This window comes from Aeromonas sp. Y318-1, from assembly GCF_027706125.1.
GTDB classification, from domain to species: Bacteria; Pseudomonadota; Gammaproteobacteria; order Enterobacterales; family Aeromonadaceae; genus Aeromonas; species Aeromonas hydrophila.
In genome coordinates, this window is the sequence record NZ_JAPDCM010000003.1 from 168,417 (window position 1) to 224,360 (window position 55,944).

54 protein-coding genes (2 of these 54 running past the window's edge) are annotated in these 55,944 nt (G+C 63.5%); 24 read left to right on the top strand and 30 right to left on the bottom strand.

The genetic code is table 11. The features are described 5' to 3' along the window. Positions 1 to 488 carry the 5' portion of an RBBP9/YdeN family alpha/beta hydrolase gene (locus tag OKB87_RS05615; protein WP_011704572.1) on the bottom strand. Its footprint begins 88 nt before the window's first position, so 488 of the gene's 576 nt are visible here — the first part of the coding sequence; its start codon is at positions 486 to 488; the stop codon falls past the left edge of the window. A gap of 56 nt (positions 489 to 544) precedes the next feature. Next, entirely contained in the window at positions 545 to 1,546 is a 1,002-nt protein-coding gene (locus tag OKB87_RS05620) for a sulfate ABC transporter substrate-binding protein (RefSeq protein WP_029304545.1), read from the bottom strand. 209 nt (positions 1,547 to 1,755) lie between these two features. Here OKB87_RS05620 and OKB87_RS05625 point away from each other — a divergent pair, with 209 nt between their 5' ends. The 5 genes from OKB87_RS05625 to OKB87_RS05645 all read left to right on the top strand — a co-directional run bounded on the left by OKB87_RS05625 (position 1,756) and on the right by OKB87_RS05645 (position 5,010). Next, on the top strand, positions 1,756 to 3,018 hold the full coding sequence (locus OKB87_RS05625; protein ID WP_016349368.1) for an MgtC/SapB family protein: 1,263 nt from the start codon (positions 1,756 to 1,758) through the stop codon (positions 3,016 to 3,018). An 80-nt stretch (positions 3,019 to 3,098) separates the two neighbouring features. Beyond that, the gene (locus OKB87_RS05630; protein ID WP_016349367.1) at positions 3,099 to 3,689 is read left to right on the top strand and encodes a sugar O-acetyltransferase; all 591 of its coding nucleotides are present in this window, start codon (positions 3,099 to 3,101) and stop codon (positions 3,687 to 3,689) included. Beyond that, a complete protein-coding gene (locus tag OKB87_RS05635; RefSeq protein ID WP_257689201.1) occupies positions 3,686 to 4,027 on the top strand; it encodes a DUF1294 domain-containing protein in 342 nt (113 codons plus the stop codon). The genes OKB87_RS05630 and OKB87_RS05635 overlap by 4 nt, the downstream gene beginning before the upstream one ends. A gap of 108 nt (positions 4,028 to 4,135) precedes the next feature. Continuing rightward, on the top strand, positions 4,136 to 4,348 hold the full coding sequence (locus OKB87_RS05640; RefSeq protein WP_016349365.1) for a hypothetical protein: 213 nt from the start codon (positions 4,136 to 4,138) through the stop codon (positions 4,346 to 4,348). A 200-nt stretch (positions 4,349 to 4,548) separates the two neighbouring features. Further along, a complete protein-coding gene (locus OKB87_RS05645; protein ID WP_270826749.1) occupies positions 4,549 to 5,010 on the top strand; it encodes a hypothetical protein in 462 nt (153 codons plus the stop codon). A gap of 73 nt (positions 5,011 to 5,083) precedes the next feature. Here OKB87_RS05645 and OKB87_RS05650 read toward each other — a convergent pair whose 3' ends face one another. The 6 genes from OKB87_RS05650 to argC form a co-directional block, all read right to left on the bottom strand. Next, positions 5,084 to 5,719 (bottom strand): FMN-binding negative transcriptional regulator, encoded by a 636-nt coding sequence (locus OKB87_RS05650; protein ID WP_270826750.1) that lies wholly within the window; start codon positions 5,717 to 5,719, stop codon positions 5,084 to 5,086. Positions 5,720 to 5,847: 128 nt separating this feature from the next. Then, positions 5,848 to 7,230, bottom strand: coding sequence for an argininosuccinate lyase (argH, locus tag OKB87_RS05655; RefSeq protein ID WP_139707141.1), 1,383 nt, complete (start codon positions 7,228 to 7,230; stop codon positions 5,848 to 5,850). A 208-nt stretch (positions 7,231 to 7,438) separates the two neighbouring features. Beyond that, on the bottom strand, positions 7,439 to 8,674 hold the full coding sequence (locus OKB87_RS05660; protein WP_029301910.1) for an argininosuccinate synthase: 1,236 nt from the start codon (positions 8,672 to 8,674) through the stop codon (positions 7,439 to 7,441). A gap of 54 nt (positions 8,675 to 8,728) precedes the next feature. Then, positions 8,729 to 9,640 carry an ornithine carbamoyltransferase gene (locus OKB87_RS05665; protein ID WP_270826752.1) on the bottom strand — a complete coding sequence of 304 codons (912 nt, stop codon included), beginning with the start codon at positions 9,638 to 9,640 and terminating at the stop codon, positions 8,729 to 8,731. A gap of 25 nt (positions 9,641 to 9,665) precedes the next feature. Further along, the gene (gene argB, locus OKB87_RS05670; RefSeq protein ID WP_270826753.1) at positions 9,666 to 10,445 is read right to left on the bottom strand and encodes an acetylglutamate kinase; all 780 of its coding nucleotides are present in this window, start codon (positions 10,443 to 10,445) and stop codon (positions 9,666 to 9,668) included. Positions 10,446 to 10,468: 23 nt separating this feature from the next. Further along, positions 10,469 to 11,476 (bottom strand): N-acetyl-gamma-glutamyl-phosphate reductase, encoded by a 1,008-nt coding sequence (argC, locus tag OKB87_RS05675; protein WP_024942337.1) that lies wholly within the window; start codon positions 11,474 to 11,476, stop codon positions 10,469 to 10,471. Positions 11,477 to 11,744: 268 nt separating this feature from the next. On the opposite strand from argC, the gene argE reads away from it, so the two are divergent. Both argE and ppc read left to right on the top strand, forming a co-directional pair. Then, a complete protein-coding gene (gene argE / locus OKB87_RS05680) occupies positions 11,745 to 12,890 on the top strand; it encodes an acetylornithine deacetylase (protein ID WP_270826755.1) in 1,146 nt (381 codons plus the stop codon). A 215-nt stretch (positions 12,891 to 13,105) separates the two neighbouring features. After that, entirely contained in the window at positions 13,106 to 15,739 is a 2,634-nt protein-coding gene (gene ppc, locus OKB87_RS05685; RefSeq protein WP_270826756.1) for a phosphoenolpyruvate carboxylase, read from the top strand. 567 nt (positions 15,740 to 16,306) lie between these two features. Here the strand turns inward: ppc and OKB87_RS05690 are convergent. After that, the gene (locus OKB87_RS05690; protein WP_270826757.1) at positions 16,307 to 18,778 is read right to left on the bottom strand and encodes a bifunctional aspartate kinase/homoserine dehydrogenase II; all 2,472 of its coding nucleotides are present in this window, start codon (positions 18,776 to 18,778) and stop codon (positions 16,307 to 16,309) included. Then, positions 18,778 to 19,941: a cystathionine gamma-synthase gene (gene metB / locus OKB87_RS05695; protein WP_270826759.1), complete on the bottom strand. Its 1,164-nt coding sequence runs from the start codon at positions 19,939 to 19,941 to the stop codon at positions 18,778 to 18,780. Before metB ends, OKB87_RS05690 begins: the two co-directional genes overlap by 1 nt. A 208-nt stretch (positions 19,942 to 20,149) precedes the next feature. On the opposite strand from metB, the gene metJ reads away from it, so the two are divergent. The 3 genes from metJ to OKB87_RS05710 all read left to right on the top strand — a co-directional run bounded on the left by metJ (position 20,150) and on the right by OKB87_RS05710 (position 21,684). Further along, the gene (gene metJ, locus OKB87_RS05700) at positions 20,150 to 20,473 is read left to right on the top strand and encodes a met regulon transcriptional regulator MetJ (protein ID WP_005308521.1); all 324 of its coding nucleotides are present in this window, start codon (positions 20,150 to 20,152) and stop codon (positions 20,471 to 20,473) included. Between the two features lie 35 nt (positions 20,474 to 20,508). Then, a complete protein-coding gene (locus OKB87_RS05705; RefSeq protein ID WP_270826760.1) occupies positions 20,509 to 21,261 on the top strand; it encodes an AraC family transcriptional regulator in 753 nt (250 codons plus the stop codon). 84 nt (positions 21,262 to 21,345) lie between these two features. Then, on the top strand, positions 21,346 to 21,684 hold the full coding sequence (locus OKB87_RS05710) for a tRNA-binding protein (RefSeq protein ID WP_076361561.1): 339 nt from the start codon (positions 21,346 to 21,348) through the stop codon (positions 21,682 to 21,684). Positions 21,685 to 21,757: 73 nt separating this feature from the next. On the opposite strand, the gene OKB87_RS05715 is transcribed toward OKB87_RS05710, so the two are convergent. From OKB87_RS05715 to nudE, 4 genes are all read right to left on the bottom strand, one after another. Beyond that, a complete protein-coding gene (locus OKB87_RS05715; protein ID WP_017408955.1) occupies positions 21,758 to 23,029 on the bottom strand; it encodes an aromatic amino acid transport family protein in 1,272 nt (423 codons plus the stop codon). Between the two features lie 202 nt (positions 23,030 to 23,231). Next, positions 23,232 to 23,360 (bottom strand): hypothetical protein, encoded by a 129-nt coding sequence (locus tag OKB87_RS05720; RefSeq protein WP_259230791.1) that lies wholly within the window; start codon positions 23,358 to 23,360, stop codon positions 23,232 to 23,234. 81 nt (positions 23,361 to 23,441) lie between these two features. Continuing rightward, positions 23,442 to 24,254, bottom strand: a complete 813-nt coding sequence (cysQ, locus tag OKB87_RS05725; RefSeq protein ID WP_011704554.1) for a 3'(2'),5'-bisphosphate nucleotidase CysQ — start codon at positions 24,252 to 24,254, stop codon at positions 23,442 to 23,444. Between the two features lie 35 nt (positions 24,255 to 24,289). Further along, on the bottom strand, positions 24,290 to 24,898 hold the full coding sequence (gene nudE, locus OKB87_RS05730; RefSeq protein ID WP_270826761.1) for an ADP compounds hydrolase NudE: 609 nt from the start codon (positions 24,896 to 24,898) through the stop codon (positions 24,290 to 24,292). A gap of 138 nt (positions 24,899 to 25,036) precedes the next feature. On the opposite strand from nudE, the gene yrfG reads away from it, so the two are divergent. Next, on the top strand, positions 25,037 to 25,705 hold the full coding sequence (gene yrfG, locus OKB87_RS05735; RefSeq protein WP_269384172.1) for a GMP/IMP nucleotidase: 669 nt from the start codon (positions 25,037 to 25,039) through the stop codon (positions 25,703 to 25,705). Positions 25,706 to 25,798: 93 nt separating this feature from the next. Here the strand turns inward: yrfG and tyrS are convergent, their stop codons facing one another. Beyond that, a complete protein-coding gene (gene tyrS / locus OKB87_RS05740; protein WP_270826762.1) occupies positions 25,799 to 27,067 on the bottom strand; it encodes a tyrosine--tRNA ligase in 1,269 nt (422 codons plus the stop codon). A gap of 169 nt (positions 27,068 to 27,236) precedes the next feature. Here tyrS and OKB87_RS05745 point away from each other — a divergent pair, with 169 nt between their 5' ends. After that, positions 27,237 to 28,052 (top strand): helix-turn-helix transcriptional regulator, encoded by an 816-nt coding sequence (locus OKB87_RS05745; RefSeq protein WP_270826763.1) that lies wholly within the window; start codon positions 27,237 to 27,239, stop codon positions 28,050 to 28,052. 60 nt (positions 28,053 to 28,112) lie between these two features. Here OKB87_RS05745 and exeN read toward each other — a convergent pair whose 3' ends face one another. From exeN to exeC, 12 genes are all read right to left on the bottom strand, one after another. Further along, the gene (gene exeN / locus OKB87_RS05750; protein ID WP_270826764.1) at positions 28,113 to 28,868 is read right to left on the bottom strand and encodes a GspN family type II secretion system protein ExeN; all 756 of its coding nucleotides are present in this window, start codon (positions 28,866 to 28,868) and stop codon (positions 28,113 to 28,115) included. 61 nt (positions 28,869 to 28,929) lie between these two features. Continuing rightward, the gene (exeM, locus tag OKB87_RS05755) at positions 28,930 to 29,421 is read right to left on the bottom strand and encodes a GspM family type II secretion system protein ExeM (RefSeq protein ID WP_270826766.1); all 492 of its coding nucleotides are present in this window, start codon (positions 29,419 to 29,421) and stop codon (positions 28,930 to 28,932) included. Next, positions 29,418 to 30,602, bottom strand: coding sequence for a GspL family type II secretion system protein ExeL (exeL, locus tag OKB87_RS05760; RefSeq protein ID WP_270826767.1), 1,185 nt, complete (start codon positions 30,600 to 30,602; stop codon positions 29,418 to 29,420). Before exeL ends, exeM begins: the two co-directional genes overlap by 4 nt. 119 nt (positions 30,603 to 30,721) lie before the next feature. Then, complete coding sequence (exeK, locus tag OKB87_RS05765; RefSeq protein ID WP_270826768.1) at positions 30,722 to 31,735, bottom strand: GspK family T2SS minor pseudopilin variant ExeK; 1,014 nt, start codon at positions 31,733 to 31,735, stop codon at positions 30,722 to 30,724. After that, on the bottom strand, positions 31,725 to 32,354 hold the full coding sequence (gene exeJ / locus OKB87_RS05770) for a GspJ family T2SS minor pseudopilin variant ExeJ (RefSeq protein WP_270826769.1): 630 nt from the start codon (positions 32,352 to 32,354) through the stop codon (positions 31,725 to 31,727). The genes exeK and exeJ overlap by 11 nt, the downstream gene beginning before the upstream one ends. A gap of 20 nt (positions 32,355 to 32,374) precedes the next feature. Then, positions 32,375 to 32,734, bottom strand: a complete 360-nt coding sequence (gene exeI, locus OKB87_RS05775; RefSeq protein ID WP_005308487.1) for a GspI family T2SS minor pseudopilin variant ExeI — start codon at positions 32,732 to 32,734, stop codon at positions 32,375 to 32,377. Beyond that, a complete protein-coding gene (gene exeH / locus OKB87_RS05780; protein ID WP_270826770.1) occupies positions 32,731 to 33,282 on the bottom strand; it encodes a GspH family T2SS minor pseudopilin variant ExeH in 552 nt (183 codons plus the stop codon). The genes exeI and exeH overlap by 4 nt, the downstream gene beginning before the upstream one ends. A gap of 162 nt (positions 33,283 to 33,444) precedes the next feature. Next, positions 33,445 to 33,876, bottom strand: coding sequence for a GspG family T2SS major pseudopilin variant ExeG (exeG, locus tag OKB87_RS05785; RefSeq protein WP_005308483.1), 432 nt, complete (start codon positions 33,874 to 33,876; stop codon positions 33,445 to 33,447). 151 nt (positions 33,877 to 34,027) lie between these two features. Then, positions 34,028 to 35,248 (bottom strand): GspF family T2SS innner membrane protein variant ExeF, encoded by a 1,221-nt coding sequence (gene exeF, locus OKB87_RS05790; protein WP_010635230.1) that lies wholly within the window; start codon positions 35,246 to 35,248, stop codon positions 34,028 to 34,030. Position 35,249: 1 nt separating this feature from the next. Further along, a complete protein-coding gene (exeE, locus tag OKB87_RS05795; protein WP_016349336.1) occupies positions 35,250 to 36,755 on the bottom strand; it encodes a GspE family T2SS ATPase variant ExeE in 1,506 nt (501 codons plus the stop codon). Beyond that, a complete protein-coding gene (gene exeD, locus OKB87_RS05800; protein ID WP_270826771.1) occupies positions 36,755 to 38,791 on the bottom strand; it encodes a GspD family T2SS secretin variant ExeD in 2,037 nt (678 codons plus the stop codon). Before exeD ends, exeE begins: the two co-directional genes overlap by 1 nt. A gap of 21 nt (positions 38,792 to 38,812) precedes the next feature. Continuing rightward, positions 38,813 to 39,661, bottom strand: a complete 849-nt coding sequence (gene exeC, locus OKB87_RS05805) for a GspC family type II secretion system variant ExeC (protein WP_272481873.1) — start codon at positions 39,659 to 39,661, stop codon at positions 38,813 to 38,815. A 214-nt stretch (positions 39,662 to 39,875) separates the two neighbouring features. Here exeC and hslR point away from each other — a divergent pair, with 214 nt between their 5' ends. The 8 genes from hslR to OKB87_RS05845 all read left to right on the top strand — a co-directional run bounded on the left by hslR (position 39,876) and on the right by OKB87_RS05845 (position 47,415). Then, positions 39,876 to 40,274 carry a ribosome-associated heat shock protein Hsp15 gene (gene hslR, locus OKB87_RS05810; protein WP_041216200.1) on the top strand — a complete coding sequence of 133 codons (399 nt, stop codon included), beginning with the start codon at positions 39,876 to 39,878 and terminating at the stop codon, positions 40,272 to 40,274. A 108-nt stretch (positions 40,275 to 40,382) separates the two neighbouring features. After that, positions 40,383 to 41,267 carry an Hsp33 family molecular chaperone HslO gene (gene hslO / locus OKB87_RS05815; protein WP_270826773.1) on the top strand — a complete coding sequence of 295 codons (885 nt, stop codon included), beginning with the start codon at positions 40,383 to 40,385 and terminating at the stop codon, positions 41,265 to 41,267. A gap of 149 nt (positions 41,268 to 41,416) precedes the next feature. After that, positions 41,417 to 43,042, top strand: a complete 1,626-nt coding sequence (gene pckA, locus OKB87_RS05820) for a phosphoenolpyruvate carboxykinase (ATP) (RefSeq protein ID WP_043125525.1) — start codon at positions 41,417 to 41,419, stop codon at positions 43,040 to 43,042. A 176-nt stretch (positions 43,043 to 43,218) separates the two neighbouring features. Then, entirely contained in the window at positions 43,219 to 43,884 is a 666-nt protein-coding gene (locus tag OKB87_RS05825; RefSeq protein ID WP_270826774.1) for a GntR family transcriptional regulator, read from the top strand. A 33-nt stretch (positions 43,885 to 43,917) separates the two neighbouring features. Then, positions 43,918 to 45,720 (top strand): aminopeptidase P family protein, encoded by a 1,803-nt coding sequence (locus OKB87_RS05830; RefSeq protein WP_270826776.1) that lies wholly within the window; start codon positions 43,918 to 43,920, stop codon positions 45,718 to 45,720. Between the two features lie 112 nt (positions 45,721 to 45,832). After that, complete coding sequence (locus tag OKB87_RS05835; RefSeq protein ID WP_270826777.1) at positions 45,833 to 46,228, top strand: nitrous oxide-stimulated promoter family protein; 396 nt, start codon at positions 45,833 to 45,835, stop codon at positions 46,226 to 46,228. A 120-nt stretch (positions 46,229 to 46,348) separates the two neighbouring features. After that, the gene (locus OKB87_RS05840) at positions 46,349 to 46,801 is read left to right on the top strand and encodes a GNAT family N-acetyltransferase (RefSeq protein ID WP_011704532.1); all 453 of its coding nucleotides are present in this window, start codon (positions 46,349 to 46,351) and stop codon (positions 46,799 to 46,801) included. A 137-nt stretch (positions 46,802 to 46,938) separates the two neighbouring features. Then, a complete protein-coding gene (locus OKB87_RS05845) occupies positions 46,939 to 47,415 on the top strand; it encodes a glycine zipper 2TM domain-containing protein (protein WP_270826778.1) in 477 nt (158 codons plus the stop codon). Between the two features lie 74 nt (positions 47,416 to 47,489). Here OKB87_RS05845 and OKB87_RS05850 read toward each other — a convergent pair whose 3' ends face one another. The 3 genes from OKB87_RS05850 to OKB87_RS05860 all read right to left on the bottom strand — a co-directional run bounded on the left by OKB87_RS05850 (position 47,490) and on the right by OKB87_RS05860 (position 51,213). After that, positions 47,490 to 49,469 (bottom strand): bifunctional 2',3'-cyclic-nucleotide 2'-phosphodiesterase/3'-nucleotidase, encoded by a 1,980-nt coding sequence (locus tag OKB87_RS05850; protein ID WP_270826779.1) that lies wholly within the window; start codon positions 49,467 to 49,469, stop codon positions 47,490 to 47,492. Positions 49,470 to 49,596: 127 nt separating this feature from the next. Next, positions 49,597 to 50,217 (bottom strand): L-lysine exporter, encoded by a 621-nt coding sequence (gene lysE / locus OKB87_RS05855; RefSeq protein WP_011704530.1) that lies wholly within the window; start codon positions 50,215 to 50,217, stop codon positions 49,597 to 49,599. 213 nt (positions 50,218 to 50,430) lie between these two features. Beyond that, positions 50,431 to 51,213, bottom strand: coding sequence for a LuxR family transcriptional regulator (locus tag OKB87_RS05860; RefSeq protein ID WP_005315931.1), 783 nt, complete (start codon positions 51,211 to 51,213; stop codon positions 50,431 to 50,433). Between the two features lie 62 nt (positions 51,214 to 51,275). Here OKB87_RS05860 and OKB87_RS05865 point away from each other — a divergent pair, with 62 nt between their 5' ends. The 4 genes from OKB87_RS05865 to OKB87_RS05880 all read left to right on the top strand — a co-directional run. Then, positions 51,276 to 51,899: an acyl-homoserine-lactone synthase gene (locus OKB87_RS05865; RefSeq protein ID WP_043125540.1), complete on the top strand. Its 624-nt coding sequence runs from the start codon at positions 51,276 to 51,278 to the stop codon at positions 51,897 to 51,899. A 267-nt stretch (positions 51,900 to 52,166) separates the two neighbouring features. After that, positions 52,167 to 53,066, top strand: a complete 900-nt coding sequence (locus OKB87_RS05870) for a LysR family transcriptional regulator ArgP (RefSeq protein ID WP_270826780.1) — start codon at positions 52,167 to 52,169, stop codon at positions 53,064 to 53,066. Between the two features lie 100 nt (positions 53,067 to 53,166). Continuing rightward, positions 53,167 to 55,188 carry an exoribonuclease II gene (locus OKB87_RS05875; RefSeq protein WP_270826782.1) on the top strand — a complete coding sequence of 674 codons (2,022 nt, stop codon included), beginning with the start codon at positions 53,167 to 53,169 and terminating at the stop codon, positions 55,186 to 55,188. A 187-nt stretch (positions 55,189 to 55,375) separates the two neighbouring features. Next, positions 55,376 to 55,944, top strand: partial view of a TetR/AcrR family transcriptional regulator gene (locus OKB87_RS05880; protein ID WP_270826783.1) — the 5' portion only. It continues 25 nt past the right edge of the window; the window shows 569 of its 594 coding nt (coding positions 1-569); its start codon is at positions 55,376 to 55,378; its stop codon lies beyond the right edge, outside the window.

Consider the following 55,944-nt stretch of genomic DNA (forward strand, 5'->3'; position numbering starts at 1 on the left):
AGGTTGAGCCCCTGGTTCCACTCACCGTGGCCGGACTGGGCATTGATGTGGCCCACCTCGCCGGCGTCGAACAGCGGCACCTGCCACTGGCGGCTCCAGTACTCGGCCCGCTCAAAACTCATCCAGGGATCGTTGCGGCTGGCCACCAGCTGGGCCGACACCTTGAGCGACCCTGCCAGCAGCTCGTCTGGCAAGCCGAAGCGGGCCGGATCCGCCGGGGCCACGATGAACAGCGAGGCCACCTTGTCGGGCTGCTGGCGCGCCGCCGTGATGGCCGCCAGCGCGCCGAAGGAGTGGGCCACCAGGTGGGCCCGGCCGCGCCGGCTGCGCAGCTTGCTCGCCAGCTTGGCGCTCCAGACCGTGAGGTCAGGCCGATCCCACGGCAACCCCACCATCCGCTGCCAGTGGGGGAAGTATTGGTGCCAGCGGCTCTGCCAGTGATCCGGCCCACTGTTGTGCAGACCGGGAACCAGGAGGATCTTGTTCATCTTGGTGCTCCTATCAGCTGGCACAGGGGCCAGATAAGTTGGCGATAACCGGCCGCTTAGCGACCCGGCTGGTAGATCTGGTCAAACAGGGCGCCCTGGGCGAAGTGCTTCTTCTGCGCCTTGTCCCAATCCCCTTCCAGATCCTTGACGGTGAACAGCGCCAGTTGCGGGAACTGGGCCGCGGTCTCCTTCAGGATCGCAGGGTTGCTGGGGCGATAGTGATATTTGGCGATGATGCGCTGCCCCTCGTCGGAGTAGAGGTAGTCGAGGTAAGCCTTGGCCACCGCCTCGGTGCCGTGCTTCTTGGCCACCTTGTCCACCACCGCCACCGGCGGCTCGGCCAGGATGGAGACCGACGGCACCACCAGCTCGAACTTGTCGCTATTGCCGGGCTGACCCAGCACCAGCAGGGCTTCGTTCTCCCAGGCCAGCAGCACGTCGCCGAGGCCGCGCTCAATGAAGCTGGTGGTGGCACCGCGGGCGCCGGAGTCCAGCACCTTCACGTTCTTGTAGAGATCGCCGACGAACTGCTTGGCCCCCTCCTCGCTGCCGCTCTTCTTCAGGGCATAGCCCCAGGCAGCCAGGTAGTTCCAGCGCGCCCCGCCGGAGGTCTTGGGGTTGGGGGTGACGATGGCCACGTCCTTGCGCACCAGATCATCCCAGTCCTTGATCTGCTTGGGATTGTCCTTGCGCACCAGGAACACGATGGTGGAGGTGTAGGGCGCCGCATTGTTGGCCAGCCGGCTCTGCCAGTCGGCGGCAATCAGCCCCTGCTTGGCCACGGCATCGACGTCGTAGGCCAGCGCCAGCGACACCACGTCCGCCTCCAGTCCGTCCACCACGGCGCGCGCCTGCTTGCCGGAGCCGCCATGGGACTGGCTGACCACCACGTCGTCACCGGTCTTCGCCTTCCACTCCTTGGCGAAGGCGCCGTTGTACTCCTGGAACAGTTCGCGGGTCGGATCGTAGGAGACGTTGAGCAAACGGATCTCGGCGGCATTGGCCTGACCGAGGGCCAGCAGGGAGAGCAGGGTCAGGGCGGTCATTCGCAGTTTCATGGGGATACTCCATATCTCGTTGGGTTGAATGCAGCATGCCGTGGGCTTGTTATGCCGAGAACCAAGAAATAACGCTTTGCTTATCTCATTTGCTCATATCAGGAGGCCACAGGCGTCATTCGCGCACTCTGTGAGCCAGGCCGCGCTGGCCCGGTGCCGGCTGTGCCATCATGGAAACAAGGCAGGCAGATGACGAAAAGGAAGTCGTTATGTGGATCAATGCAGAACCCGTCAATGGCGCCCTGGTGTCGCTGGCCATCGGCCTCATCATCGGTCTGGAGCGGGGCTGGCAGGTGCGCCAGCTGGGGGACAACCAGCGCATCGCCGGGATGCGCACCTATGGCCTCATCGGCCTGCTCGGCGGGGTCTGCGCCCTGCTGCTGCCCACCCTGGGCCCCTGGCTGCCGCTGCTCGGTCTGCTGGCGGTGGTGACGGGCTGCGGCCTCTCGGTCTGGCTAGCCCAGCGCTGGCAGGGGGAGTTCGGCCTCACCAGCTCGGTGGCCATGCTGCTCACCTATCTGCTGGGGCTGATGTCGGTGCTGCTGAGCCCGAGCGAGGCGGTGGCCTGCGCCGTGCTGGCGGCCCTGCTGATGGGGCTCAAGGGCAAGATCCAGCAGGGGATGCTGTTTCTGAGCGAGACCGAATTTCACGCTACCCTGCGCTTTCTGCTCATCTCGCTGGTGCTGTTGCCGGTGCTGCCCAACGAGGAGATGGGACCGCTCGACGCCTTCAACCCCTTCAAGATCTGGCTGATGGTGGTGGTGATCGCCGGTATCTCGTTCTGCGGCCACTTCGCGGTGCGCCTGCTCGGCACCCGCGCCGGGCTGGTGCTCACCAGCATACTGGCGGGGCTCGCCTCCTCCACCGCCCTCACCCTGCAGTTTGCCCGCCTCAACAAGGAGCAGGGCGGGCTGGAGCGGCTGCTGGCCACCGGCATCCTGCTGGCGGGGGCCACCATGTGGCTGCGGCTGCTGGTGCTGGTGCTGCTCATTCACAGCGAACTGGCGATGCGTCTCGCAGCGCCCCTGCTGCTGCTGGCAGCCACCGTCTACGGCTTCGCCTTCTGGTTCTGGCGCCAGCGCGAGGAGCTGACCGACGGCCCGGTGCAGCCCCAGACCAGCAACCCGCTCGATCTGGCCACTGCCATCAAGTTCGGCCTGCTGCTGGCGCTGATCGGCTTCATGGCCACCCTGCTGCAGAGCAAGGTGGGCAACTCCGGGGTCTACCTGCTGTCGCTGGTCTCCGGCATCACCGATGTGGACGCCATCACCCTGTCGCTCTCCCAGCTCTCCCACAAGGAGCTGGCGCTGGAGGTGGCGGCCCGCGGCATCCTGCTGGCGGGGCTGGTCAACTCGCTGGTGAAGGGGCTGCTGGCCCTGGGGATCGGCGGTCGCCGGCTGGGGCTGCGGGTGCTGCTGCCCTACTTCGTCTCGGCCCTGCTGATCCTGCCGCTGATCTGGCCCGGCGCCTGAGCTTGCAGCAAGTGACAGCCTGACGCCGCCAGAGTGCTCGCGTATACTGGCTCCTCTTGGCACATGAGAGGAGCTGTAGCATGGCAAGCGATTGGGACAAGGTACTGGCGGGCGGCGCCCTGGACAGCCAGAGCGAGGAGATAGCGAACGACCGGATCCGCGGTCAGGCGCTGCTGGCACAACTCAACGCCTCCCCGGCCGGTGACGAAGCCCTGCGCCAGCGCCTGTGCGGCGAGCTGTTCGGCCACTGCCCCGACTCCTGCTGGATCAGCACTCCCTTCACCTGCGAATTCGGCCGCAACATCCACATCGGCGAGAAGACCTTCTTCAACTTCAACATCACCATTCTCGACGTGGGCGAGGTGCACATCGGCAGCCATGTGCTGCTGGCCCCCAACGTGCAGATCTACACCGCCACCCATACCATGGACTATCTGGAGCGACGCAACTGGACCGCCTACAACAAGCCGGTGCGGATCGGCGATGACTGCTGGATTGGCGGCGGCGCCATCATCTGTCCCGGCGTCACCATAGGGCCGCGCTCCATCATAGGTGCCGGCGCCGTGGTCACCCGCGACATCCCGGCCGACTCGGTGGCGGTGGGCAACCCGGCGCGCGTGATCCGCAGCCTGAGCCCGGACGCCCCCCGTGGCTGGGAGCTGGCCCTGTGATCTGGCTCGCCCTGCTTCCCCTGCTGTGGACCACCTGGCTCGGCCTGGCCGACGCCAACTGGTGGCCGCTCGCCATCGTCACCACCATGAGCCTGCTGACGATGCTGGCCTACGCCCACGACAAGCGCCAGGCCATTCGCGGCGGCTGGCGCATCCCCGAATCCCGGCTCCACCTGCTGGAGCTGTTCGGTGGCTGGCCAGGCGCCCTGGTGGCCCGCCACTGGTTGCGCCACAAGACCCAGAAGGGGAGCTACCGCCGGGTGTTCTGGTTCATCGTGCTGCTGCACCTCACCCTGTGGGGACTCTGGCTCGGCCGTCCGCTCTGGCAGACGATCTGACGCGGGTCGCAGTGCCCGATTGCCGGCCATTGCAGCCGGCAATCGGGTATGAGACAACAGAAGGCAATCAGGCTGTTTTCTCGTTTGTTCATCGGCAAGGAGTCACTCATGACCATGTGGACCGGTATCGTGCTGATCGTCTTCATCAGCGCACTGTTCGGCTTTCTCAGCAAGCGGGCCCGTTACCAGCTGGGGGATATTCGCATCACCGACCGCCTCGGCAAACAGGACGTGCTCATCAACCAGCTGCAGGAGCGCATCGCCAATCTGGAGGCCATCGTCATCGAGGAGGAGAAGCGCCGCCCGTTCAAGGAGCTCTGATCCGGCAAGCCGGGCGGCAAACCGGCCAGCCCCCGGGCTGCAAGGGTTTGCCGCCGCCCCCTCCCACGCTCACCCGCCTCCTGCCAGGCAAAAACTAAATTCACAGCAGGATCAGTCCCCTGTCATTTTCAGGCTGAATTTTCGCCAAGCTGGCCCATTCCCTGCTCCGTCATGACATCAGTCGTACGGAGAGTGACATCATGATCGCCATCAGCACCCTGCTTCCCCTCGCCTCCCTTGCCCTCAAGCTCGGCAGCAAGCTGCTCGGCGATGGTACGCCACAGGCCAAGGCCGAGACTCCCGTGCAGGAAGATCGGCTCGCCCCCACGGTGCAGAGCCTGTTCCAGCGGCTGGGAGTCAAGGATGCCAACAGCGAGCAGAACCGCCCCGCCATCAACCACTTCATGGGGGCGCTGATGCAGACCCTGGGCCAGGAGTACTCGGGCCAGTCCCTGCCCCAGGCCATCGACGCCGCCCGCACCCAGCTGGCCGACGGCACCCAGAGCACCCGCCTCGACGCACTGCAGAGCGAGCTCGACACCCTCAAGGGCTCCCTTGGCAACAGCGACCTCAATCTCGATCAGCTGCTCTACGCCTTCAAGCAGACCCTGCCCAACGGCAAGGGGGAAGGAGTCGGCAAGCTGCTCAATGCCAGTGCGTGAGCAGGAGTGGAACCATGAAAAACGGCAACCTGAAGGTTGCCGTTTTTGTCGGGCCGGATCCCATGCTGCCACGCTAGGGTAGTGAGGAAGGTGGACTCAGCATCGCCTCAGCCAACGCGGTCTGCCCGCGATCCTGCAAGGTATTGGCCGCTCCCAGGCGATCCGCCGCCTCCTTGTTCTGACCCAGTTTGAACTTGCCGACCAGCCCGGTTATCTCGATTTCGATGCCGACAACCGCCTGCACCATGGTCTCGAGATAGTCTCGCGGCGCATCCGCCATCTTCCATGGGGTCGGCTCTCCGGCCTCATGGTGACGAGTCAGATTTGCCAGCAGCCGGCGCACGAAGCGGGCATCGTCGCGGATCAGGATGCGACCGTGAGCATGCACCACGCTGTAGTTCCAGGTCGGCACCTGCTGGTGATGTTCATGCTTGCTCGGATACCAGCTGGGGGAGATATAGCCGTCGGCAGCCCTGAAGATCACCAGCACGTCATCGCCGTCTTTCACCTCCTGCCAGAGCGGGTTGTTGCGAGCAACGTGGGCACGCAGGACGCCATGTTCCCCTTCTCCAGCATCCAACTCGAACGGCAGATGGTTGGCATCCAGTCCCCCTTCACCATGGGTGATCAGGGCCCCCAGCGGATAGGCCCGGATCAGCTGGTGCAGGGTCTCGAAGTCGGTAACGGCGAAATGGGGTGGTTGATACATAAGGGCTCCTTGAGCGAGGCATTGGCGTCCATGCAGAAGCCCATTCTTGCGCAATCGGGAGTCGCAGGCGATGGCATAGACATAAAAAAGAGGGCCCTGGGCCCTCTTCGTTTCACCCAATGCGGCAATCAGCCGCGCTTGGCCAGCCAGGCTTCGGCGGCGACCAGTGCGCCGTCGATCTGCTCGCGGGCGACGCCGCCTTTGGCGACCCGCTTGGCCAGGGTCGCTTCCAGCTCCAGATTGGGGTAGACGTCGAACTCGATCACCGGGCTGAAGCGCTGGAATTCGCCGATGGTCAGCTCCTCCAGCGGCTTCTTCACCTGGATCGCGTAGACCACGGTTTCACCGACGATATGGTGCGCCTCACGGAACGGAATCCCCTTGGCCACCAGATAGTCCGCCAGCTCGGTGGCGTTGGCGTAGCCGCCCTGGGCCGCCGCCATGGTGCGCTCGCCATTCACCTTCAGATCGATCAGCACCAGGGCCGCCATGTCGAGGCAATCGTGCCAGGTGTCGAGGGCATCGAACAGCCCTTCCTTGTCTTCCTGCATGTCCTTGTTGTAGGCCAGCGGCAGCGCCTTCAGGCTCATCAGCATGCCCATCTGGGCGCCGACCACCCGGCCGGTCTTGCCACGGATCAGCTCCAGCGCATCCGGGTTCTTCTTCTGCGGCATCAGCGACGAGCCGGAAGTGACCGCATCGGAGAGCTCGACAAACCCAGCCTCGCCGGTGTTGTAGAAGATGAGATCCTCGGCAAAGCGCGACAGGTGGGTCATGGAGAGGGACGCCACGTGCATCAGCTCCACCACGTGGTCCCGATCGGAGACTGAATCTAGGCTGTTGCGGGTGGCGCCGGCAAAGCCCATATCGAGCGCCAAGGCTTCGCGGTCGATGGCGTAGGCGGTGCCCGCCAGCGCGCCGCAGCCGAGCGGGCTGGTGTCGAGGCGCTTGAGGGCATCCTGCAGCCGGGAGTAATCCCGCTCCAGCATCTCCACATAAGCCAGTGCCCAGTGGGCGTAGGTAACCGGTTGGGCCCGCTGCAGGTGGGTGTAACCCGGCAGTACCGCGGCCTGATTGGCGCGAGCAGAGGCCACCAGCCCCTGTTGCAGGGCGGTGATGGAACCGAGCAGCAGCTCGCCCTGCGCCTTGCACCAGAGTTTCAGGTCGGTGGCGACCTGATCGTTGCGCGAGCGGCCGGTGTGCAGCTTCTTGCCGAGATCGCCGACGGCGGCGATGAGCTGGCTCTCGACCCAGGAGTGAATGTCTTCGGCGTCCGAACTCAGGATCTGCTGGGGATCCTGCTGCACCGAGGTGAGCAGCACTTCCATCGCCTGCTGCAACTTGGCCTGCTCACCCTCGGTCAACACGCCCACCTTGACCAGCGCTTTGGCCCAGGCCATGGAGCCCTGAATATCCTGCTCCGCCAGCCGGTAATCGAACCGCAGCGAATCGTTGAACTGCTTGAACCGGCTATCGGCTCCCTGACTGAAGCGTCCACCCCAAAGTGCCATACTGCTCTCCTTGAATGCGTTGTCGGCGGCGCGCGCCACCGAGCTTGAAATCGTGCCCTGTTTTTCTGCGAGCCTGTTATCTCACAGAAGCGGCCGGGGCGCTGCCGCTCTTGTCACACCCGCTGATGATGGCTCAGGGGCCATGCCCTCTACCTATAGAAGAGGGGGCCATGCCCCCTCAACGGAATCAACGGGTTATCGCGCTTGCTTAGCCGTGGGTGTGATCGCCACCGATGGCCTGATGCTGCTCCTTCATGGCGCGGATCCGGCTGGCCAGGGTGTAGAGACGGATGAAGCCTTCGGCATGGCTCTGGTCGTACACTTCGTCGGCGCCGAAGGTGGCGAAGTCTTCGGAGTAGAGGCTGTTCGGCGACTTCTTCTGCACCGCAGTGACCTGACCCTTGTACATCTTCAGCACCACTTCACCATCGAGCTCCTCGGCGATGGCGTTGGCAGAGGCGACAATGGCCTTGCACAGCGGGGTGAACCAGCGACCGTCATAGACCAGGTGGGAGAACTCGGCACCCAGCTTTTCCCGCCAGGCGCGGGTCGGGCGATCCAAGACCAGCTCTTCCACGGCGCGCAGCGCGGCGACCATCACGGTACCACCCGGGGTCTCGTAGCAGCCACGGGACTTCATGCCCACCATCCGGTTTTCGGTGATGTCGATGCGGCCCACGCCGTGCTTGCCGGCACGCTCGTTCAGGGTCATCAGGATCTGGTGCGGGCTGAGCGGCTGGTCGTCAACGGCCACCACTTCACCCTGGGCCACGGTCAGCTTGACGTACTCCGGCTGATCCGGTGCCTGCTCGGCGGGCACGGTCCACTGCCAGACCGCTTCGGACGGCTCGTTCCAGGTGCTCTCCAGCTCGCCACCCTCGGTGGAGATGTGCCAGGCGTTGGCATCGCGGCTGTAGATCTTCTTCAGGGTCGCCTTGCAGGGGATGTTGCGGGTCTCCAGGTAGGCCAGCAGATCTTCCCGGGAGCGCATGTCCCACAGACGCCAGGGGGCAATCACTTTCAGCTGGGGCGCCAGCGCGGCCACCGCACCTTCGAAACGCACCTGATCGTTGCCCTTGCCGGTGCAACCGTGGGAGATGGCATCGGCCCCTTCCGCCAGCGCCGCCTCGACCATCGCCTTGGCGATCACCGGACGGGCCATGGAGGTACCCAGCAGGTAGGTGCCCTCATAGACGGCGCCGGTCTTCAGGGTCGGGTAGACGTACTCTTTGACGAACTCTTCCCGCAGATCCTTGACGATGCACTTGGTGGCGCCGGAGGCGATGGCTTTTTGCTCGATCCCTTCCAGATCGTCACGCTCCTGACCGACGTCGGCGACGAAGGCGATGATCTCCGCATCATAGTTTTCCTTCAGCCAGGGAATGATGGCCGAGGTATCCAGTCCGCCCGAGTAAGCCAGTACGATCTTGTTGATTCCGCTCATTTACTTCTCTCCATGATGATTCGATAAAAGGGTGTTATTTGGGGTCGGTTGCCGTTATTTGTGCCCAAGCAGGCTCAGCAGTACGGCGTTCTGGATATGCATCCGGTTTTCTGCCTCGTCCATGATGAGGGAGCCAGGCCCGTCCATGACCTGAGAAGTGATCTCCAGCTCCCGGTGCGCCGGCTGGCAGTGCAGCACGTGCTGGATGCCGGTGCGGTCGAGCAGGGCCTGGTTGATCTGATAAGGCATAAAGATATCTTTTACCTGCTCCATTGGCGTGTTGTCACCCATGGAGACCCAGGTATCCGTGTAGGCCACGTCAAACCCTTCGATGGCCGCCACGTCGTCGCTGATGTGGATGGTCGCACCGGACTGGGCCGCCAGCGCCTGCGCCTGCAGGAAGATCTGGGTATCCGGGCCGTGGCCTTTCGGGCAGACCAGGGTCACGTCGGTACCCAGGGTCGCCCCCAGCAGCAGCAGGGAGTGGCTGACGTTGTTGCCATCACCGAGGTAGGCCAGCTTCACCTTCGACAGGTCGTCGTAGTGTTCGGCAATGGTCATAAAGTCGGCCAGCCCCTGACAGGGGTGGTAGAGGTTGCACAGGCTGTTCACCACCGGCACTGTGCCATGCTCCGCCAGCTCGACCAGGGTCTGGTGATCGAACACCCGGGCGACGATGGCATCACACCAGCGCGACAGGTTGGCGGCGAAATCCTTCACCGACTCCCGCTTGCCCAACGCGCCGTTCTGCTGATCCAGATAGACGCTGTGGCCGCCCAGCTTGGCGATGCCGATGTCGAAGGTGACCCGGGTGCGCAGGGAGGGTTTCTCAAACAGGGTCACCACGCTCTTGCCCGCCAGTGCCTGGCCGTACTTTTTCGGATCGGCCTTGACCGCTTTGCCCAGCGCAATCAGCGCTTCAATCTGGGCTTTGTTCAGATCACTGTCTTTCAGAAGATGTTGCATCGGATATTCCTTGTTCCGGTGGAGATCAAATAGCCACTTGGGTGCCGACCGCGCCGCCAGCCAGCAGCTTGAGCAGCTGATCCGGGTAGCGCCAGCTGGCGACACAGACCGGCTTGCCCAGGGTCTCGGCAGCATGCAGGGCGGCTTTCACCTTGACCGCCATGCCATCGCTGATCACCCCCTTCTCCATCAGATCCAGCGCCGTCACCTTGTCGAGCTGGGGCACCAGCTTGCCCTTGCCATCCAGGATGCCGCTCACATCCGACAGCATCACCAAATCGGCGCCCAGCGCCTCGGCAATTGCGGTGGCCGCCTGATCCGCGTTGACGTTCATCAGTTGCCCCTGGGCGGTGATGCCGATGGAGCTCACCACCGGCAGGAAGCCCTGAGCGAGGATCCCCGCCACCAGCGCCGGGTTGCCCGGCTGGCAGTCACCCACGGCGCCGAGCGCCGGGTCGAGCTGGGTCACCAGGCACAGACCGCCGTCCGCCAGACAGAGCCCCACCGCCGGGATGTCGGTGGCGATGGCCTTGGCCATCATCATCTTGTTGGCGGTACCTGCCAGCGCGCCGGCGATGAAGGGGATCTGCTCGAACGGGGTCACCCGCAGACCGTTCTTCTTGGTGGAGGTGAGACCCAGCCCCTTGAGCAGGTCATCCACCAGGCAGCCGCCGCCGTGCACCAGCACCAGGGGTCTGTGCTGCTCGTCCAGAAAGGTCTTGAGGGTGGCGAACAGGGCGGTCAGCGCCTCGTCGTTCTCGATCAGTGCGCCGCCCAACTTGATTACCAGAGTCTGCTTGTCCATCGTTGCGATCCTTCCTTGAGTCCTTAAATCAGGCCGGTGGCCGGTTCAAATCCAAATTTGATATTTATGCACTGCATGGCCTGGGAGGCGGCACCTTTGAGCAGGTTGTCGATGGCGGAAACCACCACCAGCATGTTGCCCTGCTGTTGCCAGGCAAGGTCGCAGTACGGGGTGCCCGCGACACCACGGATGGAGGGCATCTGGCCGGTCAGACGCACCAGCGGCTTGCCCTCGTAGGCCTTGAGGTAGGCCTGATCCACCTGGGTCGGCGTCACGCCGTCCGCCAGTTGCACATAGATGGTGGCCAGAATGCCGCGCACATAGTTGCCAAGGTGAGGCTGGAACAGCACCTCCTTGCCGAGGTGGTGGCTGATCTCCGGCTGATGCCTGTGATTGAAGGTGCCGTAGGGGTTGAGGCTCACCTCGCAGAAGCTGGTGTTGATGGCTGCCTTGCGACCGGCACCGGAGACCCCGGAGACAGCGTTGATGATGGGCTGCCACCCCTTGGCAATCAGTCCTGCCTGCTGCAGCGGCTTGAGGGCGCACAGGGAGGCGGTCGGGTAGCAACCCGGCACCGCAATCAGCTGGGCCGCCTTGACCGCTTCGGCATTCCATTCGGCCAGGCCGTAGGCGGCCTGATCCAGCCACTGCTCACTCTCGTGGGTGAAGCCGTAGTAGGAGGCGTAGAACTGCTGATCTCTGACCCGGAAGGCGCCGGAGAGATCAAACACCGGCAGCCCCTTGGCCAGAAACTTGGGTGCAAGCTCGGCGCTCACCTCGTGGGCGGTGGCCAGCAGCACCAGATCGGCCTGGGTCAGGATCCGGGTCATGCCATCTTCGTCCAGCGGCAGCAGCGGCTGATCCAGCGCGCCGACCCACTGGGGATGCAGAGAAGAGAAACGCTTGTGGGCGTCCTGGCTGCCGGCGGAAACATAGAGGCCGAACAGCTTGAGTTGTGGATGGTTCTGGACCAGGGCGGCCAGCTCGGCTCCCGCGTAGCCACTGGCACCGACGATAACGGTGTTAAGCATGTTGAGTATTCCAAGTCAGAGTTCGAGATTCACAGCATGGTGCTGTGGTGCACAAGGGGGTTCGATGCCCCATGCACAAGTGCGGAGGGGCAATTCAGGCGGGTGTGTGTCGTCGGTTATAGATCAGGTGACAGAACATTAACTTTCCCTTACAACTAGAAGCCTTGTCGATGAGCCACGTATTCAGGCAAACTTACAGAATATTCATGCACTCACTTTGCATTTGTATTTTCTAACAGAAACATTCCGGGGAAGCAAGGAGGAGCAGGTGGCCAATCTGGATTTTTTTTCACTCTACAAGAATATTATTGCGATTCCGTCCATCAGCAGCACGGATCCCCGCTGGGATCAGAGCAATGAGGCGGTGATCCGGCTGCTGGCCGACTGGTTCGGTCAGCTCGGCTTTCAGTGCGAGGTGACCGCCCTGCCCGATCTGCCGGGCAAGTTCAATCTGGTGGCGACGATAGGTCAGGGTGAAGGGGGGCTGCTGCTGGCGGGCCACACCGATACGGTGCCGTTTGATGAAGGGGCCTGGCGCAAGGATCCCTTCAAGGTGACCGAAGAGGGCAACCGCCTCTATGGCCTCGGTACCATCGACATGAAGGGCTTCTTCGCTTTTATCGTCGAGGCGCTCAAGGAGATCGATCTCAAGACGCTCAACAAGCCGCTGCGCATCCTGGCCACTGCCGATGAAGAGACCACCATGGCGGGGGCCCGTGCCATCGCCGCCGCAGCTGAGCTGAAACCCGACTACGCGGTGATCGGCGAGCCGACCGGGCTGGTGCCGGTGGTGGCCCACAAGGGGCACATGTCGGAAGCCATCCGCATCACCGGCAAGAGCGGTCACAGCTCGGATCCCGCCAACGGCGTCAACGCGCTGGAGATCATGCACCAGGCCATGGACCAGGTGCTCAAGCTGCAGCACAGCCTGAAGGAGAAGTACGCCGACCACAGATTTGCCGTGCCGCAACCGACCCTGAACCTCGGCTACATCCAGGGGGGCGACAGCCCGAACCGCATCTGCGGCTGCTGCGAACTGCACATCGACATGCGCCCCACCCCGCAGGTGGGCCCCGACGAGCTGATGGGCATGCTCAAAAAAGCGCTCTCCCCCATCGAAATTCACCAGCCGGGCTGCCTGCACCTGCAGCACCTGCACGAGCCGATCCCCGCCTACGCCTGCGCCGATGACTCCGAGCTGGTGCGCGAGGCCGAGCGGGCGAGCGGCCGGGCCGCCGAATCCGTGAACTATTGCACCGAGGCCCCCTTCATCCAGCAGCTCGGTTGTGAAACCATAGTGCTGGGCCCCGGCCACATCGCCCAGGCCCACCAGCCGGACGAATATCTGGATCTGTCGTTCGTCAAACCGACCACCAGCGTATTGCAGCACCTGATCCGCCGTTTCTGTCTCTGAATTGACGGGAATGTAAGTAAGTTACATGACATCGCACCTCGGGACAGGTGATGGAAATACATGTTCTGAATCGGCCTGTTATTTGACCTTGCGCAGACAATCTGGGTAGATTGTCACCCTAAGATGACGGAGCATATGTTGTAATCGCACAACAATAAGTGAGGTCGTCTCTCACCCCGGATGGGTGTCAGGCACCAACAAGATAAGGATGTGGAATGAACGAAAAGTACGCCGCACTACGCGCCAACGTAGGCATGCTGGGTCAACTGCTGGGCAAGTCCATCAAGGATCATCAGGGACAGGCCTTCCTCGACAAGATCGAAACCATTCGCCAGCTGGCCAAATCCTCCCGCAAAGGCAATGAGACTGACCGGGAACGTCTGCTCGATACCCTGCGCAACCTGAGCGATGACGAGCTGCTGCCGGTGGCCCGCGCCTTCAGCCAGTTTCTCAACCTGGCCAACGTGGCCGAACAGTTCCACACCATCTCCCGTCGCTGCGAAGAGCAGGTCTGCACCCCGGATCCGCTGGAGCAGATGTTCGACAAGCTGAAAGCCTCCAATCTGTCCCAGGAAGCCATCATCCAGGCCGTGCGCGAGCTGGACATCGATCTGGTGCTGACCGCTCACCCCACCGAGGTGACCCGTCGTACCCTGATCCACAAGCACGTGCAGCTCAACGACTGCCTCGAGGCGCTGGAGCTGTCCGATCTGCTGCCCCGCGAGCGGGACAAGATCCTCAATCGCATCGAACAGCTGGTCAACCAGGCCTGGCACACCAACGAGATCCGCGAACAGCGCCCGACCCCGGTAGACGAGGCCAAGTGGGGCTTTGCCGTGGTGGAAAACAGCCTGTGGCCGGCCATCCCCGAATTCATGCGCAATCTGGACGAGCGGCTGCAACACCACCTGGGTGTGCGGCTGCCGCTGGATGCCGCGCCGGTCAAGTTCACCTCCTGGATGGGCGGCGATCGCGACGGCAACCCCTTCGTCACCGCCAAGGTGACCGCCGAAGTGCTGGAGCTGGGCCGCTGGATGGCGGTGAGCCTGTTCTACAAGGACATCAAGGAGCTCACCTCCGAGCTCTCCATGTCCGACTGCACCGACGCCGTACGCGAGCGGGTCGGCGATCACCCCGAGCCTTACCGCGCCCTGGTACGCGAGCTGCGCGAACAGCTGCGCGAGACCCAGGAGTTCCTCACCGCCAAGGTGCAGGGCCAGGCGAGCGAGAGCCGGGATCTGGTCAAGACCACCGCCCAGCTGCGCGAGCCGCTGGAGCTCTGCTACCACTCCCTGCACGCCTGCGGCATGGGCAACATCGCCGACGGCATGCTGCTGGACGTGCTGCGCAAGCTGGCCTGCTTCGGTATCCACTTGGTCAAGCTGGACATCCGCCAGGATGGCGAGCGCCACGGCCAGGTCTTCTCCGAGCTGACCCGCTACCTCGGCATGGGTGACTACGCCGAGTGGAGCGAGGACGACAAGCAAGCCTTCTTGCTGAACGAACTCAACTCCCGCCGCCCGCTCATCCCGACCGACTGGGAGCCGAGCGACGAGACCCGCGAGACCCTGGACACCTGCAAGGTCATCGCCCAGCACGATCCCGATGCGTTCGGCATCTACATCATCTCCATGGCTGGCGCTCCGTCCGACGTGCTGGCAGTGCAGCTGTTGCTCAAAGAGGCCGGCTGCAAGTTCCGCATGCCGGTCGCCCCGCTGTTCGAGACCCAGGAAGACCTGATGGCGGGCACCGCCGTGATGGAGCGCCTGCTGTCGGTGGACTGGTATCGCGGCTACATCCAGGGCCGTCAGTACGTGATGATCGGCTACTCCGACTCCGCCAAGGACGCCGGCATGATGGCCGCCGGCTGGGCCCAGTACGCCGCCATGGAATCCCTGGTGGCACTGGCCGAGGCCAACAAGCTGCGTCTCACCCTGTTCCATGGCCGTGGCGGCACCGTCGGCCGTGGCGGCGCCCCCGCCCATCAGGCGATCCTCTCACAACCGCCGGGATCCCTGCGCGGTGGCCTGCGGGTGACTGAACAGGGCGAGATGATCCGCTTCAAGTTCGGCCTGCCCAAGGTGGCCATCCAGAGCCTCAACCTCTACACCAGCGCAGTGCTGGAAGGGAACCTGCTGCCGCCACCCAAGCCCAAGGAGTGCTGGCGCGCCGTGATGGAGCAGCTGGCGTCAGTCTCCTGCGATCACTACCGCAGTATCGTGCGCGGTCATCCGGACTTCGTGCCCTACTTCCGCGCTGCCACCCCGGAGATGGAGCTCGGCAAGCTGCCGCTCGGTTCGCGCCCCTCCAAGCGCAAACCCAACGGCGGCGTCGAGAGCCTGCGCGCCATTCCCTGGATCTTTGCCTGGACCCAGAACCGGCTGATGCTGCCGGCCTGGCTCGGCGCCCACAAGGGGCTGCAGCAGGCCATCGCCGACGGCCAGAAAGGCGTGCTGGAAGAGATGAGCCGCCAGTGGCCCTTCTTCCGCACTCGCCTCGAGATGCTGGAGATGGTGTTCCTCAAGGCTGACGTCTGGCTGGCCGAGTACTACGACACCCGGCTGGTGCCCAAGGAGCTGTGGGGCCTCGGCAAACAGCTGCGTCAGGAGCTTGCCGACTCCATCCAGGTGGTGCTGGAGCTGCGCCCGCAGGGCGACTTGCTCGACGACCAGCCCTGGATCAAGGAGTCCATCAAGCTGCGCAACCCCTACACAGACCCGCTCAACGTGCTGCAGGTCGAACTGCTGGGCCGCTCGCGCAACCATCCAGAAACCCTGCATCCCGAGCTGGATCAGGCGCTGATGGTCACCATCGCCGGTATTGCCGCCGGTATGCGCAACACGGGTTGATAGTCGGGGCTATCAAGCTCCCCTCAATGACAAAGGGCGCCTCGGCGCCCTTTGTCATCTCTACACGTTGCTGGAGAATCCTTGATCATTAGGCGTTGCCATGGAATCGCAGGGTCGATTAACTATCAAGCGCAATCGCCCGCTTTACAGCTTTATTGGAAAGACCCAAAGTCACCAAAGGTCTTCTCCCCCGCTTCTTCGCCCGACTATGTCGGGTACCTTCAGCTCACCCGCATGTCCGACGGCACGCGCCGACGGGCCATCCATGGCCCGGCGCCACTCGCTCGACATCCTGTCTCGCGACCTGGACAAGCGTACTCGCCTCAGCGAATAAGAGGGGGAACCAATACCGTGCCCGCTCTTGACCAGTCTGTGCGGGAGCAATGCCCGTTCATGCTACATGTACAAGTCCGGTTATTACCTGACTCTTGCCTGCAACCTGTTGAAGAAGCTAAAAAACGGGCCGCTTACGGGATAGGGAAATCAGCCGGCAGACCTAAAAACCTGCCGCTAAACAATAAAAAGAGGCGCCACTGGCGCCTCTTTGACTGAATGGTTTGCTTGCTGTTACAAGCTGGCACAGATCTGCCAGAGGTCGTACTGGATGGCGGCGGCCGTCACTTCCCGGCCTGCGCCCGGCCCCTGGATGACCAGCGGGTTGGTGCGATAGCTGTCGCTCTCGATGGCGAAGATATTGTCGCACGGCAGCAGGTTGGCGAACGGGTGGTGGGGCTCCAGCGCCTCCAGCCCGACCCGCGCCTTGCCGTCGTGCTCGAAGCGGGCGACATAACGCAGCACCTTGCCAACCCGGCGTGCCCCCTCGAAGGCGGTCTGGATCGGATCATCCAGCTCCTTGAGCCTGTCCATGAACTGATCCGTGCTCACCTTGCGCAGGGAGACAGGTACCAGATTCTCCAGCTCGATGTCGGCAGAGTCGAGCTCGAAACCCGCCTCTCGCGCCAGGATGAGCAGTTTGCGGCGCACATCCTGGCCGGAGAGATCCTCGCGGGGATCCGGCTCGGTCAGGCCGTGCTGCCACGCCTCGTCCACCAGCTCGGAGAAGGGGCGCGTGCCATCATACTGCTGGAACAGCCAGGAGAGGGTGCCGGAGAAGATGCCGGAGACCCCCTGAATACGGTCGCCGCTCTGGCGCAGCATCTGGATGCTGGACTGGATCGGCAGCCCGGCACCCACGGTGGCGTTGTAGCGCCACTGTACCTGATGGTCGCGGCAGGTCTGCTTGATGCGCTGGTAGAATTCGCTGTCGGCGGCGCCGGCAAACTTGTTGGCGGCGATGATGTGAATGCCGAGCTGGGCAAAGTCCGGGTAGTAGCGGCTCACCGTCTCGCTGGCGGTCATGTCCAGCGCAATCAGGGTATCGAAGCCATGCTGCTCCAGCTGGGCCAGCAGCTCGGGCCAGATCAGCGCTTTGGGATTGAAGTTGTCCTGCACCTTGAGCGGATCCAGCCCCTCTTCATCGAGCAATCCCCCTTCCGAGCTGAACACCCCGTAGAGGGTGAGCGCCAGGTTCAGTTCATGCTCGAGCCGCGCCTTCTCGCGAGCGTAGAGATTCAGCCAGTGACCGCCGATGTTGCCCTTGCCGAACACCACCAGACCGACCCGGTTCGGGCGGCTGAACAGGGCGCTGTGCAGGGCGATCAGCAGCGGCTCCAGCACCACCTGGCGCAGCACGGCCACCAGGCTCAGGCCGTCTTTGGCCACCTGCACGAACTCCAGCGGCTGATCCGCCAGCAGCTGGTAGAAGCGATGGCACTGTTCGGCGTTGTCGGTGACGCCAGCCCCCACCAGCGCCACCAGGCTGTAGCCTTCGCGCTGGATAAGACCGGTGAAGCTGCCCTGCAGCTGGAAGTCGCGCAGCAGCTCGAACGCCCCCTGCGCCACCTCGAGGGTGTAGGCGAGGCGCAGGATCCGGCGATCTGGCTGGCGCTGCAGGGTGAGCGGGTTGAGGCGATGGCGGGCCAGATGAGCCTCTATGGCCGCCACCGTCTGCTCATAATGGGTCTGCGGCAGCACCTTGAGCTCGATGAGAGCGATCTGATCCACCGAGGAGACGATGCGAGCGCCGCCGGAGCGCGGGGCACGGCGCAGGATGTGGGTGCAGCCCTCGTCCGGGTTGTAGCTGCAGCGCAGAGTGAGGCGCTGGCGGCTGTCGGCCACCGGTTGCAGGGTGCGCGAGTGCAATACCGAGGAGCCGAGGCGGGCCAGCTCGTTGGCTTCGGCCAGGCTCAGGCGCTCCAGCAGGCGTGCTTCCTTGACTCGGCGCGGGTCGGCGCTGTAGACACCGGCCACGTCGCTCCAGATGGTGGTGGATTCGCCGTCCGCCAGCAGGGCCAACAGGCTGGCGCTGTAGTCGGAGCCGTTGCGGCCGAGCAGCAGGGAGCGTCCCTCCATGTCGGCGGCGATAAAGCCGGTCACCACGATGCGGCCGGCGTGTTCCGCCAGCCGCGCCTTGAGCAGTTCGCTGGACAGCGCAGTATCCACCTTGACCAGGGCGCCATCCTCGGCGCGCAGGAAGCTGCGGGCATCGAGCCAGATGGCCTTGTCGCCGCGACTGGTGAGCAGGGCCGCCAGCAGGCGCGCCGACCACACCTCGCCAAAGGCGAGCAGGCCGTTGCGCTCGAAGCGGTCAAACTGTCCCTCCAGGGTCTTGGCGATCAGCTGCATGTCGTCGGCCAGCTGCTGGCTCAGGTCGAGGTGGAGTTCTCCTTCCAGCAGGCCGTCGATCAGGCTCTGCTGATAGGCCTGCAGGGCCGAGATGGCCTCGCCGGCGGCTTCATCGCCGGCTTCGGCCAGCTCCACCAGCTGGATCAGCCGGTTGGTGGTCTTGCCGGCGGCGGAGACCACCACCAGCTCTCGCCCGCCCCCCTGCTGCTCGGCTTGCTGTTCGAGAATGCTGGCGACCCGGCGATAACAGACCGGATCCGCCAGACTGCTGCCACCGAATTTGTGGACGTGACGTCGCTTCAAGCCTGCTTCTGTTGCCACCGAGATCTCTCCTTGTTGCTGCTGCTGTTCCATTACTTCGCCACCTGCTGTGCCTGTGCAAACGCCGCGGCCAGATCGGCCACCAGATCCTCACCGTGTTCGATACCGACCGACAGCCGCAGCAGCTGGCTGCTGATGCCTGCCGCCTGCTGGGCGGCCGGGGTCATGGCCCTGTGGGTCATGCTGGCCGGATGGGCCACCAGACTCTCCACCCCGCCGAGGGATTCGGCCACCGAGAAGAGGGTGAGGGCCGCCAGGAAGGCGCGAATGCCCGCCTCATTGCAATCGAGCTCAAAACTTAGCATGGCGCCGAAGCCGGACTGTTGACGGCGCGCAATATCGTGGCCCGGATGGCTCGGCAGGCTGGGGTGATAGATGCGCTTGACCAGTGGTTGCTGCTGCAGGAAGGCGAGGATGCGGTCGGTGTTCTCCTGATGGGCGCGCAATCTGGGAGCCAGGGTGCGCAGACCGCGCAGGGTGAGGTAGGAGTCGAATGCCCCGGAGGTGAGCCCCAGACAGTTGGCCCACCACACCAGCGATTCGGCCAGCTCGGGTTCCTTCGCGATCGCCACCCCGCCCACCACGTCGGAGTGGCCGTTGATGTACTTGGTGGTGGAGTGCACCACCAGGTCCGCCCCCAGCGCCAGCGGCTGTTGCAGCAGCGGCGAGAGGAAGGTGTTGTCCACCGCCACCTTGGCGCCCGCCGCGTGGGACGCCTCGGCGATGGCGGCAATGTCCACCACCCGCAGCAGCGGGTTGGAGGGGGTCTCCACCCACACCAGTGCGGGCTGCTGGGCCAGTGCCTCGGCCAGTGCCGCCGCATCCCCCTGATCGACGAACTGCACCCGGTAATGGCCCTTGGCCGCCAGGTACTCGAACAGACGCCAGGTGCCACCGTAACAGTCGTGGGGGGCGATCAGCAGATCCCCCGCCTTGAGCAGGGCGGTGGTGACCAGATGGACGGCCCCCATGCCGGTGCCGGTCACCACGGCGCCGGCCCCCCCTTCCAGCGCCGCCAGGGCGTCCGCCAGATTGGTGCGGGTCGGGTTGCCGGAGCGGGCATAATCGTATTGACGGGGCTCGCCAAAGTCGGCAAAGGTGTAGTTGCTGGAGAGGTAGATGGGCGGCACCACGGCACCGTGCTGTGTGTCTGTCTCAATCCCGGTGCGTACTGCTTGGGTGGCCTTGTGGGTCATGTCACTCTCCTTGATGTCTCTTCACACGCTGGCATGCTGTTTCTGCCACGCGCCATCCCGCCATTGCAGGCTCATGGTGAACCACACTACGCCAGCTTAAAAAGGCCGTCAACACTTCTAGACGTCTAAATGGCTTTGCTGTTGGATTGCCATTAAATTCCTTAAGGGTTAAAATCCGCGCTCACGGCTAAATGAGAACAGGTGGATCATGGGTACAGAGTGGAACGGCGACTACGTCAGCCCCTACGCGGAACACGGTAAGAAGAGCGAACAGGTCAAGAAGATTACCGTCTCGATCCCGCTCAAGGTGCTGAAGGTGTTGACCGATGAACGCACCCGCCGTCAGGTGAACAACCTGCGTCATGCGACCAACAGCGAGCTGCTCTGCGAAGCCTTCCTGCACGCCTTCACCGGTCAGCCGCTGCCCTGCGACGAAGATCTGCGCAAGGATCATCCGGACAGCGTCCCTGCCGAGGCGCGTGCCATCATGGAAGCGCTGGGCAAAGAGATCGAAGATTTCGACGCCGAGTAATCCAGCAGCAGATGCCAAACAGCAAACCCCCTTCGATGACGCGGCCCCAGGCCGCGTCATCGCTATCCGCCCCTTTCAGCCTGCGTCGCTACCAGAGCGACGTCTGCAGCCACAGCCACGACCATGCCCAGCTGGTGATCCCCCTCGACGGTCCCATCGAGATCGAGGTGCAGGGCCAGGGGCGGCGGCTCGCGCCCGGCTTTGCCTGCATCATTGCCCCCGGTGAGCGGCACGACTACGCCGCCGATCCGGCACTCTCGTTTCTGGTGCAGGAGAGCCACTGGCTGCCCGGCGAGCTGGGCGAGCGCCCCTTCATCGAGCTGGACCAGGCCCAGCGCCACTACCTCGCCTTCCTGCACCGCATGGTGGCCGAGGGGCGCCACGTGGCCGGCATGGAGCAGGTGTGGCTGGGTCTGCTGGCAGAGGCGCAGCAGGCAGGCTCGCGCGGCCGTGCCCGCCTCGCCCCGCGCATCGGCAAGGTGCAGCGTCATATCGAGGCCAACCTTGCGGCTGAGCTGACCAATCAGCAGCTGGCCGCCATCGCCTGCCTCGGCCAGAGCCAGTTCAAGCACGCCTTCCAGCAGCAGGTGGGGATGAGCGTCTCCCACTACATCCGGACGCGACGCATGGCGCTGGCGCGTACCCTGCTCGCCCACACCGCTCTGCCCGTCGGCGAAATAGCCAGCCGCTGCGGTTACCAGAATCAGGGGGCCTTCGCCGAGCGCTTCCTGGCCGAAACCGGACTGACCCCTTCCCTCTGGCGCCAACAAAACGGCCGCTTGCCGTAACCGGGCGGCCGTTTGCCGAAGACGGCGCAGGTCGTTTCGAGGCATGCTGAGGCTCATGCAAGGTATGGGCAACGAGGAGCCAAGATGCAGACCATAAGCTGGCAGGATTTCGAGATGGTGGAGCTCAGGGTGGGCACCCTGGTGCGGGTCGAGCCCTTCCCCGAGGCGCGCCGCCCGGCCTACAAGGTGTGGGCGGATTTCGGCCCCGAGCTCGGGGTGCGCAAGAGCAGCGCCCAGATCACCGACCTCTATCAACCGCAGACGCTGGTGGGCCGCCAGATCGTCGCCGTGGTGAACTTCCCCCCCAAACAGATAGGCCCGATCCAGTCGGAGTTTCTGCTGACCGGCTTCTACCGGCCGGACGGCGCCGTGGTGATCGCCATCCCCGAACAGGCGGTGCAAAACGGCGCCAAGCTCGGCTGAGGCCACCACTGGACCGATACAAGAGAGGCGACCCTGGGGTCGCCTCTCTTTTTTTGCGGCTGGTTGCTCGCCGTTACTTCAGCAGACTGAAGATCAGCGCCGACACTGCCAGCGCGCCGGTCAGCAGGATGAAGCCGTTGGCCCAGCGGTGGCGGAAGCGGGCCAGCGCCTCCACCTTGTAGATGGCCACCACCGGCATGATGAACAGGATCATGGCGATCACCGGGCCGGAGAGGGTCTCCATCAACCCCAGGATCCCCGGGTTGATGATGGCGGCGCCCCAGATGGAGAAGAACATCAGGGCGATGCCGAGCCGGTCGGCCTTGGCCAGCGACAGGCCGGTGGGCTTGGCGATCAGGCTTTTCAGGCTCTCGCGGGCACCGAGGAAGTGGCCGAGGAAGGAGGAGCTGATGGCGATGAAGGCAATGAGCGGCCCCAGGGTCACGATCACCGGATTGTCGGTGATGTTGGCGAGATAGGAGAGCACCGAGACGTTCTGGGCCTTGGCCTCGGCCAGCTGGGCCGGCGAGAGGCTCAGCACGCAGGAGAAGACGAAGAACAGCACGAAGCCCACCAGCATGACGGTGGTGTTGCGCAGGATCAGACTGCTCTTTGCTTCCGCCTGCTCGCCGTACTCCCGGCGCTGCACGTTGGCAAAGCCGGAGATGGCGGCGGCGTGGCTGAAGGCGAACACGGTGACCGGCAGCGCCAGCCAGACGGTGTTGAGGAAGCTGCCGCCCTCCAGGCTGCCTAGCTGCGGCCACTGCCACTGTGGGATCAGGTAGCAGGAGAGCGCCGCCAGGATGGCCGCCAGCGGATAGACCATGACGGCAAAGGCGCGCAGCATCGCCTTCTCACCGGCCAGCATCACGGCGATCATGGCAAACACCAGCAGGCCGGAGAGCATCACCCGGTTCGGGGCATCCATGCCGAGCTGATTGATCATGAAGCTCTCCACCGTGTTGGTCAGCCCGACCCCGTAGATGAGCAGGATCGGGAAGATGGAGAGGAAGTAGAGCGCCGAGATGAGGCGGCCGGCCATCTTACCGAAGTGCTCCTGGGCCACCTCGGTGAAGTCGGCGTGGGGACGCGACGAGGAGAGCACGAAGCGCGCCAGCCCGCGGTGGGCCAGGAAGGTCATGGGACCGGCCAGCACGGAGACGATGATGAGAGGCCAGATCCCGCCCAGACCCAGATTGATGGGCAGGAACAGGATGCCGGCGCCGACGGCGGTGCCAAACAGGCTGATGACCCAGTGGGTATCGTGGCGGCGCCAGGGGGTGGCGCTGACGGTGGTGGAGCAGGAACCGGACAGCTCCTTGGTGACGTCTACAGATAAACTCATTACTAATTCACTTTTTGTCAGTGTTTTAATCTGAGTTCATTGTGGTTTATCGGGATTTAATTCTCAAAAGTCCACCCTGAAACATATCACTACCATTACGGGCTTCAGCCAGTGAGATTGGGAATGTAATCGAGATCACATAAATAAGTAAAACTAAATTTCGTCAAATTCACGAAATTTAAAACCAAATTTTCACTATTGGTCAATTTTTTATTTTGGCCAAATGATCGTTTGCAGAATTACCTGAAAAATCGTGCCATTCCGCTGCCCTCTCTTGTGATGATTCACTGTCATTCCCGCGCTTTGCCAGCGGATATTTCTGTTCATCCACGATGAAACCAGCGGATCACACCATGCAATCAGGCGGCCATGGAGCCGCCTGATTGTCGTCAATGATGACCTGTTCACCCGCTCAGTGAGCCAGAATGCTGCCCCAGGCGAGATCCGGATCCCCCATCACGATGAAGTCCGGGTTCTCCAGCGACTCCGTCTCGTTGTAGCGCAGCGGCTGCAGCGCCAGGCTGAGGATGCGGCCACCGGCCGCCTCGACGATGCACTGGGCGGCGGCGGTGTCCCACTCGCCGGTGGGGCCGAGCCGCACGTAGCAGTCGGCCGCCCCTTCAGCCACCAGACAGGACTTGAGCGAGCTAGAGCCGAGCGGGATCAGCTCGTAGTTGATGGCCGGGTTGAGACGACGGGTCAGGTTCTCCAGCTTCTGGCGACGGCTGATGGCCACCACTAGTGAATCGGGCTGATCGTGCTCGTGGTGCATGGCGCTGATGGGGTGCACCTCGCCGTTTGCCTCCTTGAAGGCACCATGACCGCGCACCGCCCAGTAGAGGACGTTCGACTCGGGGGCATAGATGACGCCGAGCACCGGCACGTTGTCCTGCACCAGGGCGATCAGGGTGGCGAAGTCGCCGCTGCCGGCGATAAATTCGCCGGTGCCGTCGAGGGGATCCACCAGCCAGTACTGACGCCAGTTGGCGCGCTGGCTGAAGGGGATGTCGGCCGCCTCTTCGGTCAGCACGGGAACGTGGGGAGTGAGCGCCGACAGCGCCTGTTTGAGGTAAGCATCGGCAGCAAGATCGGCACTGGTGACCGGGGTCGCATCCTCCTTCAGCTGACGCTCGAACTGACCGCCGTGATAGATTTCGTGAAGGATCCTGCCCGCTTCGCGCGCGATCTCCTTGACCCCCGGCACCCAGGCCAACAACTCCTGCATCTTGTTATCCTCTGTATTCAAACTGCCCCTGCGGGCTACTCTGCCTGCTCCGCCAGCCAGCGTTGGGCCAGCAGCAGCGCACTGATACTGCGCGACTCGGTGAAGTCGGGTCGCGCCAGCAATTCGTCGATCCGGTTCAGCGGCCAGGGGACCACCTCGAGGGGCTCGGGCTCGTCGCCCACCCGCTGCTCGGGGAAGAGATCCCGCGCCAGCAAGATGTCCATCCGGCTGGAGAAGTAGCCCGGCGCCAGCGACACCTGCTTGAGCAGGGTCAGGCTGTTGGCGCCAAAGCCCGCCTCTTCCATCAACTCCCGGTTGCCTGCCTCGAAGGCATCTTCACCCGGGTCGATCAGCCCCTTGGGAAAGCCCAGCTCGTAGGAGTGGGTGCCCGCCGCGTACTCGCGCACCAGCAGCAGGGTGTGGGCATCGAACAGCGGCACCACCATGACGGCGCCCCGGTTGCCGCCGCGCATCCGCTCGTAGACCCGCTCCTCGCCGTTGGAAAACTTGAGGTGGAGCGACTCCACCTTGAACAGCCGGCTCTCGGCCACGATCTCGGCCTTGAGGATCTCCGGCTTGCTCTTGTCGTGCGCCATGGTGTCGACGCTGAGGTGGACGGGTTTGCGTTGGTGGAGGTCACTCATCGGGGCTGGCTGCTCGTTAAAAAATCGTGTTTCAAGAGTAAACGACTCCCCTCCTGAACACCACGGGGCAAGGGTGGGAAAGCGGCGGGAAAAATCCGTTATAATGCCCGCCCGTTTCGACCCGAACACCGAGGCCCCATGCCGACCCCACTGCCCTGGCACCAGATAGACACTGTCCTGCTCGATATGGATGGCACCCTGATCGATCTCCATTTTGACAACCACCTCTGGCAGCAGCTGGTACCCGAGCGCTATGCCGAGCGACTCGGCCTGCCGCTGGCCGAGGCCAGAGTGCAGATCGAGGCGCACTACCAGGCCGTCAGCGGCACCCTCAACTGGTACTGCGTGGATTACTGGAGCGAGACGCTGGGGCTCGACATCCGTGCCCTCAAGCAGGAGATCCTGGCCAAGATCCAGTGGCGACCCCACGTCATCCCCTTCCTGGCCGCGCTGCGGGCCGCGGGCAAGCAGCTGGTGCTCTTCACCAATGCCCACCCCGCCAGCCTGTCGGTGAAGGATGCGCAGCTGGGGCTGGCCGGCCACCTCGATCTGATGGTGAGCACCCACGAGCTGGGCTGGTCGAAGGAGAGCCAGCACTGCTGGCAGGCACTGGCCGAGCGGCTGGCATTCGACCCGGCCCGCACTCTCTTTGTAGATGACAGCGAGCGGATCCTGCGCGCCGCCGCCGATTACGGCATCGGCTATCAGCTCGCCATCCAGAACCCGGACAGTTGCCAGCCCGAGCAACACATCACCGCCTTCCCGGCGATCCGTGATTACGCCGAGTTGCTGCCGCTGGCCGAGTAAGCCATATAAGCCGAGATGCAGGGGAACAGAACTCTCCGAACTGACGGATAAACAAAAGGGCTGCCCAGGAAGCCCTTGTCGATCCCGGGTCGCTCACCCCAGCCACGTCACCAGTCGGTACTGCTTCTTGCCCCGGCGCAGCAACAGGTAGCGGCCGAACAGCCGATCGGCCGCCGTCAGTGGCTCATCCCGGCGGATCTCGCCATTGAGGCTGATGGCGCCTGCCGCCAGCAGCTCGCGGGCGATCCGCTTGGAGTTCGCCAGACCGCTCTCCACCAGCAGGGTCACCAGGTCTGTTTCCCCCTCGATACGCCAGCCCGGCATGCCATCCTGCGCCAGCTGGGCCAGATCGCTCTCGCCAAGGCGCGCCACCTCGCCGCTGAACAGCAATTCGCTGATACGCTGCACCGCCGCCAGCGCCCCCTTGCCGTGCACCAGCTCGGTCAGCTCGTCGGCCAGCACCTGCTGGGCCAGCTTGCGCCCCTGCCGCTTCGCATCCTCCGCCTCCAGCGCCTCAATCTCGGCCAGCGGCATAAAGCTGTAGTAGCGCAGGAAGCGGTAGACATCCTCATCCGCGGTGCCGAGCCAGAACTGGTAGAAGGCGTAGGGCGAGGTGAGCGCCGGATCGAGCCAGATTGCGCCCCCTTCGGTCTTGCCGAACTTGGTGCCATCGGCCTTGGTGATGAGCGGCAGCGTCATGCCATAGACCTGGGCCTGATGGAGGCGGCGGGTAAGGTCCATGCCGCTGGTGATGTTGCCCCACTGGTCGTTGCCGCCGATCTGCAGGGTGCAGCCGAGGCGCTGGTTGAGCACCGCGAAGTCCTGGGATTGCAGCAGGGTGTAGGAGAACTCGGTGAACGAGATGCCCTGATCCGGACGGGCCAGCCGCTGGCGCACCGATTCGCGGGCCAGCATGGCGTTGACCGAGAAGTGCTTGCCGATGTCGCGCAGAAAATCGAGAGCGGACATCTGCCCCATCCAGTCGGCGTTGTTGACCAGCAGCGGCGCCGCCAGCCCTTCGCTGGCCGGCAGCAGCGCTTTTATCTGGGCCGACAGGCTGGCTACCCAGCCCTGCACCGTCTCGGCGCTGTTGAGGTTGCGCTCACTTGCCTTGAAACTGGGATCGCCAATAAGGCCGGTGGCACCGCCCACCAATGCCACCGGGGTGTGGCCCGCCAGCTGGAAGCGGCGCAGCATCAACAGCGGCACCAGATGGCCGATATGCAGGCTGCCGGCGGTGGGATCAAACCCGCAGTAGACGGTGCGCGGGGTGGCAAGATGGTCGGCCAGCGCCACCGGGTCGGAATTCTGGGCCACCAGGCCGCGTCGGGTTAGCTCATCAAGCAGGTGGGGGTTGATCATGGGGTCTCCAACAGCAGGGGGAAAAGCCCACATCCTCGCCGCTCTGGTCTGCGCCGAATATGTCCCCCAGGGGACAGTTTTGCCACTCTCGTGCTAGCATCCGGCTATCGTGTGACCATCGCGGGAAGCCTGCCCGCCACCCGGAAGCCATTGCCATGACCCAGCGCCCATGATCCAGCCCCTCGCCACAGATACCCTGACCCGCAGCATGACCGAAGTAGTCGATGCCCTGCACGGCAGCGCCTTTCCGGCGGCGCTGGTGCGCCTGATCCAGCAGCAGGTGGCGTTCGACTGCGCCCTGCTGCTCGGGGTGGGGCAGCGCCCTGTCTACCTCTACGACAACCTGCACCATCAGCGGGCCCTGCTGTTCGATCGCTATCTCACCCGCCACTTCAGTCAGGATCCCTTTATGCAGGCGCTGGAACAGGGTCTGGGGGCCGGGGTCTGGACGCTGGCGCAAGTGTCGCGCGGGCGACTCGACCCCGAGTATCGCCACCACTTCTATCAGGCCACCGGCTGGCAGGAGGAGGTGGGGCTGATCCTGCCGGTGCGCGGCGGCCTCACCCTGATGCTGTTTCTGGGCCGCCTCGACAAGCGCAGCACCCTCAGTCGTGACGAGCTGGCCCGACTGGAGGCGCTGTTTCCGCTGGTGCATTCGCTGTGCCGCCAGCACTGGCGAGAGGGTGCCGCCCTGCTGGCCCAGAGCCCGATGCTACCGGGCGGCGCCGATCTCAAGGCGACGGTGGAGCAGGCCATCGCCAGCGTGGGGGGGGCGAGCCTCACCCGCCGCGAGCGCCAGGTGGCGGGATTGTTGTTGCAGGGGCTCGACACCGAGGCCATTGCCGGTACGCTTGGCATCGGCAGCGGCACGGTGAAGAATCATCGCAAGCACCTCTACGCCAAGCTGCACCTGCGTTCGCGGGCCGAACTGTTCCGCTTCTTCCTCAATCACCTCATCACGGCGCCAGCCGCCGCGGCCCCATAACGACACCACCCCGCCGGGGCGGGGTGGTGTTGATGCATGCCAGATCAAACAGCTACGCCGTCAGATGTGGCCCTGGTAGCGCAGCGGGAAGCGCCCCTGACCATCGGGCTGGCCGAGGAAGGGCAGCCCCTGCTTCATCTGCTCCGGCAGCTCGGGCCCCGGTTTCAGGGTGCCCTGGAACAGGTACTGGCGATTGGCCTGCAGCTCCAGCTTGCCCTGCACCTGTACCGCCTCCGAGCCCTGCTTGAGCTCGGCCACCAGCCGGGAGTCGATGCAGGTCAGCTTGATCTCGGGATCCCCCAGCACCAGCTTGCCGGCCGGGGTATCGGCATCGGCCCCGTACCAGTAGAGGTTGCCGTAGAGGTTGTCGCACCAGGGGTTGCCCTGGGCAACCTGATCGAGCTTGAGCTGCAGCTGGCCAGCCACCGTGACCGGCACGGGCAGCTGCATCGGCACCCGCGCCAGCAGCCAGGGAGCCGGCACGTTGAGGGTGATATCGCGGCCAAAGGCGGCGCCGCTCCAGCCCACCACCCCCTGCCCGTTGAGGCCGCTGCGCTCGCCAAAGCGCAGGGACACCTCAGGGGCAAAGCGCAGCAGCGACCAGCCGTTGAGCTCCCAGCGCAGCTGGGTCAGCGACTCGCTGGCGTATTGCAGGCGGGCAACCTGGCCGCTCCAGAGGGTGCCGCTCACCCCTTCCAGCTGTACCAGGGGCGGCAGCGGCAGGTAGCGCACCACCAGAGACGCCGGCAGCTTGGCCAGCAGGAAAACCAGATAGGCCGCCAGAAACAGCACGGCAATCAGCACTCTTTGCTTCATAGAAAACGACTCGACTGCAAACGCCCGATCAGGCGCGGGGCCCTGCTCGGGACGCGTTGTTTCATTGGGGACGGCTCAGCTGCAAGCGGCGTACCTTGACCAGGCCGGGCGCCAGATTCTCGCGGGCCACCTCGATCACCTGCACCTGCACGCCATGGCGATCCGCCAGGGTCGCCAGCCAGATCAGCAGGTCATCGAACGCCACCGTGTCGATCCACACCTGCAGCTCCTGGCCCTGAGGCTGCAGCCGGGCAATCTTGATCTTCTGGTTGAAGGCGGTGCGGTTGACCACCCCTTCCAGGGTGCCGCTGGTATCGAGCTGGCGGCCCTGGCCACCCTGCAGCGCCAACACCTCTTCACCCTTCTCTTTCAACCAGGCGAGGGTCTGCTGCTGGCTCAATACCTGCCGCTCGCGCTCGTCGATGCGATTGCCGATGGGTTGCCAGATGACCCAGTAGCAGAAGCCGATCAACAGCACGCTGCCACCCACCGCCACCAGCCGCTGCTCGCGGGCGCTGATGCCGTGCCACCAGCCTTGTAGTTTGTCCATCATGATGATTTACCCTTCAGCACCAGTGCCCCTTCAACCTTGCCTTCGGTGCTGCGCACCTCCCCCTGCTGCACGTCGAAGCGCTTGCCAGCCAGCTCGCGAAAACGCTCGATCTCGGCAAAACCGGGGGCCGTCACCTGCAACCTGAGCTCGCCGCGAGCCGCGTCGAAACGCAGCACCTCGGGCTTGAGGCCGGGCACTTCGGCAAAGGTGGGCGCCAGCTCGGTCAGCACCATCAACACCCCGTCCTGCGGCGTCTGTCCCAGCTGCTGGAGGTGCTGGGTCATCTGGCTGCGCACGTTGACGATGCGGCTCTCCCCCGGGAAGATCCGGGTGTAGACCTGCCGGATCTCCGCCTTGAGCGCCTTGTCCTGCTCCGTCAGCTGATAGAGCTGCACGCCGCGCTGGGCGAACGCCACCACCAGCAGCGCCCCGGCCACCACCGCCACCTTGCGCCACTGCTGCCAGTAGCGGGAGTATTCGGTCTGCGGCCGGTAGGCCCCCTGCAGCAGGTTGGCCTGGCTGGCCAGCGCCCCCCGGGCCAGCAGCAGCATGGGCAGCTCGGGATCGGCCGCCTGCCAGCTGGCCGCCGCAATGGCCGGCGGCGGGGTATGGCTGTGAATGGTCACCGGTGCCGGCTCCGCCGCCAGCAACATGGCCAGCAGCGGCTCATCGGCGACGATGCCCTGACAGGGCCCCTGGCGCAGCAACCACTCCTTGCCCAGTTGCAGCGCCGACCAGCCCTCGCTCGCCTGCGGCAGCGCCAGCACGTCCGGCAGCAGTTGCCGGCTCTTGAGACCAGCCTGCTCCAGCCAGCCGAGCCAGGTCTGCATCTTCTCCTCGTCGACCGCCATCAGGTCCACCTCATGACCCTGATGACCCAGCACCACCAGGTGCAGCTCATCCACGTCGGAGGCGATTTGCTCCTCCAGCAGATAGGGCAAGGCGGCCGCAGACTGGCGGCTGTATTTGCCCGGCAGGCTCACCCGCCGGAAGATAAGATCGCTGCCGGGCACCAGCACCACCGCCGGGCGGCCACCGGCCCGCTCCTGCAGCTCGCCAAGGGCATGGGCCGAGGCCAGGGTACCGGAGGCGATCACCTCCTCTTCCCCACCCGACCACACCAGCCACTCGACCGGCTGCTGCGCATTGGTCCCCAGACGGATGACCAGACTCTCGCTCACTAATGTCTCTCCTGCCATGCCCGCTCGAATCCCTCTGGATGGGCGGGCGCGCAGCCATGGGCTGCTGTCCAATCGGGGGATGGCGCGGGCCGGCCAACGGCCGTTGCCCGCCTCCCTTGTTATTCGGCGCCGCCGTTCAGACGGCGCAGCATCACCAGCTTGTTGTCCTTGCCGCGCACGAAGACGCTCTCCAGCCGGGCCCGGGTGTCACCCACCTCGGCAAGCAGCCTGGCCTCGAAATAGCTGCTCTTGACGTCCAGCGCCGCATCCAGCCCCGGAATGGAGCTCACCTGCAGTGGCATCTGGTCCGTCATCTCCTTCTTGTTCTTCCACCCCTTCTGGGGGCGGCTGGTCAGCACCCGCTTGGCATCGTCCAGCCCCACCTTGTCCAGATAGAGCGCCACCAGCAGGGCCGACTGCTCCGGCCGGATGGTATTGACGTTCACCACCAGCTTGTCGTTGGGCAGGGCGCACACATAGGGCGCCAGCCGGGCGTACAGTTTGGCGCTCACCCCGCGCACCGCCCGCAGCTCGTCGGTGCCGAGCATCCACTGGTTGGCAGTCAGATAAGGGGGAGTGAGCCCTTCGTAATAGGCATCCTCGGCGCCGTAGCTCGACACCAGCACGGTATCCTTGTCGGTCCAGTCGCGGATGGCATCGGTCAGCTGCACCGCCTCGTAATCTTCCACCTCGAGCTGCTTGAGCAGCGCCTTGAACACCTTGACCGGATAGGGCTGCTTCTCCAGATCGTCGCCGCTGATCCCGTCCTTCAACGGCACGCTCAGGCTGTTGAGGTTGAAGCAGGATTGCAGATCACGCACCCGGCCGGTGAGCTTGCCGTCATCCACCGGGAAGACCGCATCCTGGCGTGCCCAGTTCTGCCCCAGGCTGACCACGTTGGGGTCGTCCTTGAAATCCTGGGCCAGCACCTTGCTCACCAGCGCCTCCGCCGACATGGCATACCACCAGGCCTGCTTGCCGGCGGTGAGGTTGGCGGTACGGCGCAGCTCCAGCTGCAGGCGACCGCTCATGTTGCTGGCGATGATCACCATCACCGACAGAATGAGCAGCACCACCAGCAGGGCCATTCCCCCCTGGCGGCCGGGGCGGGAAAAACGACGATCAGCTGCCATTTTCAGCCCTCTGGCCACCGGCGCCGATCAGGAACTGGCGGCGGATGGTACCGTAATCTTCCAGATCCAGCTCCACCGCCAGCCCGTAGGGCAGCACGTTGCGCTGGGTCCACTCCTCTTTCCAGGCACCCTTGTCGTAGAAGTAGAGCCGCAGCGCCGTCACCCGCTCCAGCATCGGCTGGATGCGCGGCTCGGTGCCGATCACCGGATCCGGGTAGAGGTAGCTCAGCCGCTCCAGCTTGTGATCCTTGAGGCGCCAGCCAACCCGCTGCAAGCCGGAGCGCGGCAGCATGCCGTCCGGGTTGAGCCAGCCGCCGCGCATGAAGGCCATACCCCAGTCGTCGCTCTGCTGGCCGAAGCGGGAGGCCGCCAGCAGCACCTTGTTGTTCTCGCCGTCGATGCGGCCGCTGCGCGGCACCATCTGGGTGATGTCCCGCTCCAGCACGGAGAAGGCCAGTTGCAGCTCGGAAAGACGAGCCTCCTTGCGCTTGGCCACCTCGTCGCTGGTGAGCACCCCTTGCAGCACCTGATAGGCGCCCAGGCTCAGGCCGGCGAAGATGGCGATGGCCACCAGCATCTCCAGCAGGGTAAACCCCTCCTGACGCTGGCTCCGGATCATGGAGACTCGTTGGTGAATGTTCATCGGCTGATATAGGTCCGGATCATGGCCACCGGGCTGTCGGCCTTGGGCGCGGTACGCACTTCCATGTCCAGCGCCTTGAAGTTGCTGTCGGCGGTAGCGACGCCGCGATAGCGCCAGTACCAGGTCTGGCCCGCCATCTGCTCGTCCCCTTCCACCCAGCTGTCACCGGGCCACTTGGCTTCGAGCTTCTGCTGCACCAACTGGTTCTCCACCACCCAGGTCGCCAGGGTCTTCTGTTCCAGATAGTTGAGGCCGGAGAGGTGCTCGCTGGCGGTCTTCATCACCGCCAGCCCGGCGATGGCGAACACCGCCAGCGCCACCATGACTTCCAGCAGGGTCATGCCGCGGGCGTTCATTCCTCTTCCTCCTCGTCCTGCAGCAGGCGCAGGCGGCCGAACTCGTCCGCCTTGACCGTGCGCACATAGCGCGGATCGTCGTCCTGCTGGGTCAGGGTCAGCACGAAGGGGGTCAGCTCTCCACCAGGAAAGATGAACACCTGCGGCGTGCGCTCCTTCTCGTCGCGCCCCTTCTCGTACTTCTCGTCGGATTCGGTCCGCCAGCTGAAGCCCTCGAGCTCGATGGCCAGCCGCATGTTGTCGGGCAACTCGACCCGATCCAGCAGCTTGTCGCCGCTCATCACCTGCCACTTGCGATCCTTGGCCGCGCGCTGCATGAACTGCCAGCTGTTGTCCTCGACACGCAGGCCCACCAGCCGGCCATCCATCACCGAGTACTCCTGCGCCTGCTGCAGCACGGCCATGAAGCGGCGCGCCTGCTTGTCGAGCTCTCTATCGCCCCTGGCGCCACCCATGCTGAGGGTGACGGCAGTGGCAACCAGTCCCATCAACATGGCGACCAGCAATACTTCCAGCAGAGTAAAACCGGCCTGGCGACTATGTTTCATGGCGCCAGCCTCAACTGCATGGCAGTGGCCTCGAGCCGACCCATCAACATGGCCACCAGCAACACTTCCAGCAGGGTAAACCGGCCTGACGACGGGCAGAAGAGGCCACCTTCATTCAGGCAGCCTCGGGATGACTCGGTGAGCGCGACGCGGCGGGATCACTTATTGGAAATCCTTCAGGTTCCAGTTGCCGATGTCGTCATCGGTACCGGCTTCGCCATCCAGCCCCATGGAGAAGATGTCGATCTTGCCGAACTGGCCTGGGCTCAGCATCTGGTACGGGTTGCCCCAAGGATCCTGCGGCAGGCGCTTGATATAGCCCCCTTCGCGGTAGCTGCGCGGCTCAGGTGCGGCGGTCGGCTTGTTGACCAGCGCGTCCAGCCCCTGCTCGGTGGTCGGGTAGCGGTTGTTGTCCAGCTTGTACATGTCGAGGGCGTTTTCCAGCGCCACTATGTCGGAGACCGCTTTCTGCTGGTCAGCCTTCTCCTTGTTGCCCATCAGGTTGGGCACCACCAGGCTGGCCAGGATCCCCAGGATCACGATGACCACCATCACTTCCAGCAGGGTAAAACCCGATTGACGACGCTTTTGCATGACTTACTCCCTCACGAAATGAGATGGCATGAACCATCAACGATTAACTGTTAAACCTCGATCGTTCGATGACGCCTGTCGGCTAATCGAACCTACGGAGTTGATTGGATTGGTAGGTTCGAATAGCGAAGCGTATTCGAACGTCCGAACCTTACATATTCACCATATTGTTGAGCTCGAGGATCGGCTGCAGGATCGACATCACGATAAACAGCACCACCCCGGCCATGGAGACCACCAGCATGGGTTCAAACACCCCGAGGGCAATGTTCACCTGGGTTTCGAACTCCCGATCCTGGTTGTCTGCCGCCCGCTCCAGCATGTTGTCGAGCTCGCCGCTCTGCTCGCCGGAGGCGATCATGTGCAGCATCATGGGCGGAAAAATTTTGGTTTCATCCAGTGACTTGCGCAGGCTGGTCCCCTCCCGCACCCGCTCGGTGGCCTCACCGATGCGCATGCGGGCAAAGTCGTTGGAGAGCACTTCGCCGGAGATCTTCATCCCCTCCAGCAGCGGCACGGCGCTGGCGTTGAGGATGCTCAGGGTGCGGGCGAAACGGGCAGTGTTGAGACCACGGCTGACCCGACCGATCACCGGCAGACGCAGGATCAGCTGGTGCCAGTGACGGCGACGCTTGTCGTCGGTCAGCCACCAGCGCCAGACAAAGCCACCCACCAGCAGCAGCAACAGGAACCAGAGGCCGTAGTGCTGCATCAGCTCGCTGGTACCGATGAGGAAGCGGGTGGTGGCCGGCAGTTGCTGGCCCATGTGCTCAAACTGGGCCACCACCTTGGGCACCACGGCGGTGAGCAGGATGGAGATGACGCCGATGGCGACGCAGGTCAATACGATGGGGTAGATCATCGCCTGCAGCAGCTTGGTGCGCATGTGCTGACGCTGCTCGGTGTAGTCGGCGAGGCGGTTGAGCACCTTCTCCAGGTGACCGGACTTCTCGCCGGCCGCTACCATGGAGCGGAACAGCTGATCGAACACATGGGGAAAGGCCGCCAGCGAATCGGCCAGCGAATAGCCCTCCACCACCTTGCTGCGCACCGTGGCCACCATGCTGCGCAGGTGGGCCTTCTCGCACTGCTCGGCGACGGCCTTGAGCGCCTCTTCGATGGTGAGGCCGGCCCCCACCAGGGTGGCCAGCTGGCGGGTGATCATCGCCAGCTCGGCGGTGCTGGCACCACGGCGGAACAACACGAAGCGGTTCGCCTCGCGCTTGGCCTTCTCGGTGGTCTCGTTCACCTCGAGCGGGGTCAGCCCCTGCTCGCGCAACAACTGGCGTACCTGGCGGGCGGAATCCCCCTCCAGCACGCCGCTCTTGTTGCGTCCCTTGCCGTCGAGGGCCTTGTATTCGAATGCAGCCATCTCAGTCTTCCCGGGTCACGCGCAGCACCTCTTCGAGGCTGGTCTGCCCCTTGAGTACCTTGTCGATGCCGTCGCGGCGGATGCTGGGGGTGTGACCCCGGATCAGCCGCTCGATGGCCAGCTCGCCGCTGGCGCTGTGGATCGCCTCGCGCACCGCTTCGTCGATCACCACCAGCTCGTGGATACCGGTCCGGCCGCGATAGCCGGTGTGGTTGCACTGCTCGCAGCCCACCGGCCGCCACACCTGCTGATCCGGCGCCAGCTCGATGCCCATGGCAATGCGCTCCTGCTCGGTGATGGGGCGCGGCGCGCGGCAATCGGGGCAGAGGGTGCGCACCAGCCGCTGGGCCAGTACCGCCAGCAGTGAGGAGGAGAGCAGGAAGGGCTCGATACCCATGTCTCGCATCCGGGTGATGGCGCCGATGGCGGTGTTGGTGTGCAGGGTCGACATCACCAGGTGGCCGGTCAGCGACGCCTGCACCGCGATCTGGGCGGTCTCGAGGTCACGGATTTCCCCCACCATCACCACGTCCGGATCCTGGCGCAAAATGGCGCGCAGGCCGCGGGCGAAGGTCATGTCCACCTTGCTGTTGACCTGGGTCTGGCCCACCCCTTCGAGGTCATATTCGATGGGGTCTTCGACGGTCAGGATGTTGCGATCCCGCGAGTTGATCTCGGAGAGGGCCGCGTAGAGGGTGGTCGACTTGCCCGAACCGGTCGGGCCCGTCACCAGAATGATGCCGTGGGGCTTGCGAATGAGTTCGCTGATGATGTTGCGGTTGGCCAGCGTCATGCCGAGCTGCTTGAGCTCGAGCCGTACGTTGTTCTTGTCGAGCAGTCGCAGCACCACCCGCTCGCCGTAGCTGGACGGCATGGTGGAGACCCGCACGTCCACCGCCCGGCCGCCGATGCGCAGTGAGATGCGGCCATCCTGCGGCACCCGCTTCTCGGCGATGTCCATCCGCGACATGACCTTGATGCGCGACACCAGCAAGGAGGCGAGCTTGCGATGGGGCCGCAGGATCTCCCGCAGTACACCATCGATGCGAAAACGGATCACCAGGGCCCGCTCGAAGGTTTCGATGTGGATGTCGGACGCCTCTTCTTTGATCGCCTCGCTCAACATGGCGTTGATGAGGCGGATGATGGGGGCGTCGTCGTCGGCATCCAGCAGGTCTTCACTCTGGGGCAGCTCTTCGGCCAGCGCGAAGAAGTCCATCTCGTTGCCGAGATCCTCCATCAGCTGGCGCGCCTCGGAGGAGTCGCGCTGGTAGTGGGCCATCAGCAGCTCTTCGAAGGCTTCGCCGTCCATCTGCTCCACCGTGAAGGCGCAGCCCGCCACCCGCCGTACTTCCAGCAGGGTTTGCGGCGTCACGCCCTGGCGGCAGAGCAGCACCGGGGCCCCCTGCCGCTCGGTCAGGATCACCCCGAAGTTGCGGGCGAAGGCAAACGGCAGCTCGGGCAGGGCTGCCGGCATGTCGACGCCATCCAGCTGGTATGCCGCCATTACTTGTTACCCACGAATGGCTGCACCGAGTCGATCGTCGTTTGCTGGTGCTGCTTCATCTGTTCAATCTGCTTTTGTGCCTCGGGCGATGTTGTCACACCCTGGCTGTACTCGGGCAGCACCTGGCGCTTGGGCGAGGTGAGATACCCCTCCTGCGCCGCCGCCTCCTGCTGCTCGGAGCGGAACTCGGTGTACTTGTTGCTGGAAACACCTGTGTAGATGTTGGCATCCCGCAAAATGGTCGGTCGGATAAAGACCATCAGGTTGCGCTTGGAGGTGCTGTTATTGGTCGAACGGAACAGATAGCCCAGCACCGGGATATCGCCGAGCAGCGGCACCTTGGAGACGGTTTCGCTGGTTTTCTCATCCATCAAGCCGCCCAGCACTACTGTCTCGCCGCTCTTCACCAGCACTGCGTTCTTGATGGTACGGGTATCGAAGGTCGGGCCAAGTGTTGCAGTTCCCTCGGCAGGTTTGTTCGCTACGCTGGAAACCTCCTGCTCGATATTGAGCAGCACGGAATCCCCCTCGTTGATCTGCGGCGTCACCACCAGCTTGGTGCCCACCGTCTTGCGTTCGATGGTGTTGAACACCTGATCGCTGGTGGTGGAGCTCTGGGAGCCGCTCTGCACCGGCACTTCCTGGCCGACGTTGAAGGAGGCTTCCTTGTTGTCCATGGTGACGATACTCGGGGTGGAGAGAATATCGCTCTTGGAGTTGGTGGACAGGGCCGTCACCAGCGCGGCCCAGTTGCCGTGATAGAAACCGGCCGCCATACCGTTGAACTCTTTGGCCAGCGAGGCCAGGCCGGTGGTGGTCCCGTTATCCTTGTAATCCTTGGCCGCAATGGCCACCGAACCAATCGGCAAACCGGTATTGGTGAACTGGGTGCCGCCGCCATTGGTGTTGGCCCACTGCACCCCGAGGTTGAGACCGTCGCCATCGGCGATCTCGACGATGATCGCCTCCACCAGCACCTGGGCACGGCGAATGTCGAGCTTGGCGACCACTTGCTCCAGCTCGGCCATCACGTCCGGCTGGGCGGTGATCACCAGGGCATTGGTGGTTTCGTCGGCGGAGATGGCCAGCTTGCCGCCTCCGATGCTGGCACCGCCACCCCCTGTGGTGGTGGCCGCGCCGCCCTTCTTGTCCGCTTCGATGCTGGAGCTGACGCCCTTGAGCACCTCCACCAGATCCTTGGCCTTGCCGTATTTCAGATAAAAGACCCGGGTGTTGCCCTGGCTCTGCAGGTCACGGTCAAGCTGGTGCACCATCTGGATGATGCGGGCGCGCGCCTTGGGCTCGCCGCTCACCACCACCGAGTTGGTGCGCTCATCGGCTACCACCTTGGGCGCCAGCAGCAGGGAGGTGTTGCCGCCCTGGTTGTTGCCATCCTTGTTGAGGTTGGTCACCAGCCGCACCATCTCGCCGGCGGAGGCGTACTTGAGCTTGACGATGTCCACTTCCTGGTCGCCCGCCTTGTCGACCCGGCGTACCACTTCCACCAGCCGGTTGACCACGGCGGCGCGGCCGGTGATCAGCAGCACGTTGGAGGGGTCGTAATGGACCACGTTGCCGCCACCGGCGTTGTCGTTGAGCTGGCGCAGCAGCGGCGCCAGTTCACGTACCGAGACGTTGCGCACCGGCACGACCCGGGTCACCATCTCGTCACCGCTGCCGGGGTTGCTCTCGTCCACCACCGGGATGGCGGAGGTCTTGGCATCCTTGGAGCGCACCACCTTGAGCACGCCGTTGTCCATCGGGACCACGGCGAAGCCATAGACGTCGAGCACGCTCAGGAAGAACTGGTAGTACTGGTCTTCGTTGAGCAGGTCATAGCTGCGGACGTTGATCTTGCCGCGCACCGAAGGCTCGATGATGATGGTCTTGTTCAGGTTCTTGCCGACCGTGTTGATGAACTCTTCGATGTCGGCATTCTTGAAGCTGGCGGCATATTCGGTGGCCCAGGCAGAACCTGCCATCATCAGCGCCGCAGCCACGGTGGCCAGACGCCAGCCCTTCCCTTTATTTATCATTCTTGGTGCTACTCCAAATCATTATTCTGACAAGCCGACATAAACGTCGTAGAGCTGTCCTTGCCGCTCGACGGTGACGGTCATTTCCGTTGCGCCAGCCACCTGCTGCATCGCCTGCATGGCCTGAGCGTTATCCCGCAGATCCAGCCCATTGATGCTGACCGCCATGTCGTTGGCGACCAGCCCCAGTTGATTGAACAGTTCCGGATTGCTGCCCGGATTGAGGCGATAGCCGACCATGCGGCCATCGACCCGGACCGGGGAAATATTGAGGTAATCGGTGATCTTGCCGGGGTTGCCCATCAGCTCGTTGCGCACCGAGGAGAGCTTGCCGTCCTGGTTGCCCGGCTTGGGCAGCGGCTTGCCGTACTCTTCCCCGTCCAGCATCAGGGTCTCGTCGCGGCCGTCCCGCTCGATGATGACCCGATCCGGGAACACCTGGCGGATCTTGGCCTGGGTACCATCGATGAGATCACCGATGCCGTAGGAGTTCTGCAGCCCGTTGTGGGCGATGATGGCAATGGATTTGGCGGGATCCGAGCTCGCCAGCACGCCGTTGAGCTGGGCGTTGAGCTGGGTCTTGGGAGCATCGGCTGCGACAACATCGGCCGCCTGGGCCTGCTGTTTGGCCTTGCCGAACAGTGCCAGCCGACTGACGCCGCTCAGGTCGAGCCGGTTTGCACCCTGGCTCTGATTGGCGACCACCGACGGTTGCCAGGACTGGCTGACGGGCCGGCTGCCGAGATCCAGCAGACGCCAGGTGAGACCGGCACACTGGTGGGCCAGCAACAGCAGCAGAAGCCAGAACAGAGGCTGGCTGAATCGGGAGAGTGGCACGGTTTTACAACGGGCCAGAAGGGAGCTCAACAAGTCATCCCTGAACGGTAGCGTCATGTTTATCAATATTTTCTGGCATCCAAATCGGTTGGCTATTGTGTACGGCAATGGACCCAGAGACAACCGACCGGATGGGATGAAGCTGCGAAAATTGACATTCCGTCACACCATCAGCCCCCCTGTTTCTATCCCGGGGCCCGCCTCTGGTATAATCAGGCACCCCTTTCAGCCATTCCGGAGTCGATTCATGCCGAACCCCGCAGAAACCCCAGCCCTGGTCCGTCTCGACAAGTGGTTGTGGGCGGCACGTTTTTACAAGACCCGCAGCCTGGCCCGCGACCAGATTGAAGGGGGCAAGGTGCATTACAACGGCCAGCGCAGCAAACCGGGCAAGCATGTCGAGGTCGGCGCCCTCATTCGCTTCTGGCAGGGTCAGGACGAACGGGAAGTGCGGGTGCTCGAGGTGAGCGAGCAGCGCAAGTCCGCCCCGCTGGCCCAGCAGCTCTATGAAGAGACCGAGGCCAGCCTGAAAAAGCGGGCCGAGAACAGCGAGGCACGCCGCTTCAACAGTCAGTTTGCGCCAAGCCCCGAGCGTCGCCCCGACAAGCAGGAGCGACGCCAGCTGATCAAGGTCAAGCAATATTGACCCGCCAAGATGGCCCTTTTATGACGACAGTTGCCGGAATAAGTTCCTAACCAGCTGTTTATTAATGTTTTTATCTATTTACCCCACCGAAGAACCCAGGAATGCATGATGAGTAACCAAGATCTCCTGTATCGCTATCTGTTCGAAGAGTACGAAGTCCGGGGCGAGCTGGTCCAGCTGGACCACACCTACCGCCACGTGGTTGAGGCCCAGAACTACCCGGTACAGGTGCAAAAACTGCTGGGTGAACTGCTGGTCGCTACCAGCCTGCTGACCGCCACCCTCAAGTTCAAAGGCTCCATCACGGTGCAGTTGCAGGGCAACGGTCCGGTACGGCTGGCCGTCATCAACGGCGACAACAACCAGCAGCTGCGTGGTGTGGCCCGCTATGAAGGGGAACTGCCGAGCGACGACAAGCTGCAGAGCCTGATCGGAGAAGGCCAGCTGGTCATCACCATCACCCCGGAGCAGGGTGAACGCTATCAGGGCATCATAGCGCTGGACGCCGACACCCTGGCCGGCTGCCTGGAGCACTACTTCGCCCAGTCCGAACAGCTGGCGACCAAGCTGTGGATCCGCACCGGCTACCACCAGGGTGAGCCGCGTGCCGCTGGCATCCTGCTGCAGGAACTGCCCGCCCAGAGCGAGGATCACAGCGACGACTTCGAGCACCTGACCCAGCTCACCAGCACCATCAAGGATGAAGAGCTGTTCGGTCTGGAAGCGGAAGAGATCCTCTACCGCCTTTACCACCAGGACAAGGTGCGGGTGTTCGATCCGCAGGCGGTCGAGTTCCGCTGCACCTGCTCCCGCGCCCGTTGTGAGGGGGCTCTGCTGCAGATAGAGAAAGAAGAGGTGATAGAGATGGTGCAGGAGCTCGGCAAGATCGACATGCACTGTGATTATTGCGGCGCCCAGTACCAATTTGATGGGATCGACGTCGAAACCCTGTTCAGCAGGGCTCCCGGTAATGATGCAAACAAGTTACACTAATTAAAGGCGGGCAAAACCCGCCTTTAACTTAAATAACAAAAAAATACCCTATTTTATAAAATTTGATGGCGATCGCTAAACTCTACCACCTAAGTGATAGGATGAACGCCAGATAGAACCCTACCAACCTCTGAACCCAGGAGAATACAATGACAATCGTGGCAGAACCCACCCTGGCCAAGCAATTAGGACTGGACCAGTACGGTATCAAGAACTCCACTGAAATCCTGCGCAACCCTTCCTACGACCAGCTGTTCGCGGAAGAGACACGTGCCGACCTGGAAGGGTTCGAGCGCGGCGTAGTGACCGAACTGGGCGCCGTCAATGTCAATACCGGCATCTTCACCGGCCGCTCCCCTAAAGATAAATATATCGTCAAAGACGCCACTACCCAGAATACTGTATGGTGGTCTGACCAGGGTAAAAACGATAACAAAGCCATCAGCCCGGAAGTGTGGTCACATCTGAAATCTCTGGTGACCAAACAGCTCTCCGGCAAGCGCCTGTTCGTGGTCGACGGCTTCTGTGGTGCCAACCCCGATACCCGCCTGGCCGTGCGCATCATCACCGAGGTAGCCTGGCAGGCTCACTTCGTGAAAAACATGTTCATTCGCCCGAACGATGAAGAGCTGAAAACCTTCAAACCGGACTTCGTGGTGATGAACGGTGCCAAGTGCACCAACCCGAACTGGAAGGAGCAGGGTCTCAACTCCGAGAACTTCGTCGCCTTCAACCTGACCGAGAAGATCCAGCTCATCGGCGGCACCTGGTACGGTGGCGAGATGAAGAAGGGGATGTTCTCCATGATGAACTACTTCCTGCCCCTGCGCGGCATCGCCTCCATGCACTGCTCCGCCAACGTGGGTCAGGACGGCGACGTGGCCATTTTCTTCGGCCTGTCCGGTACCGGCAAGACCACCCTCTCCACCGATCCCAAGCGTCAGCTGATCGGCGATGACGAGCACGGCTGGGACGACGATGGCGTCTTCAACTTCGAAGGCGGCTGCTACGCCAAGACCATCAAGCTCTCCAAGGAAGCCGAGCCGGACATCTACAACGCCATCCGTCGCGATGCGCTGCTGGAGAACGTGACCGTGGCGGCCGATGGCACCATCGACTTCGACGATGGCTCCAAGACCGAGAACACCCGGGTCTCCTACCCCATCTATCACATCGAGAACATCGTCAAGCCGGTCTCCAAGGCGGGTCACGCCAACAAGGTGATCTTCCTGACTGCCGACGCCTTCGGCGTGCTGCCCCCGGTCTCCAAGCTGACCAAGGAGCAGACCAAGTACCACTTCCTGTCTGGCTTCACCGCCAAGCTGGCCGGTACCGAGCGCGGCATCACAGAACCGACCCCGACCTTCTCCTCCTGCTTCGGCGCAGCCTTCCTCTCCCTGCACCCGACCAAGTACGGTCAGGAGCTGGTGAAACGGATGGAAGCCGCCGGCGCGGAAGCCTACCTGGTCAACACCGGCTGGAACGGCACCGGCAAGCGCATCTCCATCAAGGATACCCGCGCCATCATCGACGCCATCCTGGATGGCTCCATTGAGAAGGCCGAGACCAAGGTGCTGCCGATCTTCAATCTGGAAGTGCCGACCGCCCTGCACGACGTGAACCCGGCAATCCTCGACCCGCGCGACACTTACGCCAACAAGGCCGAGTGGGATGCCAAGGCGGTTGACCTGGCAGGACGCTTTATCAAGAACTTCGAGCGCTTCACCGACAATGAAGAGGGCAAGCGTCTGGTCGCGGCAGGCCCGCAGCTGTAACAGCCAGCCCCGTTCACTGCCAATCTCATACCGGTCAGCCCAGCTGGCCGGTATTTTTTTGAGCAGAGCGCGGCGTTTGACTCCCGCCAAACCTTGCCTTGTGGGCCCTTGCGCGTTAGATTCAGCCCAACTTTATACAATATACAATTTTGTAACGATTCCCCTGTGACCCGATCATGACCCCACCCTACAAGACCCGTACCCAAATGGTGATGGAAAACCTCCGTGGCCGGATCCTGCGCGGTGAGTTTCCCGCCGGCGCCCCCCTGCGTCAGGACGCCATCGCCAAGGAGCTGGCGGTGAGCCGCATTCCGGTGCGCGAAGCCCTGATGCAGCTGGAAGCGCAGGGGCTGGTGAAGTTCGAGGCCCACCGCGGCGCCGTGGTCACCATGCTGGATGCAGCGGCCATCGAGGAGCTCTTTTATTTGCGAGCCCTGCTGGAAGCCGATACCCTGTTCCACGCCGTCGACCTGATGACGGAGGAGACCTTCGCCAGGGCGCAGGCGATCCTCGCCCAGTTCGACCAGGCCCTCGAGTCGGGCACCCAGATCGAACGCTGGGCCGAGCTGAACCACAGTTTTCACGCCACCCTCTATGAGGCCGCCGGCCGCCCCCAGGCACTGGAGCTGATCGCCCAGATCAATCTGAGCTGTGACCGCTATGTGCGCTTCGAGCTGCTGTTCGCCAGCGATGGCGTCGACAAGGCAGAGCGCGAGCACGCCCAGCTGCTGGAGCTGTGCCGCGCCCGCCGCAAGCACGAGGCGGTGGTACTGCTCAAGCAACATATCGAGGCGGCTGGCCAGTCCATCAAGCGGATCCTGGACAGCGGCCACAACCACTGAACACTCACATCACAACAATCTGGCATTAACGACATGAATCATTTCGAGATTATTGAAACCCGCGTCGCCCAGGTCAGGGCCGAACTGGCCATGATGGAGCTGGACGCCTTCATCGTCCCCCACGACGACGAGCATCTGGGGGAGTACATTCCCGCCTACGCCGAGCGACTGGACTGGATCACGGGTTTCAACGGCTCCGCCGGCCTCGCCATCATACTGGCGCAGCGGGCGGCCCTGTTCATCGACGGTCGTTACACGGTGCAGGCCCGCATGCAGGCACCGGCCGAGCTCTTCGAGTTTCTCCATCTGGTGGAAGATCCCCATGTGCAGTGGTTGGCGGATCAGCTGCCGTCCGGCTCCCGGGTCGGCTTCGACGCCCGCCTGCACAGCCTGGCCTGGTATCACAGTGCCAAGGCGGTGCTGACCGAGCGCGGCATCGAGCTGGTGCGTGTGGAGCAGAACCCCATCGATCTGCACTGGAGCGATCGCCCCGCCCCCACCAAGAATCCGGCCATCCTCTACAGCGAAGCGCTGGCGGGCCAGTCCAGCCAGGCCAAGCGAGAGATGCTGGCCAGCGATCTGCGCAAGCGCGGGCTGGATGCGGTGCTGCTGACCCAGGCCGAGCCCATCAACTGGCTGCTCAACCTGCGAGGTCGCGACGTGGAGCGGCTGCCGGTAGTGCTCGGCTTTGCGGTGCTCTACGCCAACGCCACCATGGATTTCTTCGTCGACACCGACAAGATCGACTGCTTCGCCTTCAGCCAGCACGTGGGGCAGGATGTTTCCGTCTACCCCATCGACAAGCTGGGTGACGTGCTGCAGCGCATCGGCGAAGATCAGCAGAAGGTACTGGCCGATCCCAACACCGCCAACGCCTGGACCCAGCTGGTCATGGAAGAGGCGGGCGCCATCCTGGTAGCCGGTCAGGACCCGACCATGCTGCCGAAGGCATGCAAGAACGAAGTGGAGCTGGCCGGCATGCGCGCCGCCCACCTGCGCGACGGCGTCGCCGTCACCCGCTTCCTGGCCTGGCTGGATCGACTGATCGCCAGCGGCGAGTTCGACGGAGTGGATGAAGGCACCCTGGCCGATCAGCTGGAAGCCTTCCGCCGCGAGCAGGAGCACTACGTCGAGCCGAGCTTCGACACCATCTCGGCGCTCGGCCCCAATGCCGCCATGTGCCACTACCGCCACACCAACGGCTCCCCGCGCACCTTTGGCCAGGACAGCATCTATCTGGTGGACTCCGGCGCCCAGTATCTGGACGGCACCACCGACATCACCCGCACCATCAAGGTGGGTGAGCTGACCGACGAGCACAAGGCGATGTTCACCCGGGTACTGCAGGGTCACATCGCGCTGGATCAGGCCCGCTTCCCGCGCGGCACCGCCGGCATCCAGCTCGACGTGCTGGCCCGCCAGCCGCTGTGGCAGGCCGGTTACAACTACGACCACGGCACCGGCCACGGTGTCGGCCACTTCCTGAGCGTGCACGAAGGCCCGCAGCGCATCGCCCCCAAGGGCAGCCTGGTGGCCCTGCAGCCGGGCATGGTGCTCTCCAACGAACCCGGTTACTACCGGGAAGATGCCTTCGGCATCCGTTGCGAGAACCTGGTGGTGGTCACCGAGCAGGAGCAGATCGGCGAGCTGCCGATGCTGGGCTTCGAGCGGCTGACCTATGTACCGTTCGATACCCGCCTCATCGATCGCAGCCTGCTGAGCCCGGCCGAGTTCCGCTGGATCAACGAGTACCACGCCGAGGTCTACCGCCGCCTGAGCCCGCTGCTGGAAGGCGAGGATCTCGCCTGGCTGGAGCAGGCAACCAGCCTCATCTAAGCGCAGACAACTCTGCTTGTCTGATGAAACAGGGCCCACGGGCCCTGTTTTTTTGCCCGCCGGTTTGACCTGTATCAAGACCCCGCCGCCCCAGGTCCGGACAATGCCCTGCATGACGACCCATCACTCCCACTCCGCGCGCCCGGCCCGTGCCGACAAGGCGCCCGTGCATCCCAGGCTCAAGCGGGAGCAGCAGACGGTCAGCGCCATGATCCGCCTCTACTGCGACCACCATCATCAGGATCCCGCCTGCCGGCACTGCCAGCAGTTGCAGGAGTTCGCTCACCAGCGGCTGCGTCGCTGCCGCTATGGTCACGGCCACAAGCCCACCTGTGCCAACTGCCACATCCACTGCTATGCCCCGGCCATGCGCAAGCAGATCCAGCTGGTGATGAAGTGGAGCGGCCCGCGCATGCTCTGGCATCACCCCTGGCTGGCCCTGCGCCACCTGCTGGACAGCCGTCGCAAGGCCCCCAAACGACCGGGCAGCCGTCCCCTGCCGCCCTGAGTCGGGGCCGCCCTGCCGCTCAGCGCCCCAGACCCACTTGCATCAGTCCGGCGGGCCCACTACCCTGTGGCTCCTTTTTGACTGCCGCCCGGCAGCACGTACGACACCACAGGAGCCCGGATGCACCAGCCCCCCGTTTTGAGAGTGGCGCGCCACACCGACATGCACGCCATCTGGCAGATCGACGTCAATGTATTCGGGGAGGATGTCTATCCCGGCTTCTTCTTCCGCCAGGCCATGGATCTGTGGCCCGAGCTGCTGCTGGTGGCCGAGCTGGACGGCAAGCTGCTGGGCTATGCCCTGGGCGGACTGGGACAGGATCGGTCGCAGGGCTGGCTGCTCTCCTTGGCGGTGCTGCCGGAGGCGCGCGGCTTCGGCCTGGCCGAACGCATGATGCTGCAGGTGGAGCAGTCACTGCTGACACTGGGGATCGAGCGGGTCAGACTGACGGTGGATCCGGCCAATCCCGCCCAGCGCCTCTACTTTCGACTCGGTTATCAACAACTGGCCGAGGAGCGCGACTATTTCGGCCCGGGGGAGGATCGCCTGCTGCTGGAAAAACGGCTCGGCTGAGCCGGCGGTGACGGGGTTTGCCGGGCCCGGGCCTTATAATTGGTTACACTTTGCTGGTTTCATGCTCAATCCGGTTGGCGTAGAGTTGAATCACTGACCGAACAAACCAGATTAGATGCCAGCCCAGGAGGCCCATCATGTTGAAACGCATTACCCTCATCGCCCTGTTGGCCACCACCACCGCCACCATCCTCAGCGGCTGTGCCAACAGCGACGTCTACTCCGGTGACGTCTACACCAAGGATCGCGCCAAGCAGGTACAGACCGTCAGCTACGGCACCATCCTCTCCACTCGCCCGGTCAAGATCCAGGCCGATGAGAACTCACTGATCGGCACCATCGGCGGCGCCGTGGTTGGCGGCCTGCTCGGCAGCACCATTGGCGGCGGGCGCGGCAGCGACATCGCCGCGGCCGGTGGCGCCATCGCGGGTGCGGCAGCGGGCAAGGCGGCCGGTGACAAGCTCAACCAGGTGGACGGTGTCGAACTCGAGATCAAGAAAGAGAACGGCGAATCCATCGTGGTGGTACAAAAGGCCAGCCCCACCTTCGTACCGGGCGCCCGGGTACGCATGACCCAGGGCAACGGCACCATCAACGTGGCCGTGGTCAACTAAGCCCTCGGAACCCTCCGCCCATGAAAAAGCCCTCGCAGTGCGAGGGCTTTTTTTATTGCCATGTCGGCCGGGAATTACTGACGGATCAGCCGGAAGATGGCGTAGCCAGGGTGCTGGGCGTCATCCATCGGCAGGGTGGACTTGTACTCCAGATCCGCACCGGCCAGCTGCTTGGCCTCCTCGCGGGGCGAGGAGTAGAGCCGCACGTCCACGTTGGCCGGCAGGGCCTTCATGTGCCAGTTATTGTTGGCCGCCGGGCTGAAGCCGGCCGGGTTGTCGGCAGACTGGGCCTTCAGGTACTGGGCGATGATCTCGCGCGTCTCGAAGGGATCTTCATGCACTATGTTGCTGCCGTCGATGCCCGGGAAGTGGCCGCCGCCGCTGGCGCGGTAGTTGTTGGTCACCACGTAGAACTTCTGGGCCGGATCGATGGGCTGGCCGTTGAAGGTGAGGCTGCTGATGCGCTGGCCGTCGCTGACCTTGGCCCCTTCCTTGTTGTAACGGGCCGGCTGGGTGATATCCACCTCGTAGTTGACCCCGTCGATCACGTCGAAGTTGTAGGTGGGGAACTTCTCGTTCACCAGCCACTGCACCTCGGTCTTGCCGGTGTCGATCTGGTTGAACTGGCCGGCGCTCATCTCCAGCCACTCCTTGACGGTGGCCCCGTTCACCTCGACCACCTGCAGGGTATTCGGATAGATGTAGAGGTCGGAGACGTTGCGCAGGGAGATGTCACCCTGAGCCACATAGGTGAAGTCATTGATGCCGTTGCGACCGCCACGGAACGGGGCCGCCACCGACAGGATGGGGTAGGACTCCTTGAGCAGACCGTCTTTTTGCAACTGCTCGGCATGCTTGCGCTGGGCATCGCTCACCAGCTGCACCGAAGGATCATCCTGCACCAGGGCGAAGAAGCTGTGGATGGAGGAGGTGATCTTGCCGAGCGGCTCGTCCAGCCACTGGTTGGTGGCGTCGTGGTCGGCCTGCACCAGGTCCACCACCCGTTGATCCACCGCACTCCCCTCGCTGGAGTCGATCTTGCGCAGGCTGGCCTGGCTCTGTTTCACCTGCCACTTGCCGTCCACCTGCTCCAGCTTGAGGTCGATGATGCCGAGGTGGTTGCCCCAGTAACCCGGCATCACGGTCGGAATACCGCTCAGGGTGCCGGCCTTGTTGTCCACCTCCGGCAGATCCGGGAAGTCACCCGGGAAGTTCTTGTGGGCGTGGCCCAGCATCAGGGCGTCCACCCCTTTCACCTTGGCCAGGTGCCAGGCGGAGTTCTCCATCATGGCCTCGTAGCTGCTGGCGTTGATGCCGGTGTGGGCCACCACCACCACGATATCGGCGCCCTTGGCGCACAGCTCGGGCACATAGTGGTTGGCGGTCTCGACCATGTCGGCCACCACCACCTTGCCTTCCAGGTGGCGCTTGTCCCACTGCAGCACCTGCGGCGGGGTCAGCCCCAGGATGCCGACCTTGACGGTCTGCAGCTGGCCCTTGTCATCCTTCACCTTGCGCTCCAGCAGCAGGTAGGGGGTGAACTTGTTGCCGCTCCAGTCTATTTGCCCCTTGGCATCGCGCTTGAAGGCGCCCGCCTCGAACACGTTGGCGTTCACATAGGGGAACTTGGCCCCCTGCAGGGTCTTGGTGAGGTAATCCAGCCCGTAGTTGAACTCGTGGTTGCCCAGGTTGCCGGCATCATAGCCGAGCTCGTTCATCGCCTTGAACACCGGGTGGGCCTGCTTGTCGAGGTAACCGGCACCGGACTGCTCGAAGATGTAGTCCGCCAGCGGCGTGCCCTGGATCAGGTCGCCGTTGTCGAGCAGCAGGTTGTTGGGGTTTTCCGCGCGGGCCGCGCGGATCAGCAGCGCGGTGCGGGAGAGGCCAAACTTGCGATCTTCCTTGTTCTGGTAGTAGTCGTAGCCCAGCACGTTGGAGTGGATATCGGAGGTCTGGATCAGACGCAGGGCAACCTCACCCGGTTGCGCCTTGCTGTCGTTTTCATTGCTACAGGCAGATAACAGCACGATGGCTGCAATAGCACCCAGCTTCATGGTTTTATTCACTGTCTTGTCCCTTTTATTATGAGTGTCGCTTTACCAGCGACGGGAATTTAACAGACGAATATGTCAGCGCATGAAGCCGGGATTAATTTTTATGAGGTGCGGCACAAAAATAGCCTTATGACGCCAGCAGAGCCCCGCTCGCCAGCTGCAACGCCAGCCCCAGCATGATGAAACCAACAATAGTATCAATAGCTTGCTGAACCCTGCCGCGAGCGAGCCAGGGCGAGAGGGCGGCCGCCCCGAACGCCAGGCTGTAGAACCAGACCAGCGAGGCCAGCATGGCCCCCGCCGCAAAGGCCGGCCGCAACTCTTCGGCAAACTGGCTGCCGAAGGAGCCGAGCAGCATCAGGGTATCCAGGTAGACGTGGGGGTTGAGCAAGGTCACCCCGAGGGTCATGGCCAGCACGCTCTTGACCCCCATCAACTGGGGCGAGTCCGCCAGCTTGGCTCCCTGCCCGCGCCAGGCACTGCGCAGGGAACGGATACCAAACCAGCCGAGAAACAGCACGCCGCCCCAGGTCAGCAGGGCCAGGCCGATCGGGCTGGCCGCCAGCAGGTTGGCCCCGCCAAACACCCCGATGCCGATCAGCACGAGATCGCACAGGCAGCAGAGGGTCGCCGTCAGCAGATGGTGGTTGCGGTGGATGCCCCGACTCAGCACGAAGGCATTCTGGGCACCGATGGGAATGATCATGGCAAGGCCGAGGGTGAAGCCTTGCAGGGTGGTAGCAAACATGGATGAACCGTCCAGCAGAGTGATTGGACGGCACTATAAGGGGGGCAGTTCTATTTAGAGAAATTCATTGATCTGCTGAGTCATTGGTTTTGCTAATGACTGCAGGGCAGGCATAACCCCTTCGGGGCAGAAGGGCCGCTATTCGGCCATGACTGTCAATTGCAGGATCTGACAATTGTTAGCCAATCACTCTGCCCCGAGAATCATCGGGTTTTATTGCATCAGCTTGGGGAAGTTGGTGACCACGACCTGCTCGAGATTGGGCAGCAAAATGCCACTGCTCACCCCCTTGGCGATGGCCTGGTAGCGATTCATCGACCCCGTTTTACGGGTGACCTGATTGAGGTGGTAGTTCACGGTTCGCTCCGTGATCCCCAGGATGCAGGCGATTTCACCCGACGTTTTCCCTTCACTGGCCCAGAACAGGCATTCGGTCTCCCGGTCAGTCAGGGCCTCCTGAGGGTCATCTTCCCGCAGACTGACCCGCACAATCCGGATCGCCGCCTCGAAGATGTAGTTGGACATCCAGGAGAGGATGGGCGAGGACTCCAGCAGCAGATCGCTCGATGCCCGCTCGGCGGTGATGAACGACAGTATGCCGTTCTCCCCCGCCGCACCGTGCAACGGGAACGAAATTCCGTTGCGCAGCCCGAACTCCGCCGCCAACCCCATCACGTCAAGACTGCCCTCTTGCAGAAAACGCGCCCGCTCATCCAGCCGGTTCCAGTAAATGGGCAAGGTCTGCTTGCGGGCCAATTGAATGATGGGATCACAGGCCAGCATATGGTTGGCCGTGTAGGCCTGCACCCAGGAGTCTGGGCACTGGTTGAACAGCACCACCTTGGGTCTTTGCATCGACATGGGAATGATCAGCGCAAACCGGTAGTAGTCGTAACCCATACCGAGCGTGAACCGACCGATCAACTCGGCCAAACGATCCCCGTCCGTTACCGAAGTGAAATGTTCGAGGTACTCAAGCAGTTGGTCTTGTTTCATATGCTAGCCCCCCTGGCCAGGGCCTCGATTATAGCGCCGAACACTGAAATGGAGACATCTGAATGCTTGTTTTCAAAGGAAAATTAAAAGAACACCCCAGATGGGAGGTAGAAAACGAGCTTTATCGCTTTCGCAATCGCGTCTTCTCCGATCGCCTCGGCTGGGATGTGGAATCCCACCGTGGCCTGGAGCAGGACAGTTTCGATACCCCTGATACCCACTGGGTGCTGATCGAAGACGAGGAAGGCCTGTGCGGCTGCATCCGTCTGCTCAGCTGTGCCAAGGATTACATGCTGCCCAGCATCTTCCCCACCGCCCTCGCCGGCGAAGCCCCGCCGCGCAGCAACGACGTGTGGGAGCTGACCCGCCTCGCCATCGATGCCGAACGGGCTCCCCGGCTCGGCAACGGCATCAGCGAACTGACCTGCATCATCTTCCGCGAGGTCTATGCCTTCGCCAAGGCGCAGGGGATCCGCGAGCTGGTTGCAGTGGTCAGCCTGCCGGTAGAGCGGATCTTCCGCCGTCTCGGCCTGCCCATCGAGCGGCTCGGTCACCGCCAGGCGGTGGATCTGGGGGCCGTGCGCGGGGTCGGGATCCGCTTCCATCTGGATGAGCGTTTCGCCCGTGCCGTCGGCCAGCCCCTGCAGGGTGCCTATGACGAGGCGCGCGAACTGGTCACCGAATAAAGACGACACAAAAAAATCCCGGGGTAAGACCCGGGATTAAAAGTTCTCGCTATGGCCCGTTTCCACCCCATGCAAAAACGGACGCAAAAGAGTATCTCTTGAATACCTTTTGACCACCACTGTCACATCTCACAGTGACAAATCCGCTTTCACCCCACAGCCCTTGTCACGCCTGGTCTGCCGACATTTTCAGCGATCTCCGGTTGTTCTCCCGCCACCACTTGAGTAGCATCCCTTCTCAATTCCCTCTGTTGATAAGGCATGCTGATGAAGGCGTTGGATTACAAGCTGCTGCTGGCGCTGGATGTGGTGATGCAGGAGCAGAACTTCGAGCGGGCCGCCCAGCGCCTGCACATCACCCAGTCCGCCATCTCCCAGCGCATCAAGCAGCTGGAGCAGCAGTTTGCCGAGCCGCTGCTGATCCGTGGCCAGCCGCTGCAGGCCACCGCGCTCGGGCAGAAACTGCTGGCCCACTACCGTCAGGTGCGCCAGCTGGAGCTGGAACTGGCCGGCGAACTCTCCCCCGCCGAGCCGCAGGCGCCGATCCGGGTTAGCATCGCCGTCAACGCCGACAGCCTGGCTACCTGGTTTCTGCCGGCCCTGGCCCCGCTGCTGGAGCAGCACCCCATCGAGCTCAACCTGCTGGTGGATGACGAGAGCCGCACCCTGGATCGGGTGCGCGAGGGGCAGGCGTTCGGCGCCGTCAGCCTGCACGGCCAGCCGCTGGCCGGCTGCTGCGTCGACGAGCTCGGTGAGATGCGCTACCTGCTCACCGCCAGCCCCGCCTTCGTCGCCCGCCACTTCCCGCAGGGGCTGACCCTGGCGGCGCTGGCCAAGGCGCCGGCGGTGGCCTTCGATCAGCGCGACGACATGCACGTCAGCTACATGGCCCGCCACTTCGGGCTGGAGCCCGGCGGCTACCCCTGCCACACGGTGCGCTCGTCCGAGGCCTTCGTCGCCATGGCCGAACAGGGGCTGGCCTGCTGCCTGATCCCGGAATTGCAGATCCGCCGCCAGCTGGCGGAGGGCAGCCTGCTCGATCTCAGCCCGGACCAGCATCTGGTCGAACGGCTCTACTGGCACCGCTGGGTGCTGGAACGGGGGCTGCACAAACAGATATCCCAGCGCCTGATCGAGCAGGGTCGCCGGGCACTGCAACCCGGCTGAACCGGCCATTCACCTTGGCTTTGGAGGGGTAAAAACGTATAGTGCTGGGCGATCCGTCATCAGGTCTCCACCCAGGTTTTCCACTTCAGGTTCCTCACTTATGTTCCAAGACAATCCGCTGCTGGCCCAGCTCAAGCAACAAATCCGCGAAAACATCCCCAAGAAAGAGGGTGTTATCCGCGCCTCCGATCGGGGCTTCGGCTTCCTGGAGGTCGATGAGAAGACCAGCTATTTCGTGCCGCCTCCCTACATGAAGAAGGTGATGCACGGTGACCGGGTGAGCGCCCTGATCCGTACCGAAAAAGAGAAGGAAGTGGCCGAGCCGGATACCCTGCTGGAGCAGTCCGTCACCCGCTTTGTGGCCCGCGTCAAGATGTTCCGCGACCGCCTCAACGTGGTCGCCGATCACCCGCTGATCAAGGACGCCATCAAGGCCCGCGTCAAGAAGGGGCTGGACGAGAAAGAGTTCAAGGAAGGGGACTGGGTGGTTGCCACCCTCAAGCGTCACGCCCTGGTGGACGGCAACTTCTCTGCCGAGATCACCCAGAAGATCGCCTCGCAGGAAGATCACAACGTGCCCTGGTGGGTGGTGCTGGCGCGCCATAACCTGGCCCAGGTCGAGCCGGCGGATCTGCCGGAGTGGAAGGTGATCGAAGAGGAAGAGCTGCCGCGCACCGATCTGACCGCGACCCCCTTCTTCACCATCGACGGCGCCAAGACCAAGGACATGGACGATGCCCTGGCCATCCGCAAGCTGGACAACGGCTGGGAGCTGCTGGTCGCCATCGCCGACCCGACCGCCTACGTGGCCGAGGGCAGCGAGCTGGACAAGGAAGCCGCCCAGCGCGCCTTCACCGTCTACATGCCGGGCCGCAACGTGCCGATGATCCCGCGCACCCTCTCCGACGAGCTCTGCTCCCTGAAAGAGGGCGAGGAGCGCAACACCCTGTGTGCCCGCCTGCTCATCGCCGAGGATGGCCTGCTGCTGGAGGAGACCGAGTTCTTCGCCGCCCGCATCAGCTCCCACGCCCGTCTCACCTATGACGACGTCTCCGACTGGGCCGAACACGGCAAGCAGCTGGATATCGACGCCGGCGTGCTGGCCCAGCTGCCGCTGATGAAGGCGATGACCGAGGCGCGCATCGCCTGGCGCACCGAGCATGCCCTGGTGTTCCCGGATCGCCCCGACTACGATTTCGAGCTGGGCGAGAACGGCGAAGTGCTGGCCATTCACGTCGAGCCGCGCCGCATCGCCAACCGCATGGTGGAAGAGTCGATGATCGCCGCCAACATCTGCGCCGGCCGCGTGCTCGGCAAGCAGGTCGGCTACGGCATCTTCAACGTCCACACCGGCTTTGACGAAGAGTCCCTCGACGGCGCCATCGATCTGCTGAAAAGCGCCGAGGCCCCGTTCGAGAAAGAAGAGATCGCCAGCCTGTCCGGTTTCTGCGCCCTGCGCCGCTGGATCGACAACCTGGACACCCGCTGGCTGGACGGCAAGATCCGCCGCTTCCAGAGCTATGCGCTGATGTCCGCCGAACCGGGCGCCCACTACGGCCTGGGGCTGGATGCCTACGCCACCTGGACCTCACCGATCCGCAAGTACGGCGACATGGTCAACCATCGCCTGCTCAAAGCCGTCATCGCCGGCAAGACCCCGGGTGAGCGCCCGAGCCTGGAGCTCACCGAGCACCTGACCGCCTGCCGCCGCCTGCACCGCATGGTGGAGCGCGACATCGGCGACTGGCTCTATGTCCGCTACCTCAAGGCCGATGCCGGCACCGACAAGGTGTTCAACGCCGAGATCATCGACGTGATGCGCGCCGGCCTCAAGCTGCGTCTGCGCGAGAACGGTGCCGTGGTGTTCATGCCCGCCCGCCATATCCTCGACAACAAGGATCGGCTGGAGTGCAACTGGGACAACGGTCGCGTCTATCTGGACAAGACCGAGGTGGTCTACGAGCTCGGCCAGATCATCGAGGTCAAGCTGACCGAAGCGGTGGAAGAGACCCGCTCCCTCATCGCCAAGCCGGCGGTGGAGCTGGTGCCGGGCCCGGCGCCGGTCGCCCCCACCAGCGAGGCCGATGCCGCACCTGCCGACGAGGCCCCCAAGGCCGAATAAGCCAGGCCTCCCCACCTTGTAAAAAGCCCGCACTCTGCGGGCTTTTCTATTGGGCCATGCCGCGCGCCGAGTCCGCCGATCACTTTTTGTACGCCCAGGCTTGCCAGTTGCTCGCCACGAGCATAGAGTGAACCCACAAATGAACGAACGTTCGCTCATAATGAATTTTCAGGCAAGAGGCATCCCCATGACCACCAACAACCTGCGGCTGGAGCAGCGACGCGAACAGATCATCCAGGCGGCGCTCGGCTGCTTTATCGAGCGAGGCTTCCACCAGACCGGCATGCGCGACATCGCCGCCGCCGCCGGGGTGAGCCTCGGCAACCTCTACAACCACTTCGCCCGCAAGGAGGAGCTGATCGCCCTGATCGCCTCGCTGGAAGCGGCCGAGCTGCAACCCCTGCTGGATGAGCTGGCCCAGGGGCCGGCCAGGGCGGCGCTGGCCCGCTTCGCCGCCGGCTACCTCGCCTGGTCGCTGACTCCGGAGAACCTGCTGCTCGGCACCGAGATCCTGGCCGAGCTGACCCGCCACCCCGAGATGGCAGCCACCTTCGCCAGCAACCAGCGCCAGCTGTGCGATGCCCTGGCGGCGGCGGTGCGCCGTGGCCAGCAGGCGGGGGAGCTGGCTGCACACCTGCAACCGGATCTCACCGCCCAGCTGCTGCTGGACGCACTGGAGGGGCAGGCGGTGCGCCACGCCCTGGCCCTGCATCCAGAGCAGGCACCGGTGGAACAAAGGTTGCCGTCCCTGCTGGA

Excerpts from the sequence above, each read along its gene's own strand:
- exeG (WP_005308483.1), bottom strand. The coding sequence starts at position 33,876 with ATGCAAAAGCGTCGTCAATCGGGTTTTACCCTGCTGGAAGTGATGGTG.
- OKB87_RS05860 (WP_005315931.1), bottom strand. The coding sequence starts at position 51,213 with ATGAAACAAGACCAACTGCTTGAGTACCTCGAACATTTCACTTCGGTA.
- ppc (WP_270826756.1), top strand. The coding sequence starts at position 13,106 with ATGAACGAAAAGTACGCCGCACTACGCGCCAACGTAGGCATGCTGGGT.
- exeN (WP_270826764.1), bottom strand. The coding sequence starts at position 28,868 with ATGAAGCAAAGAGTGCTGATTGCCGTGCTGTTTCTGGCGGCCTATCTG.
- OKB87_RS05645 (WP_270826749.1), top strand. The coding sequence starts at position 4,549 with ATGATCGCCATCAGCACCCTGCTTCCCCTCGCCTCCCTTGCCCTCAAG.
- OKB87_RS05875 (WP_270826782.1), top strand. The coding sequence starts at position 53,167 with ATGTTCCAAGACAATCCGCTGCTGGCCCAGCTCAAGCAACAAATCCGC.
- exeJ (WP_270826769.1), bottom strand. The coding sequence starts at position 32,354 with ATGATCCGGAGCCAGCGTCAGGAGGGGTTTACCCTGCTGGAGATGCTG.
- nudE (WP_270826761.1), bottom strand. The coding sequence starts at position 24,898 with ATGAGTGACCTCCACCAACGCAAACCCGTCCACCTCAGCGTCGACACC.
- OKB87_RS05690 (WP_270826757.1), bottom strand. The coding sequence starts at position 18,778 with ATGGAACAGCAGCAGCAACAAGGAGAGATCTCGGTGGCAACAGAAGCA.
- OKB87_RS05665 (WP_270826752.1), bottom strand. The coding sequence starts at position 9,640 with ATGCAACATCTTCTGAAAGACAGTGATCTGAACAAAGCCCAGATTGAA.
- cysQ (WP_011704554.1), bottom strand. The coding sequence starts at position 24,254 with ATGCAGGAGTTGTTGGCCTGGGTGCCGGGGGTCAAGGAGATCGCGCGC.
- hslO (WP_270826773.1), top strand. The coding sequence starts at position 40,383 with ATGAGTAACCAAGATCTCCTGTATCGCTATCTGTTCGAAGAGTACGAA.
- argC (WP_024942337.1), bottom strand. The coding sequence starts at position 11,476 with ATGCTTAACACCGTTATCGTCGGTGCCAGTGGCTACGCGGGAGCCGAG.
- OKB87_RS05620 (WP_029304545.1), bottom strand. The coding sequence starts at position 1,546 with ATGAAACTGCGAATGACCGCCCTGACCCTGCTCTCCCTGCTGGCCCTC.
- yrfG (WP_269384172.1), top strand. The coding sequence starts at position 25,037 with ATGCCGACCCCACTGCCCTGGCACCAGATAGACACTGTCCTGCTCGAT.
- OKB87_RS05825 (WP_270826774.1), top strand. The coding sequence starts at position 43,219 with ATGACCCCACCCTACAAGACCCGTACCCAAATGGTGATGGAAAACCTC.
- exeH (WP_270826770.1), bottom strand. The coding sequence starts at position 33,282 with ATGAAACATAGTCGCCAGGCCGGTTTTACTCTGCTGGAAGTATTGCTG.
- OKB87_RS05870 (WP_270826780.1), top strand. The coding sequence starts at position 52,167 with ATGAAGGCGTTGGATTACAAGCTGCTGCTGGCGCTGGATGTGGTGATG.
- OKB87_RS05660 (WP_029301910.1), bottom strand. The coding sequence starts at position 8,674 with ATGAGCGGAATCAACAAGATCGTACTGGCTTACTCGGGCGGACTGGAT.
- argB (WP_270826753.1), bottom strand. The coding sequence starts at position 10,445 with ATGGACAAGCAGACTCTGGTAATCAAGTTGGGCGGCGCACTGATCGAG.
- argH (WP_139707141.1), bottom strand. The coding sequence starts at position 7,230 with ATGGCACTTTGGGGTGGACGCTTCAGTCAGGGAGCCGATAGCCGGTTC.
- exeE (WP_016349336.1), bottom strand. The coding sequence starts at position 36,755 with ATGGCGGCATACCAGCTGGATGGCGTCGACATGCCGGCAGCCCTGCCC.
- metB (WP_270826759.1), bottom strand. The coding sequence starts at position 19,941 with ATGACCCACAAGGCCACCCAAGCAGTACGCACCGGGATTGAGACAGAC.
- OKB87_RS05710 (WP_076361561.1), top strand. The coding sequence starts at position 21,346 with ATGCAGACCATAAGCTGGCAGGATTTCGAGATGGTGGAGCTCAGGGTG.
- metJ (WP_005308521.1), top strand. The coding sequence starts at position 20,150 with ATGGGTACAGAGTGGAACGGCGACTACGTCAGCCCCTACGCGGAACAC.
- OKB87_RS05850 (WP_270826779.1), bottom strand. The coding sequence starts at position 49,469 with ATGAAGCTGGGTGCTATTGCAGCCATCGTGCTGTTATCTGCCTGTAGC.
- lysE (WP_011704530.1), bottom strand. The coding sequence starts at position 50,217 with ATGTTTGCTACCACCCTGCAAGGCTTCACCCTCGGCCTTGCCATGATC.
- OKB87_RS05845 (WP_270826778.1), top strand. The coding sequence starts at position 46,939 with ATGTTGAAACGCATTACCCTCATCGCCCTGTTGGCCACCACCACCGCC.
- exeF (WP_010635230.1), bottom strand. The coding sequence starts at position 35,248 with ATGGCTGCATTCGAATACAAGGCCCTCGACGGCAAGGGACGCAACAAG.
- exeD (WP_270826771.1), bottom strand. The coding sequence starts at position 38,791 with ATGATAAATAAAGGGAAGGGCTGGCGTCTGGCCACCGTGGCTGCGGCG.
- OKB87_RS05630 (WP_016349367.1), top strand. The coding sequence starts at position 3,099 with ATGGCAAGCGATTGGGACAAGGTACTGGCGGGCGGCGCCCTGGACAGC.
- OKB87_RS05625 (WP_016349368.1), top strand. The coding sequence starts at position 1,756 with ATGTGGATCAATGCAGAACCCGTCAATGGCGCCCTGGTGTCGCTGGCC.
- exeM (WP_270826766.1), bottom strand. The coding sequence starts at position 29,421 with ATGATGGACAAACTACAAGGCTGGTGGCACGGCATCAGCGCCCGCGAG.
- OKB87_RS05865 (WP_043125540.1), top strand. The coding sequence starts at position 51,276 with ATGCTTGTTTTCAAAGGAAAATTAAAAGAACACCCCAGATGGGAGGTA.
- OKB87_RS05640 (WP_016349365.1), top strand. The coding sequence starts at position 4,136 with ATGACCATGTGGACCGGTATCGTGCTGATCGTCTTCATCAGCGCACTG.
- pckA (WP_043125525.1), top strand. The coding sequence starts at position 41,417 with ATGACAATCGTGGCAGAACCCACCCTGGCCAAGCAATTAGGACTGGAC.
- OKB87_RS05745 (WP_270826763.1), top strand. The coding sequence starts at position 27,237 with ATGATCCAGCCCCTCGCCACAGATACCCTGACCCGCAGCATGACCGAA.
- exeI (WP_005308487.1), bottom strand. The coding sequence starts at position 32,734 with ATGAACGCCCGCGGCATGACCCTGCTGGAAGTCATGGTGGCGCTGGCG.
- exeK (WP_270826768.1), bottom strand. The coding sequence starts at position 31,735 with ATGGCAGCTGATCGTCGTTTTTCCCGCCCCGGCCGCCAGGGGGGAATG.
- OKB87_RS05650 (WP_270826750.1), bottom strand. The coding sequence starts at position 5,719 with ATGTATCAACCACCCCATTTCGCCGTTACCGACTTCGAGACCCTGCAC.
- OKB87_RS05835 (WP_270826777.1), top strand. The coding sequence starts at position 45,833 with ATGACGACCCATCACTCCCACTCCGCGCGCCCGGCCCGTGCCGACAAG.
- OKB87_RS05705 (WP_270826760.1), top strand. The coding sequence starts at position 20,509 with ATGACGCGGCCCCAGGCCGCGTCATCGCTATCCGCCCCTTTCAGCCTG.
- OKB87_RS05840 (WP_011704532.1), top strand. The coding sequence starts at position 46,349 with ATGCACCAGCCCCCCGTTTTGAGAGTGGCGCGCCACACCGACATGCAC.
- hslR (WP_041216200.1), top strand. The coding sequence starts at position 39,876 with ATGCCGAACCCCGCAGAAACCCCAGCCCTGGTCCGTCTCGACAAGTGG.
- tyrS (WP_270826762.1), bottom strand. The coding sequence starts at position 27,067 with ATGATCAACCCCCACCTGCTTGATGAGCTAACCCGACGCGGCCTGGTG.
- OKB87_RS05715 (WP_017408955.1), bottom strand. The coding sequence starts at position 23,029 with ATGAGTTTATCTGTAGACGTCACCAAGGAGCTGTCCGGTTCCTGCTCC.
- OKB87_RS05830 (WP_270826776.1), top strand. The coding sequence starts at position 43,918 with ATGAATCATTTCGAGATTATTGAAACCCGCGTCGCCCAGGTCAGGGCC.